This window comes from Tahibacter aquaticus (assembly GCF_004363655.1).
Classification (GTDB): domain Bacteria; phylum Pseudomonadota; class Gammaproteobacteria; order Xanthomonadales; family Rhodanobacteraceae; genus Tahibacter; species Tahibacter aquaticus.
The window spans coordinates 387,825-444,588 of the sequence record NZ_SNZH01000004.1 but is presented as its reverse complement, the minus strand read 5'-3'; the positions used below and the strand labels follow the sequence as shown (position 1 = coordinate 444,588).

48 protein-coding genes and 4 tRNA genes are annotated in these 56,764 nt (G+C 65.4%); 23 read left to right on the top strand and 29 right to left on the bottom strand.

Going from position 1 to position 56,764, the window contains the following annotated elements; genetic code table 11:
• Positions 1-41: 41 nt before the first annotated feature.
• Both DFR29_RS09405 and DFR29_RS09400 read right to left on the bottom strand, forming a co-directional pair.
• On the bottom strand, positions 42-740 hold the full coding sequence (locus DFR29_RS09405) for a hypothetical protein (RefSeq protein WP_133818319.1): 699 nt from the start codon (positions 738-740) through the stop codon (positions 42-44).
• A 378-nt stretch (positions 741-1,118) separates the two neighbouring features.
• On the bottom strand, positions 1,119-1,589 hold the full coding sequence (locus DFR29_RS09400) for a hypothetical protein (protein ID WP_133818318.1): 471 nt from the start codon (positions 1,587-1,589) through the stop codon (positions 1,119-1,121).
• A 471-nt stretch (positions 1,590-2,060) separates the two neighbouring features.
• Here DFR29_RS09400 and DFR29_RS09395 point away from each other — a divergent pair, with 471 nt between their 5' ends.
• Together DFR29_RS09395 and DFR29_RS09390 are read left to right on the top strand one after the other, a co-directional pair.
• Positions 2,061-2,492, top strand: a complete 432-nt coding sequence (locus DFR29_RS09395; RefSeq protein WP_133818317.1) for a contractile injection system protein, VgrG/Pvc8 family — start codon at positions 2,061-2,063, stop codon at positions 2,490-2,492.
• Between the two features lie 14 nt (positions 2,493-2,506).
• On the top strand, positions 2,507-2,953 hold the full coding sequence (locus tag DFR29_RS09390; protein WP_133818316.1) for a hypothetical protein: 447 nt from the start codon (positions 2,507-2,509) through the stop codon (positions 2,951-2,953).
• Between the two features lie 201 nt (positions 2,954-3,154).
• Here DFR29_RS09390 and DFR29_RS09385 read toward each other — a convergent pair whose 3' ends face one another.
• From DFR29_RS09385 to DFR29_RS09370, 4 genes are all read right to left on the bottom strand, one after another.
• The gene (locus DFR29_RS09385) at positions 3,155-3,628 is read right to left on the bottom strand and encodes a hypothetical protein (protein ID WP_133818315.1); all 474 of its coding nucleotides are present in this window, start codon (positions 3,626-3,628) and stop codon (positions 3,155-3,157) included.
• Between the two features lie 530 nt (positions 3,629-4,158).
• On the bottom strand, positions 4,159-4,698 hold the full coding sequence (locus tag DFR29_RS09380) for a DUF2867 domain-containing protein (RefSeq protein WP_133818314.1): 540 nt from the start codon (positions 4,696-4,698) through the stop codon (positions 4,159-4,161).
• A gap of 210 nt (positions 4,699-4,908) precedes the next feature.
• Positions 4,909-6,162: a hypothetical protein gene (locus tag DFR29_RS09375; RefSeq protein ID WP_133818313.1), complete on the bottom strand. Its 1,254-nt coding sequence runs from the start codon at positions 6,160-6,162 to the stop codon at positions 4,909-4,911.
• A gap of 762 nt (positions 6,163-6,924) precedes the next feature.
• Positions 6,925-7,371 carry a hypothetical protein gene (locus tag DFR29_RS09370; RefSeq protein WP_133818312.1) on the bottom strand — a complete coding sequence of 149 codons (447 nt, stop codon included), beginning with the start codon at positions 7,369-7,371 and terminating at the stop codon, positions 6,925-6,927.
• An 803-nt stretch (positions 7,372-8,174) separates the two neighbouring features.
• Here DFR29_RS09370 and DFR29_RS09365 point away from each other — a divergent pair.
• Positions 8,175-9,194 (top strand): NADP-dependent oxidoreductase, encoded by a 1,020-nt coding sequence (locus DFR29_RS09365; RefSeq protein ID WP_133818311.1) that lies wholly within the window; start codon positions 8,175-8,177, stop codon positions 9,192-9,194.
• Between the two features lie 270 nt (positions 9,195-9,464).
• Positions 9,465-10,955, top strand: coding sequence for a hypothetical protein (locus DFR29_RS09360; protein WP_133818310.1), 1,491 nt, complete (start codon positions 9,465-9,467; stop codon positions 10,953-10,955).
• Positions 10,956-11,016: 61 nt separating this feature from the next.
• Here the strand turns inward: DFR29_RS09360 and DFR29_RS09355 are convergent, their stop codons facing one another.
• From DFR29_RS09355 to DFR29_RS09330, 5 genes are all read right to left on the bottom strand, one after another.
• Entirely contained in the window at positions 11,017-11,340 is a 324-nt protein-coding gene (locus tag DFR29_RS09355) for a hypothetical protein (RefSeq protein WP_133818309.1), read from the bottom strand.
• Between the two features lie 269 nt (positions 11,341-11,609).
• The gene (locus tag DFR29_RS09350) at positions 11,610-11,867 is read right to left on the bottom strand and encodes a hypothetical protein (RefSeq protein WP_133818308.1); all 258 of its coding nucleotides are present in this window, start codon (positions 11,865-11,867) and stop codon (positions 11,610-11,612) included.
• Positions 11,868-12,439: 572 nt separating this feature from the next.
• Complete coding sequence (locus DFR29_RS09345; RefSeq protein ID WP_208113547.1) at positions 12,440-14,176, bottom strand: response regulator; 1,737 nt, start codon at positions 14,174-14,176, stop codon at positions 12,440-12,442.
• Complete coding sequence (locus tag DFR29_RS09340) at positions 14,161-19,878, bottom strand: HAMP domain-containing protein (RefSeq protein ID WP_133818307.1); 5,718 nt, start codon at positions 19,876-19,878, stop codon at positions 14,161-14,163. Before DFR29_RS09340 ends, DFR29_RS09345 begins: the two co-directional genes overlap by 16 nt.
• A 504-nt stretch (positions 19,879-20,382) precedes the next feature.
• Positions 20,383-21,459, bottom strand: a complete 1,077-nt coding sequence (locus DFR29_RS09330; RefSeq protein WP_133818305.1) for a serine hydrolase domain-containing protein — start codon at positions 21,457-21,459, stop codon at positions 20,383-20,385.
• Positions 21,460-21,619: 160 nt separating this feature from the next.
• Here DFR29_RS09330 and DFR29_RS09325 point away from each other — a divergent pair, with 160 nt between their 5' ends.
• The 3 genes from DFR29_RS09325 to DFR29_RS09315 all read left to right on the top strand — a co-directional run bounded on the left by DFR29_RS09325 (position 21,620) and on the right by DFR29_RS09315 (position 23,471).
• Positions 21,620-22,210, top strand: coding sequence for an MliC family protein (locus DFR29_RS09325; protein ID WP_133818304.1), 591 nt, complete (start codon positions 21,620-21,622; stop codon positions 22,208-22,210).
• Between the two features lie 36 nt (positions 22,211-22,246).
• A complete protein-coding gene (locus tag DFR29_RS09320) occupies positions 22,247-22,432 on the top strand; it encodes a hypothetical protein (protein WP_133818303.1) in 186 nt (61 codons plus the stop codon).
• A 292-nt stretch (positions 22,433-22,724) separates the two neighbouring features.
• Positions 22,725-23,471 (top strand): TMEM175 family protein, encoded by a 747-nt coding sequence (locus tag DFR29_RS09315; protein WP_133818302.1) that lies wholly within the window; start codon positions 22,725-22,727, stop codon positions 23,469-23,471.
• A gap of 111 nt (positions 23,472-23,582) precedes the next feature.
• Here DFR29_RS09315 and DFR29_RS29980 read toward each other — a convergent pair whose 3' ends face one another.
• Complete coding sequence (locus tag DFR29_RS29980) at positions 23,583-24,092, bottom strand: hypothetical protein (protein ID WP_243745998.1); 510 nt, start codon at positions 24,090-24,092, stop codon at positions 23,583-23,585.
• Positions 24,093-24,342: 250 nt separating this feature from the next.
• Entirely contained in the window at positions 24,343-25,350 is a 1,008-nt protein-coding gene (locus DFR29_RS09305; RefSeq protein WP_133818301.1) for an SDR family oxidoreductase, read from the bottom strand.
• A 94-nt stretch (positions 25,351-25,444) separates the two neighbouring features.
• Between DFR29_RS09305 and DFR29_RS09300 the strand changes: the two genes are divergently transcribed.
• The gene (locus tag DFR29_RS09300) at positions 25,445-26,332 is read left to right on the top strand and encodes a LysR family transcriptional regulator (protein ID WP_133818300.1); all 888 of its coding nucleotides are present in this window, start codon (positions 25,445-25,447) and stop codon (positions 26,330-26,332) included.
• Between the two features lie 176 nt (positions 26,333-26,508).
• Here DFR29_RS09300 and DFR29_RS09295 read toward each other — a convergent pair whose 3' ends face one another.
• From DFR29_RS09295 to DFR29_RS09275, 5 genes are all read right to left on the bottom strand, one after another.
• Complete coding sequence (locus DFR29_RS09295) at positions 26,509-27,783, bottom strand: hypothetical protein (RefSeq protein WP_133818299.1); 1,275 nt, start codon at positions 27,781-27,783, stop codon at positions 26,509-26,511.
• 97 nt (positions 27,784-27,880) lie between these two features.
• Positions 27,881-29,194 (bottom strand): acetamidase/formamidase family protein, encoded by a 1,314-nt coding sequence (locus DFR29_RS09290; RefSeq protein WP_133818298.1) that lies wholly within the window; start codon positions 29,192-29,194, stop codon positions 27,881-27,883.
• 145 nt (positions 29,195-29,339) lie between these two features.
• Positions 29,340-29,810 (bottom strand): GyrI-like domain-containing protein, encoded by a 471-nt coding sequence (locus DFR29_RS09285; RefSeq protein WP_133818297.1) that lies wholly within the window; start codon positions 29,808-29,810, stop codon positions 29,340-29,342.
• A gap of 130 nt (positions 29,811-29,940) precedes the next feature.
• A complete protein-coding gene (locus tag DFR29_RS09280; protein WP_133818296.1) occupies positions 29,941-30,384 on the bottom strand; it encodes a VOC family protein in 444 nt (147 codons plus the stop codon).
• An 84-nt stretch (positions 30,385-30,468) separates the two neighbouring features.
• Entirely contained in the window at positions 30,469-31,269 is an 801-nt protein-coding gene (locus DFR29_RS09275; RefSeq protein ID WP_166653978.1) for a helix-turn-helix domain-containing protein, read from the bottom strand.
• 161 nt (positions 31,270-31,430) lie between these two features.
• On the opposite strand from DFR29_RS09275, the gene DFR29_RS09270 reads away from it, so the two are divergent.
• Positions 31,431-31,730, top strand: a complete 300-nt coding sequence (locus DFR29_RS09270) for a hypothetical protein (protein ID WP_133818294.1) — start codon at positions 31,431-31,433, stop codon at positions 31,728-31,730.
• 58 nt (positions 31,731-31,788) lie between these two features.
• On the top strand, positions 31,789-32,181 hold the full coding sequence (locus tag DFR29_RS09265; protein ID WP_133818293.1) for a hypothetical protein: 393 nt from the start codon (positions 31,789-31,791) through the stop codon (positions 32,179-32,181).
• A 27-nt stretch (positions 32,182-32,208) separates the two neighbouring features.
• Here the strand turns inward: DFR29_RS09265 and prfA are convergent, their stop codons facing one another.
• Together prfA and hemA are read right to left on the bottom strand one after the other, a co-directional pair.
• Positions 32,209-33,294, bottom strand: coding sequence for a peptide chain release factor 1 (gene prfA / locus DFR29_RS09260; protein ID WP_133818292.1), 1,086 nt, complete (start codon positions 33,292-33,294; stop codon positions 32,209-32,211).
• Positions 33,291-34,565, bottom strand: coding sequence for a glutamyl-tRNA reductase (gene hemA, locus DFR29_RS09255; RefSeq protein WP_133818291.1), 1,275 nt, complete (start codon positions 34,563-34,565; stop codon positions 33,291-33,293). The genes prfA and hemA overlap by 4 nt, the downstream gene beginning before the upstream one ends.
• Positions 34,566-34,775: 210 nt before the next feature.
• On the opposite strand from hemA, the gene DFR29_RS09250 reads away from it, so the two are divergent.
• The 8 genes from DFR29_RS09250 (at position 34,776) to ychF (ending at position 41,639) form a co-directional block, all read left to right on the top strand.
• Positions 34,776-36,503, top strand: coding sequence for a tetratricopeptide repeat protein (locus tag DFR29_RS09250; RefSeq protein ID WP_133818290.1), 1,728 nt, complete (start codon positions 34,776-34,778; stop codon positions 36,501-36,503).
• Complete coding sequence (gene lolB / locus DFR29_RS09245) at positions 36,503-37,117, top strand: lipoprotein insertase outer membrane protein LolB (protein WP_133818289.1); 615 nt, start codon at positions 36,503-36,505, stop codon at positions 37,115-37,117. The genes DFR29_RS09250 and lolB overlap by 1 nt, the downstream gene beginning before the upstream one ends.
• Complete coding sequence (ispE, locus tag DFR29_RS09240) at positions 37,114-37,989, top strand: 4-(cytidine 5'-diphospho)-2-C-methyl-D-erythritol kinase (RefSeq protein WP_133818288.1); 876 nt, start codon at positions 37,114-37,116, stop codon at positions 37,987-37,989. Before lolB ends, ispE begins: the two co-directional genes overlap by 4 nt.
• A tRNA-Gln gene (locus DFR29_RS09235) sits at positions 37,968-38,043 on the top strand. Before ispE ends, DFR29_RS09235 begins: the two co-directional genes overlap by 22 nt.
• 58 nt (positions 38,044-38,101) lie before the next feature.
• Positions 38,102-39,058, top strand: a complete 957-nt coding sequence (locus tag DFR29_RS09230) for a ribose-phosphate diphosphokinase (protein WP_133818287.1) — start codon at positions 38,102-38,104, stop codon at positions 39,056-39,058.
• Positions 39,059-39,145: 87 nt separating this feature from the next.
• Positions 39,146-39,889 carry a 50S ribosomal protein L25/general stress protein Ctc gene (locus DFR29_RS09225; RefSeq protein WP_133818286.1) on the top strand — a complete coding sequence of 248 codons (744 nt, stop codon included), beginning with the start codon at positions 39,146-39,148 and terminating at the stop codon, positions 39,887-39,889.
• Positions 39,890-39,922: 33 nt separating this feature from the next.
• Positions 39,923-40,504, top strand: a complete 582-nt coding sequence (gene pth / locus DFR29_RS09220; protein ID WP_133818285.1) for an aminoacyl-tRNA hydrolase — start codon at positions 39,923-39,925, stop codon at positions 40,502-40,504.
• 43 nt (positions 40,505-40,547) lie between these two features.
• Positions 40,548-41,639, top strand: a complete 1,092-nt coding sequence (gene ychF / locus DFR29_RS09215; protein WP_133818284.1) for a redox-regulated ATPase YchF — start codon at positions 40,548-40,550, stop codon at positions 41,637-41,639.
• Positions 41,640-41,681: 42 nt separating this feature from the next.
• Here the strand turns inward: ychF and DFR29_RS09210 are convergent, their stop codons facing one another.
• The 3 genes from DFR29_RS09210 to DFR29_RS09200 form a co-directional block, all read right to left on the bottom strand.
• The gene (locus DFR29_RS09210) at positions 41,682-43,916 is read right to left on the bottom strand and encodes an RCC1 domain-containing protein (protein ID WP_166653977.1); all 2,235 of its coding nucleotides are present in this window, start codon (positions 43,914-43,916) and stop codon (positions 41,682-41,684) included.
• 219 nt (positions 43,917-44,135) lie between these two features.
• Entirely contained in the window at positions 44,136-46,427 is a 2,292-nt protein-coding gene (locus DFR29_RS09205) for an RCC1 domain-containing protein (protein ID WP_166653976.1), read from the bottom strand.
• 391 nt (positions 46,428-46,818) lie between these two features.
• A complete protein-coding gene (locus DFR29_RS09200; RefSeq protein WP_133818281.1) occupies positions 46,819-47,844 on the bottom strand; it encodes a DUF11 domain-containing protein in 1,026 nt (341 codons plus the stop codon).
• 141 nt (positions 47,845-47,985) lie between these two features.
• On the opposite strand from DFR29_RS09200, the gene DFR29_RS09195 reads away from it, so the two are divergent.
• Complete coding sequence (locus DFR29_RS09195; protein ID WP_133818280.1) at positions 47,986-48,483, top strand: acyl-CoA thioesterase; 498 nt, start codon at positions 47,986-47,988, stop codon at positions 48,481-48,483.
• Positions 48,484-48,496: 13 nt separating this feature from the next.
• Here DFR29_RS09195 and DFR29_RS09190 read toward each other — a convergent pair whose 3' ends face one another.
• From DFR29_RS09190 to DFR29_RS09165, 6 genes are all read right to left on the bottom strand, one after another.
• Positions 48,497-49,297, bottom strand: a complete 801-nt coding sequence (locus tag DFR29_RS09190; RefSeq protein WP_133818279.1) for a hypothetical protein — start codon at positions 49,295-49,297, stop codon at positions 48,497-48,499.
• The gene (locus DFR29_RS09185) at positions 49,294-51,240 is read right to left on the bottom strand and encodes a TolB family protein (RefSeq protein ID WP_133818278.1); all 1,947 of its coding nucleotides are present in this window, start codon (positions 51,238-51,240) and stop codon (positions 49,294-49,296) included. Before DFR29_RS09185 ends, DFR29_RS09190 begins: the two co-directional genes overlap by 4 nt.
• Entirely contained in the window at positions 51,237-53,849 is a 2,613-nt protein-coding gene (locus tag DFR29_RS09180; RefSeq protein ID WP_133818277.1) for a fimbria/pilus outer membrane usher protein, read from the bottom strand. The genes DFR29_RS09185 and DFR29_RS09180 overlap by 4 nt, the downstream gene beginning before the upstream one ends.
• A gap of 11 nt (positions 53,850-53,860) precedes the next feature.
• Entirely contained in the window at positions 53,861-54,598 is a 738-nt protein-coding gene (locus tag DFR29_RS09175) for a fimbrial biogenesis chaperone (RefSeq protein ID WP_133818276.1), read from the bottom strand.
• A gap of 103 nt (positions 54,599-54,701) precedes the next feature.
• Positions 54,702-55,277, bottom strand: a complete 576-nt coding sequence (locus DFR29_RS09170; RefSeq protein WP_133818275.1) for a hypothetical protein — start codon at positions 55,275-55,277, stop codon at positions 54,702-54,704.
• Between the two features lie 23 nt (positions 55,278-55,300).
• The gene (locus DFR29_RS09165) at positions 55,301-55,978 is read right to left on the bottom strand and encodes a hypothetical protein (RefSeq protein ID WP_133818274.1); all 678 of its coding nucleotides are present in this window, start codon (positions 55,976-55,978) and stop codon (positions 55,301-55,303) included.
• A 342-nt stretch (positions 55,979-56,320) separates the two neighbouring features.
• Here DFR29_RS09165 and DFR29_RS09160 point away from each other — a divergent pair.
• The 4 genes from DFR29_RS09160 to DFR29_RS30490 all read left to right on the top strand — a co-directional run.
• Positions 56,321-56,406: transfer RNA gene (locus tag DFR29_RS09160), tRNA-Tyr, on the top strand.
• Positions 56,407-56,421: 15 nt separating this feature from the next.
• Positions 56,422-56,495, top strand: a tRNA-Gly gene (locus DFR29_RS09155).
• 29 nt (positions 56,496-56,524) lie between these two features.
• A tRNA-Thr gene (locus tag DFR29_RS09150) sits at positions 56,525-56,600 on the top strand.
• Positions 56,601-56,663: 63 nt separating this feature from the next.
• A partial coding sequence (locus DFR29_RS30490; protein WP_031270842.1) for a GTP-binding protein occupies positions 56,664-56,764 on the top strand: 101 nt, incomplete at its 3' end.

Here is a 56,764-nt window from a genome sequence, read left to right as displayed (position 1 = left end):
CTGACATCGCCCACGAATTAAACCCTTACCCAGTTTGTCGGTCAGTCAGGTGGGTCGGGTTCATAAACATACGGGCCGATAGCGTCCGCTACGTCATAGCCGCGCTGCGTTAGCTGAAACACCTCTCCTTTGCCGCTTCTATCTTCGACTAGTGCGTTGTCGAACAGCTCTTTCAAGGCAGATCGCCAATTGGCTTCTTCCCGCGGATCAGAACCCTCTCCAACAAGAGTTGTTCCTGAAGCTTCGATGGTGAGGCCGCCGAGTGTTGAGAACATTACAACCGTCCCTTCATGTCCTTCTGATGCAAACCTGAGTAGATCCTCAGCGCTGCTCGAAAGCTTTAGAGGTGGAGGGCGTTGTGACACGGAAGGTATGCCGAATCTATCGGCCTCATTTCTTTGGAACTGACGAATTATTGTCAGAGCAAGATGCTGTGTGAGCATTTCGCGAAAGGCTGACTTCGTCCCATACTCGGCTATTAGCCCTCGACGCTTGCATTCGTTCTTGAACTCATTCAGCGCGATGTATTGTTCGGGATCAATGCTATCTAACCTAACTGGTTCAGAAGAAAAATAGATCATTGCTGGCTTCAAGGCAGCAAGGTGTTCCTCGATTTCCTGTACTGTGCCACTGGCGGCGGATGCAGTCCGGCTGCCGAGCCTTGTCCAAAATACGGCTATAAGAAGATCACAATCTTTTAGTATTTGTTTGGAAATCAGATCCTGAGGATGGCCGTGCATTTCCGGAGACGAGTCGTTTTCTCAGCCAATCGGCATGAGCACAGTCGAACGATCAATGGCATTTACAGCATTCCAATCCTGAATCACCTTTCGTATTATTTCGCGTTCGGCCAAAACGTCGCCGGGTGATGCGATCATTACGCGAATCAATTTGGCGTCAATCGGCATTGGCTTGGCCCCATGTGATTCGGGATAACGGGGTCAGGTTAACTTACCGGGCCTTGCGTCGGTCCCAAGAAGCGGTTTCCATCCATGCCCAGGTGTCGAAACGCCGGGAGAGCCTGGCCCTGGGCCAGGCTCGTTTTACCGTTCAGGGGAAGGGCAAAGCAGCCCCGTGCCGGCCCTGTCTTGCCAGGTCCTGGCAGCGGGCGCGGGGCTTCAGGTTTCCGTACCCTCGTCCTTGGCTGCCTTGCGCCGCCGGAATCGTACCGACAGCTCCTTGCGCAGGCTGTCCAGTCCCTGGCTTTTCCCCGCCACGTCCAGCAGCGCATAGCCTTCGGATACTAGCGACATGATGTCGCTGCCCAGCGCGGCTTCCGTATCTTCGCCGCGCTCGGACAGGCGTTGCAGGCGGTCGAGTCGCGGCGCCAGCGTATCCAGCGTGGCCAGGTCTTGCAGGCCGCCAGCCAGGTTGACGCTGGCCGGAATCACTTGCGGGTTTTGCGACATCACGCTGAGCGTCTTGCGGCAGTACGGCTCGGAAACCGAGCCCATGTGCCGCAGCGAGCGGCGTTCGTCGGGCGTCAGGGATATGAAACCCTGGCACAGGGTTTCGAGTTGGTCCAGGGCTGCGTCGAAGGCGGCGAGTTGTTCGGCTGTGAACACCAGGTCGACAAGATTTTGCGTCATGAAAGAACTCCTCAATGTGGACAGATAGCGCTGCCGTTGTGGGCGGCGTCGCGCTGGGCCGTTGCAGCGTTTGAATATCTGTTGCAAACGATGCAAAAGAAGTTTTCCAGAAAAGAACCGCGCTGCCTTGAATCTGTGCGCCTGAGTATCGAAAAACCCCCGTATCCATTGAGGGAAATCCGCCAGACGCGCGCGAATCGTTGTCGGCTTGCGCGCGTGCGTCGGCCGCGGCGGTCCTGTCAGTCCCCGCGCTGTCCGGGGTGGCTGGACGATGCCAGTTCGTCAGTTCAGTGAGAGGGATGCCGCGCTGGCGACACACATGCCTAGGCCATCTGCCAGGGTATGGTCATCGTTTCATTGTTGCAAAAAATATCTGTTAGTCTTTGATGCATTATTAAACTATTCCATGCGCGGCGGTATTGTCTTGCGCTGCGTGGGTGAGATGGCCTGCATCTGCCGAGGGGTTTCGCCATGAATCGCACCCTGAACGTCACTACGCCGCTTGGCCCCGAGCGTTTGCGCTTCGACATGTTGCAGGGGCGCGAAGCGCTTTCCGCGTTGTTCGACTTGCAGCTCACGCTGAAAAGCGAGGAGAAAGGCGTTTCCGCCGACGATCTGCTGGGCCAGTCGATCAGCGTGGATTTCGAGCTGGACGGCGGTGCCCGGCGCCATCTGAACGGCCAATGCGTACATTTCCGCTCGGCAGGCCGTCGCGGTAAGCAGCATCTGTACATTGCGAACCTGCGCCCCTGTCGTGCTGCGTTCTACCTACGACATGTATCGCGCGGACGCGGAAGGCTGTCTGTTGCTGGCCGAACAGCAGATCCGACCAAATACAATGAAGCAATGTTGGAAATGCTCGAATATTTCAAGTGCCTTCAAAAGAACGGTCTACTGCCGTAGGGGAAATCTGACGCATGACTAACTATGTGATTACTCCTTATGAAGGTGTCGGGCCACTCAAGTTCGGAATGGGGCGTGATGAAATCAAGGGCTTGGTGGGAAACGCAGACCATGTCGGTGAAGACAGAGAGGAAAAAACACTGACCGAATATCGGTTCGGGAACTCTCTGCAGCTGGTTTACGACCTGGCAACCGTGCGGCTCGTTTGCATAAGCCTCTACCGCCCTCTGACGGAAATTTCAGTGGATGGAATTCAGCTTGAGTGGAGTGAAAGTGAAACGTGGCTGGAACGACTGAAGAAGCTCGATGCAGACCCGAGATTCACCTACGGAATAACCGTGCTTTTCAAGTTCGGGATTTCCGCCGCTGGCCTTCAGCATGACGAAAATGGTGGGAAATCGGTGACTGCATTCGCGAGGGGGCAATGGGATTCTGACAGCCCAGATTTGCTGCCTGCATGACTGGGCGTTCGAAACGCTCTGCATGAATCTCCAGTCCCTAGACCGTCTTCCACGGTGTTCGCTGCGCTCGACGCAGCGGCGGACCGTGTCCGGGTCCGCCGCTGCAGTCGGGACGCCACGCACGCCTTGACGGCGCGACGTGACGCGAAGGGGGAAAGGCGGCTTGGTGAGAGGAGGAGCGCCGCCGTCGGCGTGGCGTTGTCAGTGAGCGGGGTAGGCGGCGTGCGTTTCGTTCGCCTCTTCGAAGTTCTCCTCGAACGAACTGAGGAAGATTTCGTCCGGCGGAATACGGTCGACGGTGAATTCGAGGTACTGGTCGCCGAAGAACGTGCCGCCGGCGATGGCGCTGCCGTCGGGCAGCACGTGCATCATGGTGGCGCCGAAGCCGCCGGGCAGGATGGTGCCGTTGAAACCGTCGGTCTTCATTTCAAAATCGAACGTGCCGGTGCCGGACCAGCCCATCTCGGTGCCTTCGATGAAGATGGACGGCGAGGTTCCGGTGGTCGGGAGCGCGAAGTCGAAGTGGAAGTGTGCCGCGTCGAGGCCGGCCGGTACGCGGTAATCCTTGAGCACGAGCTTGGTGCCGAGGATGGTGCCTTCGGTCGGGCCGAGGTCAGAGCCGAACCAGCCGTAGCGGTAGGAATAGGCGGCGTCGTCGAAGAATTCGTAGCGCACAGTGACGATTTCGGCGGAAGCGGCGCCGCTGGTCAGGGCGAGCAGCGCGGCGAGTAGATGGCGGTTGATGGAATACTCCGTCGGGTTGGGGGAGCACGATTGTAGACAGGGGCAGGTTTACTCTCGCCCTGCCATAAGACCTGCACGCCTGCGAAAACCAACACACAAAAAACGCGGAGTGCTCGAGTCGCCCGGTGGAAATTTCGCGGTGTGTGTGACGCGACTCTCGACGTGCTCTGCGTGAATTTCCAGTCCCTGTACTCGCGCCTTGCTTGCGATGAAAACGGTTTCAATGAGCTGCCGATGCTGTTCATGCCGATGGCTGGGCGGCAGCGGCATTGCCAACGACAACGATGCCGCGTGGTTTCTGACGGCGGTGTATGAGCGGTGCGTGTTGACCGATCAACTGATCCGTGCGGCGTGCAGGCTAGGACATGGCTGCGCGTTGCCGTTCGCCTGCCAGCCGGTCTGTCGAGAATTTTCAGCCCTGCTGCATGCGCGGCAAAAGCCCGCATCCATCGCAGACGGGTCTATGCCGCCGTAGGCCAGCCCGCGCGCGCTGCCTGGCGCAGCGACGCGCGCACGATGCGCCGGTGAAACGGCGCGATCAGGAAAAGATAGACGCGGCCGAGCCGGTTGCGGCAGTGCACCACGGTCGAGACGGTGAGCCGTCGCGTGGCCGCCGGCGCCGATTCCTGCGAGCACAGCACCGAAAGGCGGAAGTCGAGGTGGCTGTCGTCTTCGCCCAGCAGAATTTCGGTGGGCTTGCGGCGGTAGATGCGGAACAGGCCGACGCGCTGCTTCATCGCAACCGCATCGAGCGCCTGCAGCTGGCGCGCGGTCTTCAGGCCGAACACGGCAACCAGCGCATCGCGCAGGTGCATCAGCCAGCCGGCCCAGCGCGGCGATCGCGAGAAGATGAAACGCGCCAGCACCTCGGGATCGTTCGATGCATCGCGCGGCAGCTCGACGGCGTAGGCGTCGGCCAGGTCGGTGGTCGCATAAAAATTGACAACGTACGATTGTGCAGGAATATCCACGGTGGTGACGCGGTCTGACGAAGCACGCATGGCGGTGTCCTGGGCGACCGCTGTCGAGCGGTGTACTGCAGGATACCGCTGTGCCGGCGGCGGTAACTGCTGGCGCGCCGCCAATCGGTGCGGCTTAAGGTCGCGGTGCGCGCGCAGGCGGATGCTTCGCACATGCGCTCGCCGGTGAATGCAAGAAAAAGGGCGCGGATGTCATCCGCGCCCTTTGTTATCTGCTGCTGTTGCTGGCGTTTACTGCGGCGGTACGGTCAATGCTTCCGGCACGATAGGGAAGCGCGCGCTGCCGTCTACCTGTACGCCGAGGTTGAACTCGACCACGGTGCTGGCGCCGTTGGCCAGCGGAGCCGTCGTGGTGATGATGCCTTCGGCCACGCTGGAGTTCAGGCCGCCGCCGGATGCCTGCGCCGCCGGGGTCTGTACGTTCAGTGCCTGCGAAGACACGGTCGTGGTGTCGGTCAGGGTGATGGTCTGTGCCGGCGAATTGAGCAGGCGGTAGTCGCCGGCTGCGGCCGCACCGCCGGTCAGGGTCGGAATCTTGATCACGCGGTAGCGCAGGGCGACGATGGGCAGGCCGGTGTTGTTGGTGAAGCGGCGGCGCAGCTTGAGCGTGCCGGCGGCGCCGTTGGCCACGGCCGTCGGATCGCGTACCTGGTTAGGCGCGGTGACGGAGTTCACCAGCGGGTCGATCAGGCTGACCGCGATATCGCCACTGTGGATAATGGGCGAACTGATCGTTGTATACGCCGTCGCGGTCGTGCCGCGTTCCGTGCCGGGCGCGCCCAGTACCGAGGCTACGCCGCTGAGGGTGGCGCCGGTGGTGGATACCAGCACGAAGTCGGCTGCGTTGTCGCCGGTGTCCTGCGGTCCGCTGCTGCTGTAGCGGCGCACCCAGCTGTGCTGGCCAGCCGCGGTGACGCCGGCGGCCGGGGCAAGGCCGCTGCCTTCCTTGTAGTTGGCATTGGTCACCGAGCTGTAGCCGACCGAATCGAGCCGGTTTGGCGTCAGTGCGGCGGCGGTGCTGAATACCGCCAGGCCGACGTCGTCGGGCAGGAAGCCCACGGCTGCCGAAGCGGGGTTGACCGAAATGTTGGCCGAGCCGCTGGCGGTGATGCCGGTGCCGGTCGGGTAGGTGGACAGGCTATAGGTGTTGCCTGCCGGTGCCGGCGTGGTCGGCTGGCTGCTGATGAGGAAACGGCCGCGCGGCGGCAGGGCGAGCGGGCCGCCCGTGGACAGGGTCTGCGGAAGCACCAGGAATGTCGTTTCCGTCGCGCCCTGGGCACCGGCGATGCGCCAGCCGGCGCCGGTCGGGCTGGTGGGGTCGGCACCGGGCAGGGCGTCGATCACGGTGATGTTGTTGTCGGTGTTGTTGTACAGCTCGATGAATTCGTCGGCCGAGCCGTCCGAGCCCGGCGGCGTAGTGCCTTCGCCCCGGGTGCGGAATTCGCTGACCAGGATGTCGCCGGCACCCGGTGCGGGCGGACGCACATCGAAGCTGATCGTCCAGCCGCCGGAGAGATGCTGCCGCCGTCGAGGTTGGCGTCGTCGATGATGTAGAGGTTCCAGGTGCCGTTCGGCGCGTCGCCGTTGAAGGCCGACAAGGTATACGTATACGGCGCGGCCGGGGCCGGGGCCGGAAACAGGTCGGTAGTGCCGGAGTTGGCCGGCCGGTAGCTGCCGGTGACGAAGGGCACGCCGGTGTTGCCGGTCACGGTCGAGGGCACCGGGCGGGCGGCGTAGTCGTCCAGGCCCAGGTTGATGTTGCTGACGCCGCGCGAGCCTGCGCCGAAGTCGGACATGAGCACGCTCTTGCGGCCCGAGGGCGATACCAGCAGGAAATCGGTATCGGCCGGGAAGGCATGGCTGAAGCCATTGATGGTGACCGACACGCGCTCGACCACGCCAGTCTCGCCGGCGACGGCGATCGGCGACGGGTATAGCGACGCCGCCTGGCCCGAGGCCGGGCAGGGGTTCGGGCAGTCGGTGATGGTGATGGCAGTGGCATTGGTATACGAGGTGCCGCCGCGCGGGCGCACCGCGGGCGGGGCCGGCGGCGCGGCGGTCTGGCCGCTGCTGGAACGGCTGTTGAGCACGAGCTGCGGCTCGCTGGAAATATCCGGCGTTTTGGCGGCGGCAGAAGATGCCGCCAGCACCAGCGTGAACGCGCTGAGAACTAGGCTAGGACGCATTGCTGACTCCCGATCTGTCGATGATGGCGGGCCGCCGCACAGGGCTGGCGGCGCTCCTGATTCAGTCCACGCTGAACTGCTGCAGCGACACCGGCGTGCCGGTGAAATCGATGCACCAGCCGTTGGCGATGGAGCCTGCGTCACCGGTGGCGAAGTCGACGGCGCACAGATTCCAGGTGCCGTTGGATGTGGTTCCGCCGAACACGCTGGCGAAGGTCGCCGTGCCGCCGCCGGACGGGCCGGGGTTGGAGTACGTAGTGCCAGGGCCGGGCGCCGGATAGGTGTCCGTGCCCAGGTAATTGGTGGGCTTGAAACTGCCGGAGGTCCAGGCAGTCAGATCGGGCAGCGGGCCGCTGGCCGTGTCGCTGAAGGAATAACTCACGCCGCTGACGGGAGCGGCATCGCCGGCGCTGGACTGCAGCAGCAGTGCCTGGCCGGCGGGTCCGACCAGTACCAGGCCGACATCGTCGGGGAAGGCATGGCTGAAGCCGAACAGGGAAACCGTCACGCCGGTGATCCTGCCCGGTGCGCCGGTCACGGTAATGGCCGACGGTTAAAGGCTGGCGGTAGCGTTGTCGGTGATGGTGATGGGGTTTGCATTGCAGAAGCCGGCTACTCCTGCCGAGGCCGCACCGGACAGGCACAGCAGGCAAAGACCGGACACAAACTTGCTGATGTGCATAAATCCACCTTTTGGGTCGAAACGACGGGCAGGTTGATGGTAGCGGGTGCAAAAACCGTGGCTTCCCCGGCATGCCTGGTCCGTCCCAGGGTACGCAGGCGAATTGGTATTCCGCGCTCATTGGAACAAGGTCAACCGGGTTTTTACTCAGCCCAGGGCCGAAATTGGCTCGCGAGAGCTGGCAATTGGGCAAAACGCGAAAAGCGGCTGAAAACCGACACTTGGGGTAGCTGTTGTGCATCCTGGGCGAAATCCGCTGAAGCGCGGCGCCGAAAACCGGTCCAGGCCGGGGCTCGCTGCGGCGGGGTTTCACCTGCTACAAGGCGTCGACTTGTCGAATGGGCGGCAAATGATTTTTCTGGATGTTTATATCCCTGGCAATCGATATTCGTTGCGCGGCCGAGTCGCGCCCGGCAGGGAGCGACACCCCAAGTCCATAGGGGCAGATTGGCCCCTGAGTCGGCTTTGGAGACCGGCAACGGTCCTGTCGTTTGGCGTGATCGGGACGAACCACAATCCGATGGCGAGACAACGGCTTCGCAACTCCGGCGCACTTTTTTGCGGCGGAACCCCCGCGGGATCTGGCGGCATAATCGGGCCTGACGTTACGCGTTTGGAAGGAGTCGGCATTGGAAGCGTGGTTCATTCGTTCCTACGGTGGGCAGCAGGTTCTTGAGTTTGGCGACGTTGCGGAGCCGGTGGTCGGCCCACGCGACGTGTTGGTCGATATCCGGGCCGCCAGTGTGAACCCTATCGACATCCGGGTGCGCCGAGGGGAATTGCGACGCCTGCTCGACTACAGGTTTCCGCTGGTGATGGGTACCGACCTGGCCGGTGTCGTCATCGCGACAGGTTGCGACGTGCGCGGCTTTTCTGTCGGCAATGAGGTCTTTGCGCGACCGAACCGGCAGCGGATCGGATCGTTCGCAGAGCGAATTGCCGTACATGAGGACGAAGTTGCACTGAAGCCAAAAAGCCTCACGTTCGAGGAAGCGGCGTCCATTCCGTTGGTCGGGCTCACGTCGCGACAAGCCATGATCGATCTTGCCAACCTCAAGCCGGGTCAAAAAGTGCTTATTCATGCGGGGGCGGGTGGGGTCGGAACGTTTGCCGTGCAACTGGCCAAACATCTGGGTGCCTATGTCGCGACTACGGCGAGCGCGGCAAAGCATGAACTGGTGCGGTCGTTGGGTGCGGACGAAGTCATCGACTACAGAAGCCAGAACTTTGCACAAATTATCAACGGCTATGACATGGTCTTGGATACCTTGGGCGGAGACGCGTTGATCAGGTCATTCGATGTTCTGCAGCGAGGGGGAATCGTCGTGTCCGTTGCCGGCCCTCCCGACATTGAAATGACGCGCGACTGGCCTCTGCCCTTCTACGTGCGGCTCGCGATACGCGCCATGAGCTGGCGGGTCCGCCGTCTGGCCAAACAGCGCCAGTGCCGCTATCGCTTCATGCTCATGCGGCCGAGTGGAATGCAACTGGCCGAAATTGCGGCGCTCATCGATGCAAGTGTTATCCGCCCGGTCATCGACCGGATCTATCCGTTCGATGATGTCGGCGCAGCGATTGCCTATTCTGAAACCGGGCGGGCAACCGGAAAGATCGTTGTCAGTCGAAGACATTCGCCGTCACCTGAGTGAGTTCGGAAAGGCAGCGGTGTATACACCCGGCAGACGCGGCGATGGCCGATGCTGGACGGCTGATTTCCCGACTGGCCTCCCGCGGAGCAGACGCAGACTGGCGGCGTTTTTTCTCGCCCCGGCAGTGGCTGCAACGGCCACGTGCTGCGGGTGGTGCGATTCAGGCGATGGATAGCGAACGGGCGACGCGGCGTATACCGGCGTGCGCGCTCTTGGGGGGAACGACCGCAAAAGGCGTCTCCACCGACAGAATCTGTCAGGGAATGCGCAATGAAAATTTCCTCGCTCGCCGGGCTGCTGGCGCTGTCCGCTGCGTCGATGCCTGCTTCGGCCATGTTCGTCAATTCGCAGGGAACCGGCCAGCTGCTGCTGTTTCCGTATTACACGGTGCATAACGGCCAGAGCACCATCCTGCGGCTGCACAACGGTACGCCGCGCGCGAAGTCGTTGAGGGTGCAGTTGCGTGAGTCGTATAACGGCCGCGATACGCTGGATTTCGCGCTGTTTCTCGGTCCGTACGACAGCTGGACCGGTTCTGTCGTTTCTGTCGGCGAGTCCGTGCCGGCGCAGTTGCGCACGCGCGATACCAGCTGTACCGCGCCGGACAAGCCGGAATGGACGATGCAGCCGGACGGCGGCTGGTCCGCAGACCTGATGACCTTCTATTTCGACAACGACATGGCCGACACGGGGCCGACGCTGCCATCGCGCACGCACGAAGGCTATGTGCAGGTGTTCGAACTGGCTGAGTTGGCCGGACCGCTGGCCGACGCGGTCGACAGCAACGGTCCGCGCAATTGTCCCCTCGTGCGCGATGTGGATCCGATCAATCCGAACCTGCTGCGGCCTGGCGGCGGCCTGTCCGGCGACTTCGCTATCGTCGATGTTGCGGCCGGCACGCTGCTGGGCGGCAGCGCCACGGCCATCGACGATTTCTCGCGGAGTCCGCTGTATTCGCAAACCGACATCGTTCAGAACTATCTGCGCCTGGGCAACAGCGGCCCTGAGCAGCCGGTCAAGGCCTCTGTGCTGCTCGATGGCAGCTGGCGCGAGCTGCTGTTTTCACTGCGGGATCCCTTCCGCGCGATCGACGCCGTGTCCGCCGTGCTGGCAACCGATGCTGTCGCCGGTGAAGTCCTGCACGAACCGGAAACGGGCAGCTTCACCGAATGGGTGCTGACAGCGCCGTCGAAGCCGTATCACGCCGATACGCTGTACCTGGGCTGGAGTAGCTGGACGACGCCAGAGCCCGCGGTGCCGCCGTACGAGCAGCTGTTCGGCGGCACGGTCTATGCGGCCTCCTGTGCGCAATTCGATGCCAATGCCTGGGATACGGAAGGTAGCCCGGTATCGTTGCGGCCAGACGTGCCGCCCGAAACCGGCGAAAGCCCGTCCCGCGTGTTGCCGGAATTCTCGCTCTGCGGCGTCACCGACGTGGTCTATTTCGGACCAGCGCCGGCCAGCGGCAGGACGCCGGTGCTCGGTTCGCCGCGTGGTGTCCGCGTGTGGAATCCGCAACCGGGTTTCGAGGCCGGCACGGTGCAGCTCAGCTTTGCGCGCAACACGGCAGGCGCTCCGCGCCTGCTGCGGCCGGACCTCAACGGCGTGCGCCTGCGTGGGCTGCCGCTGATCGGCTTCGCCGCAACAAAGTATATAAATACGAACATTTCGCCCGGTGTTCTGGCGAATCATGTCTACGCCCAGTCGCTGGTCCGGAGCACAACCTGCGGCGATGCCCAGGGAAACACCGGTTGTCCGTAGGCGCACGGACTCGAGCGGCTACTGCCGCATGACGACATCGATGCGAAGTCTGAAGGCGGTGTCAGGCCAGGGGCAGCACGCCATTGACGACGGTCCAGACGACAACGGCGATCTGCAGCGCGAAGTAGATCATCATTCCATCGGACAAGCGGCTCAGCGTCGCATCGCCCAGCGGACGATGCTGACGTAGCGCAATGAACCTGAGCGTAGCATTCGCCGTTCTGGGGGTGTTGTGCAGAAACAGGCTGGGTTTTCCCATGCTCTCGTAGGTGTCGGGGTGTTTCCTCTCCAGTCGCTTGAGCAGGATATGGATCAGGAAAAACCAGACTAGCACCATGCCGCCCAGAACAAAGGCGATGGGGTGAGCGACGGCGGTGGGGTTCATAGTGACCTGATGGATGAAAGGGCGGCGGCCCGCGCAGCGGTGCCGTGTTGTACCCGGCGACCGCATCCCACGTCGAACAGGGACGCGGGATGCGGCAGCGGAATCTGGCAACGGGCGATCGAATCATCCGGTACGCGCAAGGCTGTGCGGTTGCCGAAAAGGTGGCTGCTGCGACAGCGCTCACGCGACCAGTTCAGCAAGACGGCCCGCCGTGCACCGACGTAGCCACCTGGCTGGGCTGCAGATCGGTACCTGTTGTGTCGGCGCGACTAGCCAACATTGCCGTGATCGCGGGCGATGCACTGTTCGTACTGATTGGCGAGCACCGAGTAGACGCCAAACGCGAAGGAGCAGTCCTGCAACTGCCCTTCGTAGGGATCTGCGTAGCAGATGGCCTGCATATGGTGGTCTGCACCTTCCATGGCATGTCGTTCGCCGACACATTGTGCTGCGAAGGCCGCATTCGAAGAAAGCCCCGCCAGCAAGGCAGCACAGAAATACATTATGGAGCGTGTGGTATTTTTCACTATTTTATCTCCTGGGTGGATTGTCCGAAAAGAGCGCTGCCGGCTCGGACGGAATACCGTTGCGGCTTTCCTTGTCCTCGCTCCGACAACTCCCGCGTCGTCGACGCAGGACGAGTAGGCCAATCCGCTGGTCGACGGGTCAACGGCGATGGGATGAGCGAACAGGAAACAGGAGTGAAGTGCGGGAACCGGTATACGAATGGCATTGGCGACAGCCGGGAACGCTGGATTTCGCGACGATGGTTTGACAATCGGTCATGGCGAATCCATCCGCCATCTGCTGCCGGGCTTGTGCGCGCAGCGAGACCGGGCCTGGTAGAGCGATGCCGGTGCGACAGGCAAGGAAAGTGGAAACAGAGCCGGCATGGGGCGCGCGCGGGTCAGTCGTTCAGACTCGCTGCGGTGCGGCGAAAGGCGCGGTGCTGGGCCTTGCTGGTGTTCCTGCCCCCTCACCTAACCTCCCCCAGGCTTTGCTGGGAGGAGAGGGACAAAGATGGGCTGCGGCGCGCACCCAGGCCGCTGCAGCTGTTTGAACTTCGGTGTTGCCTCCGACTTGCGAACTGCGGAACTCGCTACCTCCGCACCACTTCCCGGCAAATCTTCTCGATCTCGAACGGATCGGCCGGTTTGACCAGATGCCGGTCGAAGCCCGCCTCGCGTGATCGGCGGCGGTCGTCTTCCTGGCCCCAGCCGGTCAGTGCGATCAGTACGACGTGCTGGCCACCTTCGCTGGCGCGGATCATCGTGGCCAGTTCCAGGCCGTTGAGCTTGGGCATGCCCACGTCGAGGAAGGCGATGTCCGGGGCGAAGGCGAGAATTTCCGCCAGCGCCAGCTGCGGGTCGTAGACGGTGCGCACGTCGTGGCCGGACATGCCCAGCAGCTGGGCCAGCATGTTGGCCGCATCGTGGTTGTCGTCGACGATGAGTACGCGCCGGCCGGCGGTTTGCTGCGCGGCCACCGGCGCGGCCACGGGCTCGGCGCTGGCCGGCAGTACGGCGGCCAGCGGCAGGCGCACTTCGAAGCGCGAGCCCAGGCCCACGCCGTCGCTGTGGGCGCGTACGCTGCCGCCGTGCATCTCGATCAGGCGCCGCACCAGGGTGAGGCCTATGCCCAGGCCGCCCTGGGAGCGCTCCAGCGAGGTGTCGACCTGCACGAACAGGTCGAACACGTCGCGCAGGCGTTCGGGCGGTATGCCGATGCCGCTGTCGCGCACGGATACCACGACCTGGCCGCCGTCGACGGCGACGCCGAGGTCGATGCGGCCGCCAGTCAATGTGTATTTGCAGGCATTGTTCAAAAGATTGCCGAATACCTGGGTCAGGCGCTGCGGGTCGCCGTCGACGAGCAGGGTTTCCGGCGGAATGGCCAGGTGCAGGCGATGCGCATTGGATTCGATATGCGGCGTGGTCATCTCCACCGCCGTAGCCAGCAGCGGGGCCAGCGGGGTGAGCTGGCGGCGCAGTTCGATGCGGCCGTGGGTGATGCGCGACACGTCGAGCAGGTCGTCGACCAGGCGTACCAGCTGGCGCAGCTGGCGGTCGATCACGTCCAGCGAGGAGGACTCGCCGTTGGCCGGCTTGTCGCTCTGCATCAGGCTCAGCGCGCTGCGGATGGGCGCCAGCGGGTTGCGCAGTTCGTGGGCGAGGGTGGCGAGGAATTCATCTTTGCGTTTGTCGGCTTCGCGCAGTTTTTCCGCCAGATGGCGTGCCTGTTCCTCGGCGCGGCGGCGTTCGATGACTTCGGCTTCCAGCCGCGCATTGGCGGCAGACAGATCTGCGTTGGCCAGGGCCAGGGTCTGCGACAGCGCTTCGAGTTCCAGTGCGCGCTCGGTCTGCAGCGCGTGGTTGACCTTGACCAGGCTGGCATTGGCGCCGGCCAGGGCGCGGCGCTTGCGGTACAGCTCGACCAGCACGGCGACCTTGCTGCGCAGGATGTCGGGCTGCAGCGGTACCTGCACGTAGTCGATCGCGCCCAGGCGGTAGCCCTGCAGGCGATCGAGGTCGCCGACGTGGACGCCGGTGACGAAGATGATCGGCGTGGTTTCGAAGCGCGGGTGCTGGTGAATCAGCTCGGCGGTTTCGAAGCCGTCCATGCCGGGCATGCTCACGTCGAGCAGGATGACGGCGTATTCGGCTTCCATCAGCCGTTTCAGCGCGTCTTCGCCGGAGTGCGCCGTGATCAGGTTTTCGCCGAGCTGGGCCAGCACGGCTTCGTAGCTGAGCAGGCGCGAAGGCTGGTCGTCGACCAGCAGGATGTTGACCTTGCCCTGCTCGGGTGGCGTGGTGTGTGGCATCAGCGGTGCAGCCACTGGCGCAGTACCGACAATAGCTGGTCGGTATTGACGGGCTTGGCCAGGTAGTCGGAAGCGCCGGCTTCCAGGCATTTTTCGCGGTCGCCCTTCATCGCCTTGGCGGTCAGCGCAACGATGGGCAGGCTGCGGAATTGCGCATCTTCGCGGATCGCCCGCGTGGTTTCGTAGCCATCCATCTCGGGCATCATGATGTCCATCAGCACCAGGGCAATATTGCCGGCGTTCTGCAGCCGCGCAATGGCCTCCTGGCCGGTGGACGCGGTGACCACCTGCAGGCCGTGGCGCTCCAGTACGCTGGACAGGGCGAAGATGTTGCGCACGTCGTCGTCGACGACGAGGACGCGCTTGCCCATCAGCACTTCGTCGGTGTCGTGCAGGTGTTCCAGCATGCGCCGCTTGTTCGGCGGCAGGTCGGCGATGACGCGGTGCAGGAACAGCGCGGTTTCGTCGAACAGGCGCTCGGGCGACTGCACGCCCTTGATGACGACGCTCTTGGCGGCTTTTTTCAGCAGCTGACTTTCCGCGTCGCTGAGCTCCTTGCCGGTGAAGACCACGATGGGCACGTCGGCCAGGCTGCGGTCGGCGTGGACCCGGGCCAGCAGTTCGAAGCCGGTCATGTCGGGCAGGCGCAGGTCCAGCACGACGCAGTCGAAGTTCTGCTGCCGCATCGCTGCGAGTGCCGCGGTGCCGTTGTCGACGCTGACGATTTCCACGTCGTCGTGGGCGATCAGCTCGACGATGCTCATGCGCTCGGCGTCGTTGTCTTCGATCACCAGCAGGCGCTTGGGCCGTGGCGCGGAAAACAGCTTGATCTTCTCCAGTGCGGCCTTCAGCCCTTCGGTGGTCACCGGCTTGTTGATGAAGGAGAACGCGCCGCGTTCCAGGCCCTGCTGGCGTTCGTCCTCGATGGTGACGACCTGCACCGGGATATGGCGCGTGCTGGAATCCTGCTTGAGCCGGCTCAGCACGGTCCAGCCGAGCATGTCGGGCAGGAAGATGTCGAGGGAAATCGCTGTCGGTGCGTGTTTGCGCGCCAGCGTGATGGCCTCGGTGCCGCGCATCGCGACGATGCCCTTGAAGCCGTGTTCGCGCGCCAGGTCGAGCATCACCTTGGCGTAGTGCGGATCGTCCTCGACGATCAGCAGTACCGGTTCGCCCGGTTCCAGTGCGGCGCGGTCGTCGGCGACTTCCTCGGCGCGCGGGCTGGGCAGCGACGGCAGGCTGGGGGCGGCGAGCTGGCTGCGGCCGCTGTCGCCGGTGGCCGCGCCGGCATATTGCACGGGCAGGTACAGGGTGAAGGTGCTGCCGACGCCGACCGTGCTGCTCAGGCGGATTTCGCCGCCGAGCAGGTTGGCCAGTTCGCGGCTGATGGCCAGGCCCAGGCCGGTGCCGCCGTATTTGCGCGAAGTGCCGGCATCCGCCTGCTGGAAGGCTTCGAAGATGATGCGCTGCTTTTCCAGCGGAATGCCGATGCCCGAATCGGTGACCGAGAACGCCACCACGGCGGGCGCATGGGCGAGCACGCGGTGTTCCGGTGTCCAGCCTGCATTGGCCACGCCGGCGGCGAAGGTGATCACGCCCTGGTCGGTGAATTTGAAGGCGTTGGACAGCAGGTTTTTCAGCACCTGCAGCAGGCGCTTGGGATCGGTGGTGATGAGCGGGCCCAGGGCCGGGTCTACGCGGGTGACGAAGCTGAGCCGGCGCCGCTCGGCCTCGTGGGCGAAGTTGCGCTCGACCATGTCGCGCAGCTGCACGAAGCCGAGTTCTTCCACTTCTACCGTCACGGTGCCGGACTCGATCTTGGACAAATCCAGAATGTCGCTGATCAGGTTGAGCAGGTCGGTGCCGGCGCCGTGGATGGTGGTGGCGAATTCAACTTGCTTGGGCGACAGGTTGCCGGGTACGTTGTCGGCCAGCTGCTGGCCGAGGATGAGGATGCTGTTGAGCGGCGTGCGCAGCTCGTGCGACATGTTGGCGAGGAATTCCGACTTGTAGCGCGAGGTGAGGGCGAGTTCCGCGGCCTTTTCCTCCAGCGCGCGGCGGGCCTGTTCGATTTCGCGGTTCTTGCGTTCCACCTCGGCGTTCTGCTGCGCCAGCAGCTTGGCCTTGAGGCCGAGTTCTTCGTTGGTCTGCTGCAGTTCCTTCTGCTGCGCCTGCAGTTCGCCGGCCAGCTGCTGCGACTGCGCCAGCAGGCCTTCGGTGCGCATGGTGGCCTCGATGGTGTTCAGCACGATGCCGATACTGCCGGTGAGCTGTTCCAGGAAGGCCAGGTGCGAGGGCGTGAACTCGCCCAGGCTGGCCAGTTCGATCACGGCCTTGACCTGGTCTTCGAACAGCACCGGAATGACGATCACGCTGCGCGGCGCGGCTTCCAGCAGGCCGCTGCTGATGGCGATCTGCTCGCTGGGGATGTCGGTCAGCAGCAGGCGCCGGCGCAGTTCGGCGCACTGGCCGATGAGGCTTTCGCCGAGGCGGAAGCGCCGCGGCGCCTGGTGCGTGCCGCGGTCGGCATAGCCGTAGATCTGCTGCAGGAACGGGCCTTCCGGCGCGTCCTCCATGATGTACATCACGCCCTGCTGGGCTTCCACCAGCGGCGCGAGTTCCGACAGCAGGGTGCGCGCGACGGTGAGCAGGTCGCGCTGGCCCTGCATCATGCCGGAGTAGCGCGCGAGGTTGGTCTTCAGCCAGTCCTGTTCGGTATTGCGCTCGGTGGTGGCGCGCAGGTTGCCGATCATGGCGTTGATGTTGTCTTTCAGCTCGGCCACTTCGCCGCGCGCATCGACCTGGATGGAGCGGGTGAGGTTGCCCTGCGTGACCGAGGTGGCCACTTCGGCGATCGCGCGCACCTGGGTGGTGAGGTTGGCGGCGAGCAGGTTGACGTTGGCGGTGAGGTCTTTCCAGGTGCCGGCCGCGCCGGGCACGGCGGCCTGGCCGCCGAGGCGGCCTTCCACGCCGACTTCGCGCGCGACCGTGGTGACCTGGTCGGCGAAGATAGCCAGGGTGTTGGTCATGCTGTTGATGGTGTCGGCCAGCGCGGCGACTTCGCCCTTGGCTTCCACGGTGAGCTTCTGGCGCAGATCGCCGTTGGCCACGGCGGTGACCACTTTCACGATGCCGCGCACCTGGTTGGTCAGGTTGGCGGCCATCACGTTGACGTTGTCGGTCAGGTCTTTCCAGGTGCCGGCCACGCCGGGCACTTCGGCCTGGCCGCCGAGCTTGCCCTCGGTGCCGACTTCGCGCGCGACGCGGGTGACTTCGGCGGCGAAGCTGTTGAGCTGGTCCACCATGGTGTTGATGGTGTCTTTCAGTTCGAGGATTTCGCCTTTCACGTCCACGGCGATCTTGCGCGACAGGTCGCCGCGGGCGACCGCGGTGGCCACCTCGGCGATGTTGCGCACCTGGCCGGTGAGGTTGGAGGCCATCGAGTTGACGTTGTCGGTGAGGTCTTTCCAGGTGCCGGCCACGCCGGGCACCTGGGCCTGGCCGCCGAGTTTTCCTTCGGTACCGACTTCGCGCGCGACGCGGGTCACTTCGGCGGCGAAGCTGTTGAGCTGGTCGACCATGGTGTTGATGGTGTTCTTCAGCTCGAGGATTTCGCCGCGCACATCGACCGCGATCTTGCGCGACAGGTCGCCGCGCGCCACGGCCGTGGTCACCTCGGCGATATTGCGTACCTGGCCGGTGAGGTTGGAGGCCATGGAGTTGACGTTGTCGGTAAGGTCTTTCCAGACGCCGGACACGTCTTTCACATCGGCCTGGCCGCCGAGTTTGCCTTCGGTGCCGACTTCGCGCGCCACGCGCGTGACTTCGGCAGCGAAGCCGTTGAGCTGGTCCACCATCGTGTTGATGGTGTTCTTCAATTCCAGAATTTCACCTTTTACATCGACCGCGATCTTGCGCGACAGGTCGCCGCGCGCCACGGCCGTGGTCACCTCGGCGATGTTGCGCACCTGCACGGTGAGGTTGGTCGCCATGGCGTTGACCGAATCGGTCAGGTCTTTCCAGGTGCCGGCCACGCCGGGCACGGTGGCCTGGCCGCCCAGCTTGCCCTCGGTGCCGACCTCGCGTGCGACGCGGGTGACTTCGGCGGCAAACCCGTTCAACTGGTCGACCATGGTGTTGATGGTGTTTTTCAGTTCGAGGATTTCGCCCTGCACATCGACCGCGATCTTGCGCGACAGGTCGCCGCGCGCCACGGCCGTGGTCACCTCGGCGATGTTGCGCACCTGGGCGGTGAGGTTGGAGGCCATCGAGTTGACGTTGTCGGTGAGGTCTTTCCAGGTGCCGGCCACGCCGGGCACCTGGGCCTGGCCGCCGAGCTTTCCTTCCGTGCCGACCTCGCGCGCCACGCGGGTGACTTCCGAGGCGAACGAGCGCAGCTGCTCGATCATCGTGTTCAGCGTTTCCTTCAGATCGAGGATTTCGCCGCGCACGTCGACGGTGATCTTGCGCGACAGGTCGCCGCTGGCGATGGCCGTCGCCACCTCGGCGATATTGCGCACCTGGTCGGTGAGGTTGGAGGCCATGGAATTGACGTTGTCGGTCAGGTCTTTCCACACGCCCGACACGCCTTTCACTTCGGCCTGGCCGCCCAGCTTGCCCTCGGTGCCGACTTCGCGCGCCACGCGCGTGACTTCGGCGGCAAAGCCGTTGAGCTGGTCGACCATGGTGTTGATGGTGTCTTTCAGTTCGAGGATTTCGCCTTTCACGTCGACGGTGATCTTGCGCGACAGGTCGCCGCGGGCGACCGCGGTGGTCACCTCGGCGATATTGCGCACCTGCGAGGTGAGGTTGGTCGCCATCGCGTTGACCGAGTCGGTCAGGTCTTTCCAGGTGCCGGCCACGCCGGGCACGATGGCCTGGCCGCCCAGCTTGCCGTCGGTACCGACTTCGCGCGCCACGCGCGTCACTTCCGAGGCGAAGCCGCGCAGCTGGTCGACCATGGTGTTGATGGCCTCCTTGAGCTGGAGGATTTCGCCGCGCACGTCGACGGTGATCTTGCGCGACAGGTCGCCGCTGGCGACGGCGATGGTGACCTCGGAAATATTGCGCACCTGCGCGGTGAGGTTGGACGCCATCTGGTTGACCGATTCGGTCAGGTCTTTCCAGACGCCGGAAACGCCGACCACCTGGGCCTGGCCACCGAGCTTGCCGGCCGTGCCCACTTCGCGCGACACGCGGGTGACTTCCGAGCTGAACACGCTCATCTGCTCGATCATGGTGTTGACGATGGAGGCCGAGCGCAGGAACTCGCCCTGCAGCGGGCGGCCTTCCACTTCCAGGTCGATGATGCGGGTGAGATCGCCGCGGGCCACGGCGGAAATCGCCCGGGTCATGCGTTCGGTCGGCCAGACCAGGTCGTCGCACAAGGTGTTGACCGAGCGTTCCATCGCACCCCAGGCGCCGCGGCGGCTGGCGCCGGCGACGCGTTCGCGGGTCTGGCCACGCTTGCCGACCACGTCGCCGACACGGGCCAGTTCTTCCGCCAGGCGGCGGTTGTTGAAGATGATTTCGTTGAGCGTGTCGGCCAGCTTGCCTTCCAGGCCGGGCCAGTCGCCGGGCAGGCGCTGGCTGAAATCGCCGTCGCGCACGGCCTGCAGCACGCGTAGCAGTTCGGGCAGGGACGGTGATAGCGGTACGGGCTGAGCATCGGCTGTGCCACCGGTTTCGGAGCGCGGCAAGTCGCGAGTCACGGTCATGGCTGGTTGTCCCCTCGGCAGGCTTGCATGCATAGCGCAAGGCAGGTGTGAAAAATGTGCACGAGTTGTTCACACGGATGGCGTGGTTTTTCGCGGTGGCGACGGGCCAGCTGGCGAGGGATAAATGGCGCGGATTCGTCACGCGGTTTTCACGCCGGCGCGGCCGGGAAGGTGGCCGGGCCGTAGCGCCGCCGGTGCGGTGCGGGGCTGGTTTGCCGGGCCGGGGCTGGCGGCCGGGCGTGTGCTGCCGCTGTTTCTCTGGTCAGGCATGGCTGGCGGCGCTGCCGGGCCGCCGGCACCGCCCGCGGCGATTGCTGCGCGACTGCTGCAGCGGCTGCGGCGCAAGCGGTGGTTTGCCCGGCTTGCTGCGGTCGTTGCCAGCCAGGCTGCTTCCTGACGCAAGCCGCCAGGCCGAAGCGCGCGCGGTGCCGCCGCGGCCGCGGCACAGGCGGCCATCGGCACGGTGTAGTGCAAATTAAGAAAAAAAAAGAAGTTTCTATTGCTTCAGTCTGCGCTATGGCGCGCGACCTCGGCAGCGAATTCGTCCAGGTCTACGGCATCGGTATTGGCCAGCAGCACCAGCGTGATGCCGCTATCGCGCATATGGAACAGCTGTGCCTGCGCACCCATGATGCGGCCGGGGCGCTTGACGATGCGCTGCTTTTTTCCCGCGATGGTCATCTCGTACGACCAGACGCCGTAACCGTAGTCGTCCAGGCCCGGCGTGGTCATGGCCTGCAGCGAGGCAGCGCTGAGCAGCTTGCCGCCGAACAGGCCGTCGGCAAAGGCCAGCACATCGTCGGCGGTCGAATACAGGCTGCCGGCGGCAAACCAGTTTTCGGCGTACACGGGCAGGTCGTTGGCCAGCGACTTCAGGTCTTCGCGGTACATGTAGGTATCGGCCAGGCCTTCGACGATGTCGCTCTGGCGCAGCAGGCCGGTGTGCTTCAGGCCCAGCGGAACCGCGATGCGCTCGCGCAGCAGCTCGGCATACGGCTTGCCGCTGGCCGCTTCGACGATCTTGCCCAGCACGATGTAGTCGCAGTTGTTGTAGTCGAAGGCCTTGCCCGGCTCGGCCACCAGATCGCCGCTGCAGTAGTCGGTCATCAGCTGGCTGCTGGTGCGCGGCTTCTGGTAATTCGGCACGCCTTCGCTCAGCGCCGTGGCCAGGTCTTTCACCTGGTCGAAGTTGGGCAGGCCCGAGGTGTGGTTGAGCAACTGGTGCAGGGTCACCTTGCCGCCGCCGTTGCCGGCATAGCCGGGCAGGTAGCGGCGAATCGGCTGCTGCAGATCGAGCTTGCCCTGTTCGACCAGCTGCAGCACCAGCACGGCGGTGAATGCCTTGGTGATCGAGGCGATGCGATAGCGCGTATCCGGCGTGTTCGGCTGCTTGAAGGCGCGGCTGGCCAGGCCGAAGCTGCGCCGGTAGAGCGGCTTGCCTGGTTGCTGCAGTACGACGGTGCCGCTGAAGCCGTGCGACTGGGCGTAGCTGGCGACAACATCGGGCGCAACGGCGGCTTGCGCGACGGCTGGCAGCGCCAGCAGCGACAACAGAACGAGGACGCGATACAGGCGGTTCATGCGGCGGCTCCGGAAGGGGCGGGTGCCGCCATCGGATACGTATCCGGCTGCCACGGTTGCACGGCCGCGTGGGGTCTGCGGGAGCGGCGTGCGCCGCGGCCAATCGCTATGATGCAGGCTGTTGCGCCGCCGCGGCGCCCCTCTTGCCCCGAGATCGTCGATGAAGGTATCTGTGCTGGTTCCGCTAGTGCTGCTTGCGCCGGTTTCCGCCTGGGCGGCAGCGCCTTCGTTCAATTGTGGAAAAGCCAGAAGCACGGTCGAGAAAATGGTCTGCAACAGCGACGCGCTGTCAAAGCTGGATGCGAAGCTGGACCAGATCTATACCGCTGCGCTGAAGGAAATGACCGCCGCCGACCGGGCCGCGGAGAAGAGGCTGCAGAAGCGATGGCTGAGCGAGCGCGACGCCTGCGCCGGCCAGGAACACGCGGAGAACTGCGCGTCGTCGCGCTACGAGGCGCGCATCGCGCAGCTGCAGATCAAGGCCGGCCAGGTGCTGGTGCCGGCTGCCTCGCCGTATGACTGTCCCAGGTCCGGCAGCGTTACCGCATATTTCTATACCGAAGCCCAGGTGCCGCTGGCGGTGCTGACAATAGGCAAGGGCAAGCCGGTCTATGCCACGCTGGCGCCGTCGGGCAGCGGCGCGAAATACGTCGCGGACGGAGTGGAGTTCTGGAGCAAGGACGACGCCGCGATACTCAGCGTCAAGGGCAGGCCGGACGAGCAGTGCGCGGCGAAGGCGATCGATCGCTAGCCCTCGCTGGAGTTGCAGGGCAGCTAGCGGAGCCCCATGCGCAGGTCACGTGTTGTCGTTGTGTGGGCGGCGGCATCGATGCTGAGCGGCTGTGACCTGTTCTTCGCCTTGGCGACCGACACGCCGCAGTGCGATACCGGCTACGACAGTCCGGCCGTGCGCCAGGCGCGCGGTCTGGCCCCGGCGCAGCGGCAGGCGTTGTATCGCGAAGGCATCGAATAGGCGAAGACGATGGATCGGGGCGAGCCGGTGCCGGGCGAAAAACTGCCGGCGCGGTGCTGCAGCCGCTTTACGCGACGGGACGCGACGGCTTGCTCGCGCTGAAACGGTGGGCTGCGTCGACCGGGCTTCGTTCCTGAGCATCCGCGCCGGCCGCGGCATCTCGCTGAGCTGGGGCGAAGCCTGCGCCGACTGCCAGAAGGGTCTCTGGCACGCACCGGATGCCGTTGCACGCTGAGCTGCCGGCGCCGTGCATGCTAGGCTTTGCCGATTCCTGTCAGTCACGACGCCGACCATGCAGAACCTGCGCGAGGAAGCCCAGCCGGGGGCCGACGGCTTCGTCGACCGTGGCCTCGACGTCACCCGGTTCCAGTCCTTCCTCGATGCTTCGTTTGCGTTCACCGTGACCGTGCTGGTGATCGCCGGCTCTGATGTACCCGACAGCATCGGCAAGCTGGTGTCCGCGCTGAAGACCGTGCCGACCTTCGCGGCCAGTTTCCTGATGATCCTGCTGTTCTGGTCCGGCCACGATACCTGGTCGCGCCGATACGGCCTGGACGATGCGCGTTCGCGCCAGCTGGGCCTGCTGCTGGTGTTTCTGGTACTGGTGTATGTCTACCCCTTGAAGATGCTGTTCGGCGCATTCTTCGCCTGGCTCAGCGCTGGCGTGCTGCCGACACGCTTCGTGGTGGACACGGTGGCCGATCTGCGCGCCATGTTCTATGCCTATGCGCTGGCCTTCGGCACCCTGGGTGGCGTGATGGCCTTGTTCTATGCCCATGCCTGGCGCCTGCGCGATACGCTGAAGCTGTCGCGCTTCGAGCGCAAGGCGACGCGGGGCGAAATCCAGCGCTGGGCACTGGTACCGGCGTTTGCCGTGCTGTCGGCCGCTCTGGCCTGGCTGCTGCCGGAAAACCCGAGCATGCTGCAGACCGGATTGCCGGGAATTGTTTACTTTGTGCTGAATGCCTATACCGGCCATCTGCGGCGGCGTACGCGGCGGCAGTGGGCGGAAAGCCATTCGGAAGGCAGGAGGCCGTGACGGGCGCCGCGCTCCGGGCTTCCCGGTTTTGTAGCGCTCTTTCCTTCGGCGAGCCTCGGGAAAAGAGCTAAAGCGCCCAGGCATCGGCGCGCGAAGCCGCCAAGCCCCCGCTCAATCGATGCGATAGACCCGCGCTTTCGGATAGTCCTCGTCCACCTGCAGGAACCAGCGTCCAGCCAGGCCCGGCACGACCAGCACTTCCGGCGACTCCAGCGGCTTGCGCAGGGTCATTTCGCCTTTTAGCACTTTCCACGTCTGGCCATTTTCCAGGCGGAACTCGGTGCCGGGTTCCCAGCTGCTGACCGGGCCGCGCAGGCGGCTTTTGATGGTGCGGATTTCCAGGTCCATGGGAACGGCGCGCGGGCTGTCGCTTTCCCGGTGCGGTGGTGCTTCGTTGCCTGCGGCATCGGCGACCGTGCCGGCCGGAACGGACTCGGACTTCTCGCGCAACAGGCGGTTGAGCAATGCCAGCTGCTGCGATGTCAGCGTGTCCAGGCCAGTGGCGTGGCGCTGCTCGGGCGTGAGCTGTTGCTCCAGGTCGACATAGGGCTGTGCGGCCAGGGCAGACAGCGAGGCGATGGCCAGCGCCAGCAGTACGACGAAGCGGGTTGCTACCGGCATGATCGGTTCTCCATTGCCGGGTTGGCCGGCGCCGGCACCGCCGATGCGGAGCCCAGGCGGCGCAGCCTAGAGGCGGGACATGTCGGATTTGTGACGGCGCCGGATGTTGCTTCCGTTGCGGGACGTTGCTGCGCCGGTCCGCGCCCTGCCAAGGCGCGGTGCGGTTACGTTGGAAACGATGTGTCCGTTGTGCCAACGCTCGCAAGGTGTTGTCGGCATGCGCCGCTGCAAGGTGGAGAGCCTGCAGGCTCTAGCTCGCGCGCGGTGGCAGTGCTGCCGGCGCCGCAGACGGCACCAGGCATCCCAGCCCCTGCAAGGTGGCGGTGACGGCTTCGTCCAGCGGGGTATGTGGCTCGCTGCCGAGTACGTCGAGCAGGCGCCGGTTGCTCAGGCGCACCGGCTGGCGCCAGAGATAGCGCATTTCGCGCAGCTCGCGCAGCGTGGCGACGAAGGGCGAGGCCAGGGCCAGCAGCCACCAGGGAAAACGGCGCAGGCGCGGTGTGCGGCCACTGTGGCGTTGTACGGCACGGGCAATGGCCTCGCCCATCTGACGGCCGTCGGCATCCCAATGGCCTTGCAGATGGAAGCGGGCGAATGCCGGCAAGCTGTCGCGCCGTTCCAGCAGGGCCAGCATGCTGCGTGCCACATCGGGCAGGTAGGCCCATTGGTGGGCGACGCCGGCGTCACCGGGCAGTTGTACTGCAGCGACCGGCTTGCCCGGCTTGACCAGCGCCTGGGAAAACCAGCTGTTGCCGGCGTGGGGGCCAAAGTAGTCCCCGGCGCGGACAATCAGCACGCGGCAGCCGTGGCCGCTGGCGGCGTGCAGGCGCTGTTCCATTTCTACACGAATGGAACCTTTGCGTGTCTGCGGATGTTGCGGCGATTCTTCGTCCAGTAGCGGAAACGCATCGGGGCCGTAGTTGTAGACGGTGCCGGGCAGCAGCAGGGTGGCGTGTGCGGCCTTGGCGGCGGCGATGCTGTTGTCCAGCATCGGCAGTACCAGTTCGGCCCAGCGCCGGTAGCCGGGCGGGTTTACCGCATGCACGATGACGCTGCAGCCTTGCGCTGCCCGCAGCACATCGTCGCGGTTCATCGCGTCGCCGCGGACCCACTGCATGCCGTCGCGTTGCAGGCTGGCCTGGGCCAGGCCGCGCTGCAGGGCGCGCACCTGCCAACCCTGGTCGCGCAGCTGGCGGGCGACTTCGCCCCCGATGCCGCCGCTGGCGCCGAGGACCAAGGCGAGTCTGGTGTTGTTCATGGCTATCTCCGCTGCTGGATGGGTGAGGCCATTCTGCCGCTGTGCGTGCTAGCATGAAATTGTCGAAACCTTCATGGCAGCTATACAGATTTGTATGGATAAGCCGATTGGCTGGGAGCTGTACCGCTCGTTCCTCGCCGTGCTGCGCGAGGCTTCGCTGTCGGGCGCGGCGCGCGACCTGGGCGTGGCCCAGCCGACCATAGGCCGGCATATCGCTGCGCTGGAAAAATCCCTGGGCCTGACCTTGTTCACGCGTTCGCAAAGCGGCCTGGCGCCGACCGAGGCGGCGCTGGAGTTGCGCAGCCATGCCGAGGCGATGCACAGCAGCGCCGCGGCACTGCGGCGCGCGGCGGAAAGCCACGGCGACGGTGTCAAGGGCACCGTGCGTGTCACGGCGAGCGAAGTGATCGGCTGCGAGGTACTGCCGCCGCTGCTGGCGGCGCTGAAGGCCACGCATCCCTTGCTGACGGTGGAACTGGTCGTGTCCAACCGCGTACAGGATCTGCTGCGGCGCGAAGCGGATATTGCCGTGCGCATGACCGCGCCCCGGCAGGAGCTGCTGGTTGCGCGGCGCGTCGGCCAGGTCGAGCTGGGCCTGCATGCGCATCCGCACTACCTGCAGCGCTGCGGCACGCCGCGCAGCCTGGACGATCTGCCCCGGCATGCCTTGATCGGCCATGACGAGGAAACGCCGTTCCTGCGTGCGGCGAAGAAAACGCTGCCGGCCTGGCAGCGCCGCGCATTTGCGTTCCGCTGCGACAGCGACCTGGCCCAGCTGGCGCTGATTCGCGCCGGTGCGGGCATCGGCGTCTGCCAGGTAGCCCTGGCACGGCGCGAGCCGCGCCTGGTGCGCGTGCTGGCCAGGTCGTTTTCGCTGAAGCTGGAAACCTGGCTGACCATGCACGAGGATCTGCGCAAGAGTCCGCACTGCAAGGTGACGTTCGATGCCTTGTTCGCGGGCTTGCAGCAGCATGTGGGGTGAAGCGCCGCTGCAGGTGCGCAGCGGCGTGGTGAAGACGGCGCAATTCGCTTTCGCTCATCGTGCCCTACGGATGCGCCTTACGTGCTGTGCCGGGTATGCGCTTGGCGACGGCGGCTGTCGGCCCGTGGTTTGCAGGAAGCAGTCGGTGCCGTGGCGCCGGCACCGGCCGGATGCGCTCAGTAGTTCCTGGCGGGTTTCATCTCGGCGACGATGACGATGAAATCGTAGCCAAATACAAGTTTTGCGAAATCTTCACCGCCGCTGCGGCGGGCCTTGCCGGTGCGGCGCAGGGCGTCGACATCGAACACGGTTGCGCCTTGCGGAAACGACTGCTGCAGGAACGGCAGCGCGCCCAGTTCGGCGAGTTCCTTCCTGGCGTCGTAGGCGACGGATTTCTGTGCCGTGTCGGCGACGAAGGGCATCCACTTGTTGCTGGCGCCGCCGCCGGCCAGTACCAGGATATGCAGGGACTGGCTGTCGTTGCTGGCGGCGAATTCGCTGGCGAAATTGCCGATGTCGTACAGGTTGGTCGGCGTGATGCCGCGGGTCATGTGATAGGCGCCGAAGCGGAACAGGGCGCGCGGTACTGCGCTGCCGGCGCGCTGGGCGGCGCGGTAGTAGCGCATGAAGTGCTTTTTCATCAATTGGGAGCGCTGGCTGTTGGACGCGTAGCCGTCGCTGTTCTGGCTACGGTAGATCTGTGCGCTCTGGTCCAGTTCGTCCACCAGTTGCGCCGCTTCGCTGCCGGGCGCGGCCTGTAGCGCGTCGCGCAGGCTGGCGATGTCGGCGTCGCTCAGATTGAGCAGCAGCGCCGGGCCGGCATCGTGCTTGTCCAGCGATTCCTTGCTGGCGGCGGCATCGCGCGCGAGCAAGCGGTCTACGGCGTCGCGGGCCTTGCCGGGCTGGGTCAGTTGCTGCAGGCGTTGCAGGCTGATGCGCGCACCGAAGAGGAACTCCTGGTCCAGGCCCCACAGCACGTCGCGTGGATTGCCGCGCTGCCAGGCGCCGGCGAGCTTGCCGTCGTCCTGCCAGTCGAAGAACGGCATCGCGCCCGGATATTCCAGCGCCAGCTCGCGCAGTTTGTCGGTGCGTACGGCCTGGGTCAGGCGCTGGGCGGCATAGGGGCCGATTTCCAGCACCAGGTTTTCCGGCGCGTCCTTGCCCAGCGACTGCTTGAGCGCCAGCACGAACTGCGGCACGTCGGCAAAGCCGTGGTCTTCGCCGATCAGCACGAACTGGGCATGGCGCGCGCGTTCGACCAGGCTCTTGGCGCCGGGACCGGACAGTCCGTCGGCGCCTATGCTCAAGGCGCTGCGGTTGGCATCGAGCAGGCGTACCAGCGCTTGTTCCGGTGTCTCGCTGGGTGCCTCGGCGGCGTGGACGGCGAGGCTGCAGGCGAGCAGGGCGAACAGCACGCCGCCGCGGCGGCGATGACGGGACAACAGTGACATGGCTTTCCCCAGGAAGCAGACGAAACGCGGGCGCAAGTGCCCGCGCGCGGCAGCTCGGATGCGCCGTACGTGTCCAGGGTTTAAACGCGCGGCAAGATCATGGCGATGGTGCGGCAGCGTGTGACGGGATGTTCTGCAGCCGCTGCTTGTCGATGGCGGCCACCAGGCCTACGCTGCGCCCGGCCAGGTTGGCGATGCGGTATTCCACGCTGCTGCCCAGCACCTGGGCGACTTCGGACAGGCTCAGGCCGTAGCTCTGCTGCAGCCACAGGCTCAGGCCGGATGTGGCGGCGCGCAGGGCTTCGTCGAGCGAGCCGGCCTGGCCCAGCACCATCAGTTGGCTGGGCGATTCCACCCGCGGCATGGCGACGCTGTTGCCGCGTTGAATTTCCACGCTGAATTCCACATCGAGCGAGGTCTCCAGCGCGTACTGCGAGGTTTCGCCGTCGCCTTGCAGGGCATGGCCGTCGCCGAGATAGAGCAGGGCGCCGGGCTGGTAGACCGGCAGGTAGACGGTAGTGCCTTCGACTACGCCGTTGAAATCCATATTTCCACCATTTCTACCGGTGTCGCCGGTGGACATGGGTGGCGAGCCGAAACCCGGTGCCACGGCCAGGCCGCCGAGCATGGGGCGCACGGGAACCTCGAACGCGGCGAGCCTGGCGCCGGCGTTTTCAGGGCTGGCCATGCCGCGCGTGCGATCGAGTTTCCAGCGCACGGGCTTGCCCAGTTCGGTGGCCTTGCCTGCCTGCGCGATGCCCAGCGCACGGTGCACGATGCTGTCCAGGCTGTCGGCATAGTCGCGGTTGAGGCGAATCTTTTTGAGCCGCACGACCAGGGTGTCGCCGGGCATGGCGCCGGCGACATAGAACGGGCCGATCTGCGGATTGCCGAACAGGGCGACGGTAGTGCCGTGCTGGTCGACGCCGCCGGAATCGATGGTGGCGGTGCTGACGCTGTCGCCGGGCCACAGCGTCAGTACCGGTGTGCGCTCGGCACTGAAGGTATTGGCATAGCTGTCGGCCTGGTAGTTCAGATGGCGCGGCGGGCCGGGCGGACGTGCGGGCAGGCGGCGTGCGCTGAAGGCGTGCACGGCGCGGCGTTCGGGATGGTTGCTGTCGGGGAAGTCGGCCTTGCCGGACAGGCTGCCGGCCTGCTGCTCGCCGTTGAAGACGTAGCGCGCCTGCTGTGCATCGGTGGCGGAAAAATGCAATTTGCGGCCTTTGCGCTGGCCGGCGACCGGGTCATTGTCGAGCGTGCCGCTGAGTGCGCCGGCCTGGTCTTGCAGCTGCAGCAGCTGGTAGTAGGGCGTGCCCCACAGATCGATGTTCAGCAGCCACTGTTCTTCGGCGGCGCGGGCGGTGCTGGTGCAGGCGAACAGGGCTAGCAGGAAAAACCGGCGGATAGACATGGGCAGCGCGGTGTCCGTGAGGGCGAGGGAGATTGGCGGCGCAGCGAATTGCGCCGGATGTTCCTGCTGGATGCACGACGGTGCCAGGCGGTCGCAACGCCGACGGTTTTCGCCGGTGCTATTTCGCCGCGTTTATTCGCCCCGCTTATTCGCCGCCGAGCAGCGGCCGGTTCAGTTCGGTCTGCCATTGCGCTGCATCGTTGCCCGACTCGGGCCCGCTGACATAGCGCTCCCACAGGGTTTCCGCACGGCGATGGCCGTTGGCCTCGATCCAGTCCATGAATTCGCCCCAGCCGGCGCCCAGGCCTTCGTAGCCGCCACGGTAGACCGTGCGTGCCACGCGCAGCGAGGGCAGCTGGCCGGGCTTGACCCGGCCGGCCGGCGCAATGGGTTTGCTGACCGGAAAGCCGAGTTCGAAATCGAAGGTGTCGCCGGGGTTGCGCAGGTGATAGGAGTACATGGGACCGGTCGGGCCGGCGCCCTGGGCGGCTATCGCGCCGATCAGCTCGTTCGCGGCGGCGCCGATGAAGGCTGGCATGTCCTCGCGGGCGATGGTCAGGTGGATGACGGCAGTCTGCTGCGCGTCGCTGCGGACGATGTGCGGCGTATCGATCATGCGGGCGGCTCCTGTGGCTGTCGGCGGATGCGGTCGGGCGACTTCGCCAATGTATACGATGCAGCGCGCCGCCGGCACGGTCGGCGGCAAACCGGCCTGAGTTCGCCAGGAGGGCAACAGGTGGTGGCGATCAGCCGCTTTGTTCGGTCGTATCGTAGCGGCGCTGCATTTCTTCGGCACTGACCTGCTCTATGGAATGGCCGATATTCCAGCGGTGGCCGAAGGGATCGCGGATCGTGCCGGAGCGTTCGCCGTAGAAATGGTCCTGCGCCGGCATCAGCACGGTGGCGCCGGCGGCGACCGCGCGGGCGATCACGTCGTCCGCATTGTCCACATGGATATGCAGGCTGACGCTGGTGCCGGTGGCGTTGTCGGGTTTGCGGATGTCGTACTCGGGGAATTCCTCGCACAGCATCAGCAGTCCGCCGCCGAGATCGACTTCCGCATGACCGATACGTCCGCCGGGTTCGACCAGGCGCAGTTTTTCCTCGCCGCCGAATACCTGGGCATAGAAGGCGATTGCCGCATCGGCGTCGGCGACACAGAGATAGGGAAACAGTTCGTGCACGGCCATGGCGGTCTCCTGCGGTGAAGGTGAGCGCAGCCTAGCGAGTGGCTCTGGCGTCTGTCTTGGATAAATTTGACCGGTGCCCGGCGATCAGTCCACGCGCAGATGCAACGGCGACGCCGCGCGTGCGCGCCGCCATTGCTGGGGCGCAAGCCCGGTGAGCTGGCCGAATTCGCGGTTGAGGTGGGCCTGGTCGCTGAAGCCGGCAGCCAGGGCGATTTCGCTCCAGGGTGCCGAGCGATCCGGCCAGTGCAGCACATGCTGCAGGCGCAGCAGGCGCGCATAGCGCTTGGGCGGCAGGCCGACGCTGGATTTGAACTGGGTAATGAAATGACGGTGGCTGCAGCCGCTGGCCTGCACGGCGGCCGCGATGCTGCTGTCGTGGCGGAAGGCTTGCAGGGTCCGGGCGAATGACGGGTGCAGGCCGCGTACCGGGCGCAGATGATGCAATAGGAATTTTTGCAATAGGAAAACGTGTTGTTCCGGGCCGGCGGCGTGGGCGAGCTGCTGGTACGCGCTATCGGCGGCATTGCCCCAGAGTGCGTCCAACGCCACATGCTGTTCGCTCAGTTCGTCGGCGCCGCAGCCGAACAGGGCGAGTGCGGCGCCGGGCTGCAGCAAGGCACCGACCGAACGCGAAGGTGTGGAAATGTCCTTGAAATACGGGCTGCTGCGCAGTCCGGCGACGACGGCATGGCCGAGTGTGCTCGCAGGCGCGTCGTCGGCGTTGCGGTATAGACGCACACCGCCACCGTCGAGGCGAAAAGCCAGATGCATCTGCGCGCCGGGCAGAACGCGTTCGCGCGGCCACTGCGGCGGGCCGGTCGTACCGTGCGTCGCCCAGATCGACTGGACGTAGGGACGCAGCGCGAGGCAGGGGCGGATCAGCATGGGCAAAGCATACACAGGGTTCCGGCCGAGCGGCCGGGCGGGCGACTGTGATAGCGTTCCACGCCAAACGGGGTGCATTTTCTTGCCGTGGGCCAAGGGCAGGAAGCCTGCTGCGAAGCCCGCTGCTGTGCTGGGTCGATGCTGTTTTTTCCGGAACCGCCATGATTGAAAACGAGATTGACAGCGATACCGATGCCGAGCCCGAAGTCGACCTCGTCAATGCCCAGCTGCAATGGGAAGTGGGCGTGCTGATCGAGCTGCTGTCCGACCTGCTGCCCTGGCCGGACGTCGATGCGGCAAGCGAGCTGGTCGTCGACGGCGAGTACCGCCTGGCGGTGGAATTGCTTGGCCTGCAGGTACAGGAACGCGCGATTCGTCCCATCGCGCGCGTGACCGAGCTGTTTCGCGTGCTATGCAAGAAGATGCAGCTGGACGAACCGGTCTGGCGTGCGGCGCGCTGAGGGCGCGGGGCAAAATACGGTTGGCCATTCCAGGGAATGCGATGACAGGAGTACACCGATGACCCAACACGATCCATACCGCACACCCGAAGCACCGGTCGCTTCGCCGGCGAACGCGCCGCGGGCAGTACTCGATGTTGTCGTACTGGCTGCCGCGCTGCTTCAGAGCGTTACTACGCTGGTTTCGATACGAAGCATGCTGAACATGGTGTACGAAGGGCAGCTATCGTCGCTGATGGTGCTGCTGTTCTGGCTGTCCACGCTGCTGCTGGTGCTGGCCGGCCTGCTGTTGTTCTGGCGCAATCGCGCGGCGGCCTGGCTGTTTCTGCTTGCAGCGGCGTTCGGCGGCCTTGCGCTGCTGCTGCCCTGGCCGCTGTGGTTGCCGCACATCGGTGTCGGCGTGGCCTTGCTCGGCGCGGTTGCCGGGTTCCGGCAGGGGCGCAAGCGCTGACGCCCTGTCGCGCACGCAGCGGCCGCATCAGCCGTTCTGCGTCAGCGCCTGCAGCAGATCGGCCTGGTTTTCCTGGGTCAGGCGCTGGATCAGGTCGTCCAGGTCGCCTTCGACGATTTCGGGCAGGCGGTACAGGGTCAGTCCTTCGACGCGGTGGTCGGTGATGCGGCCCTGGGGGAAGTTGTAGGTGCGGATGCGCTGGCTGCGGTCGCCGGAACCGACCTGCAGGCGGCGGTTTTCCGCCTGTTCGGCAGCCTGCTTGGAGCGTTCGTTGTCGAGCAGGCGCGCCTTCAGCAGCGAGAACGCGCGGGCGCGGTTCTTGTGCTGGCTGCGTTCGTCCTGGCATTCGACCACGATGCCGCTGGGCAGGTGGGTGACGCGGATGGCCGAATCGGTCTTGTTGACGTGCTGGCCGCCGGCGCCGGAGGCGCGGAAGGTATCGACCTTGACGTCGGCGTCGCGGATTTCCACATCGTCCACTTCGTCCATTTCGGGAAGAATGGCGACCGTGGCCGCCGAGGTGTGGATGCGGCCTTGCGCTTCGGTTGCTGGCACGCGCTGTACGCGGTGGGTGCCGGATTCGAATTTCAGCCGCGCGAACGCGCCCTTGCCTTCGACGCGGGCGATGACTTCCTTGTAGCCGCCGTGTTCGCCGGCACTGGACGAAATGATTTCCACGTTCCAGCGCTGGCGCTCGGCGTAGCGGCTGTACATGCGGAACAGGTCGCCGGCGAAGATCGCCGCCTCGTCGCCGCCGGTACCGGCGCGCACTTCGAGGAACAGGTTGGCGTCGTCGCGGGGATCTTTCGGAATCAGCAGCAGCTGCAGGTCTTTTTCCAGTGCCTCCCGGCGCGCGGCCAGCTGCGGCAGTTCGGCCTCGGCCAGCTCTTTCATCTCGGCGTCTTTGAGCATGGACTGGGCCGCGGTATAGGCGGCTTCGTTCGTGTCGAAGGCCTGCAGTGCTGCGGCGACGGGCTCGAGCTGGGCGTATTCGCGGTTGAGCGCGCGAAAGCGGTTGTTGTCGGCGGCGGCATCGGGCTGGGCGAGCAGGGCGCCGACTTCTTCGAAGCGTTCGGCCAGCTGTTCCAGTTTGCGGCGGATGGAAGGGCTCATGCGTCCTTGTCGTCGTTGGCGGCAGCGCGGTCGAACAGGCGGGCGGCAGCCTGGATCAGTTCGCCGTCGCCGCGCAGCGCGGCAGCGCGCAGGTTGGCGCTGGGCGCGTGCAGTAGTTTGTTGGTCAGGGTGTTGGCGAGGAAGGCCAGCGCCTCTTCTGCGCTGCGGCCGCGGGCGAGCATGGCGGTGGCGCGGGCCAGCACTTCGTCGCGCTCGGTTTCGGCCTGGCGGCGCAGATCCTGTACCGGATTGCCGCGGTCCAGGGCACGGCGCCAGGCCATGTAGCGCTCGACCTGCAGGTCGATGATGGCTTCGGCTTCGCGTGCTGCGGCTTCCCGCGAGCGCAGGTTTTCGTCGATCACCTGCCTGAGGTCATCAATAGTATACAAATAGGCGTCGTCCACCTTGGCCACGTCGGCTTCGATGTCGCGCGGCACGGCGATGTCGACCAGGAACATGGGCTTGCGCCGGCGTGCCTTGAGCGCGGCCTCGACCATGGCCCGGGTCAGCACGGGTTCGCGGCTGGCCGTGGAGGAAATCACGATGTCGGCTTCGGCCAGGTGTGCGGGCAGGTCGTTCAGGCCGATGGCGTAACCACCGCAGCGATGGGCCAGGCTTTGCGCGTGGTCCAGCGTGCGGTTGGCGACGATCAGCCGGCGCACCTTCGCATCGCTGAGGTGGCGTGCGGCCAGTTCGATGGTTTCGCCGGCGCCGATCAGCAGCACGCAGGCGCCGGCCAGGTCGGCGAAGCGCTGTTCGGCCAGGCGTACGGCGGTATAGGCGACCGACACCGGGCTGGCGCCGATGCGCGTGTCGGTGCGCACGCGCTTGGCCACGGCGAAGGTGTGCTGCAGCATGCGTTCCATCGGCGCTTTCAGAGTGCGCGCAGCGCGTGCCAGCTGGTAGGCGTCCTTGACCTGGCCGAGGATCTGCGGCTCGCCCAGGATCAGCGAGTCCAGCCCGGTGGCGACACGGAACATGTGCCGCACCGCGGCTTCGTTGTCGTGGCGGTAGAGGAACTCGTCGAGCCGGCCGAGGTTCAACTGGTGGTGCTTGTGCAGCCACTGTGCCGGCACTATCTGGGCACCATCGGCTACCGAGCAATACAGTTCGGTCCGGTTGCAGGTGGACAGGATCAGAGCTTCCTCGATGCCAGCTTGCGCGGCCAGTTCTTCGACTGCCGCGCGGGCCTGCTCGGGACCGAACGCGACTTTCTCGCGCAGGTCCAGCGGGGCGGTGACGTGATTGAGACCGAGGGCTAGCAATGCCATGGATGACGGGGCCGCGCGGGCAACAATCAGCTAAGCTTGGACGCGTAGTGGGGCCGGCTAGGCCCAGGAATGCGGCCAACAGGCTGCCGCATCGCACAAAATCGCAGCTAGTGTGCGGGCGCGGTCCGGCAAGATCAAGCAAGTCCGTCCTCCGGGGCGGGCAATCGCAAACCGCCTGGTGCGGGTGCGCAACGACGATGGTGCATCTGGATGTGGATTAAATTTCGCGCTGAACGTGCCTGGACGCGCTCTGTCGCGGTCGCCGCGGCGGCCTGTTTCTCCCTGGCGGCCTGCACCACGGTGCCGCCGCGCCAGGCCGCCGCACAGCCGGGCCAGGCCGTGGTCAAGCCGCTGCCCACGGACGACGATCTGCTCGCCCAGTTGCTGGCCGGCGAGTTTGCATTGGGCCAGGCTGATCTCAAGGCAGCGGCGCAGCGCTATGCGCGAGCCGCCAGCCTCAGCAACGACCCCCTGGTTGCCGCGCATGCGACGCGCGTCGCGCTGGCTGCCAGGGACTACCCCCTGGCCCGCGAAACCCTGGCGCGCTGGCGCAGCCTGCGTGCTACCGATCCGGGGCAAGGCCAGGTTGAAGCCAGCCTGGCCTTGAGCGACGGCAATTCGGATGTTGCATTCCAGGCGCTTTCGAAGCTTGCGATGCTGCCGGACCAGCAGGGCTGGCGCCTGATCGGCCAGGTATTGCTGAGTGCACCGGACAAGCCGGCCGCTGCCCTGTTGCTGCAGCGCTTGGCGACACCGTTGGGCCTGGCGACAGCGGCAGAGGAAACCTGGGTCGCGATGAGCCAGCTCGCCTTCAAGCTGGACGACAAGAAACAGTCGCGCACCCTGGCCGACCTGTCGGTGAAGAAATTCGCCAGCGCCAATGCCTATGCCTGGTCGGCCCAGCTGGCGGTGGACGAAGGCGACAAGGCGCGTGCCGGCCGCGACTACCGCGAGGCGATCAAGCGCTCGCCCAAGGACATTCGCCTGCGCGCCGCCTATGCGCTGATGCTGGGCCAGGACGGCGACAACAAGGCCGCGGCCAAGCTGCTCGCCGACGGTCCGCAGGACGACTACAGCTATCAGGCACGCGCAGCCTATGCCGCACGCAGCAACGACAAGAGCCTGATCCAGTCGCTGTACGACGAACTCAAGTCGCGCCCGGTCGAAGAGCGCGCGGCGCGTGCCCATCTGCTGGGCCAGCTGGCGGAAATGCTGGAGCAGAAAACCGCTGCGCTGAGCTGGTACGAACAGGTCGGCAACGACAACGAAGACTGGTTCGCCAGCCAGGTGCGCCTTGCCGTGCTGATGGACGATCAGGGCAAGCACGAAGCGGCCATGGGGCTGGCGCACGAGCTGCAGCAGCGGGTCGGCGACGAGCCCGAGCAGCTCGGCGATGCCTTCATGCTGGAAGCCGAACTGCTGAACAAGCGCGAGCAGCCCGAGGCAGTGCAGGAAGTCTATGCGCGCGGCCTGCGCCAGATGCCCGACGACACGCGCCTGCTGTATGCGCGGGCGCTGCATGCGGCGGCGAACAATCGCACCGACAGCGCCGAGACCGACCTGCGCCGCGTGCTGGAACTCAAGCCGGCCGATTTCGACGCGATGAACGCCCTGGGCTATACCCTGGCCGATGCGAATCGCAAGCTCGACGAAGCGCTGGGCCTGATCGAGAAAGCCTTGAAGGTCAAGCCGGAAGATCCGGCGGTGATCGATTCCTACGGCTGGGTGCAGTTCCGCCGCGGCAACCTGGACGAAGCGGAGAAGGCCTTGCGCAAGGCTTTCGAGAAGCAGTCCGACGGCGAAATCGCCTCGCACCTGGGCGAAGTGCTGTGGGTGCAGGGCAAGCGCGACGAAGCGCGCGCGGTGTTCGAGGCGGCGCGCAAGAAGGACGCGAAGAACAAAGCGGTGGTCGAGGCCATGCGCAGGCTGGGCGTCTGATGCGCCTGAGCCCGGGTGGCGCGGGGCTGCGCTGGGTGCTGCCGCTGCTGGCCTTGAGCCTGAGTGCCTGCGCCCCGCTGCGCCTGCGCGAAGACGATGCCACCTTGCGCGTGCAGCAGCAGCGCGAGACAGCGATCCTGGCACAGCGCGAGTGGCAGCTCACGGGACGCATCGCGGTCAGCAACGGCGACGACGGCGGCAATGCAGATGTGGAATGGCTGCAGCAGGGCGAGCGCTACGATCTGCGCCTGCGCGCTCCGATCAGCGGCAAGAACTGGCGCCTGCACGGCGATGCGCGTTCGGCCACGCTGGAAGGCGTGCGCGAGCAGGCACTGACCGGCACCAGCGCGGCGGAACTGCTGGCGCGCGAAGCGAACTGGCAGCTGCCCGTGGCCGAGCTGGAGTTCTGGGTGCGCGGCCTGCGTGCGCCCAAGGGCAAGGCTGAGCTGGTGTTCGACGAGGCGCAACGGCCGGCAAAGCTGCTGCAGGCGGGCTGGACCATCGAATACCGCGACTATTTCGCCGGCAGCGAACCCGCCTTGCCGCGCAAGGTATTCGCCACCAAGGGCAAGCAGCGTGTGCGCCTGTTCATCGAGGACTGGCAGGTCCGATGAGCGAGTGGACTGCCTGGCCGGCACCGGCCAAGCTGAACCTGTTCCTGCATATTGTCGGCCGTCGCGACGACGGCTATCACTTGCTGCAGACCGTGTTCCAGCTGCTCGATCGCGGCGACACCGTTCGTCTGCGCCTGCGCGGCGACGGCGAAATCCACCGCGTGTCCGCGCTGGATGGCGTGGCGCCGGAGCACGACCTGGTCGTACGCGCCGCGCGCTGCCTGCAGGCCTTTGCAAGACCACGGGCTGGCGCCGACATTGATGTGACCAAGCGCATTCCGCTCGGCGGCGGCCTCGGCGGTGGCAGTTCCGATGCGGCTACCGTGCTGGTGGTGTTGAACCGGCTGTGGTGCTGCGACCTGGACGAAGACCGGCTGGCCGAGCTGGGCCTGAGCCTGGGCGCCGATGTGCCGGTTTTTGTGCGCGGACATTCGGCCTGGGCCGAAGGCGTAGGCCAAGTGCTTGTGCCGATTGAAATTCCCGAGCGCTGGTATGTGATTGTCGATACGCACACCCCAGTGCCGACCGGGCCGTTGTTCCAGGCGGCGGAATTGACACGCGATGCGCCGCCCACGACAATTCCGCGCTTCCTTGCTGGGGCTGAAACCTCGAACGCGTTCGAGCCGGTAGTCAGCGCGCGCTATCCCGCGATAGCGGCTGCATTGAGATGGCTGGAAACGTCTGCTGGTCGTCCGCGCCTGTCCGGTTCCGGTGGCTGCGTCTTTGTCGACGTGGCCAGCGAAGACGAGGCAATCGCGCTGGCAGCAGCCTGTCCGCAGGAGTGGTCGGCCCACGTGGCGCGCGGCGTAAACCGCTCGCCGCTGCAGGTCGAACTGGAACGTTTTATTGCTGGGGCGTCGCCAAGCCGGTAAGGCACGGGATTTTGATTCCCGCATTCGTAGGTTCGAGTCCTACCGCCCCAGCCACTGAATCACATCATCTTGGGCGTTTAGGCCCGATCGTCGGCAGTTGGTGGAGATTCGCATGAATACGCAGGGTTTGATGCTGTTCACCGGCAATGCTCACCGGCGGCTGGCGGAGAGCGTATCGCACCGGCTCGGCATTCCGCTCGGCAAGGCGCTGTGCGGGCGCTTTTCCGATGGCGAGGTACAGGTCGAGATCGAAGAGAACGTACGTCGCCAGGACGTGTTCGTGATCCAGCCGACCTGTGCGCCGACCGCTGACAATTTCATGGAACTGCTGGTGCTGATCGATGCGCTCAAGCGCGCATCGGCCGCCACGGTGACCGCGGTGATTCCGTATTTCGGCTATGCGCGCCAGGATCGCCGCCCGCGTTCCGCGCGCGTTCCGATCACCGCCAAAGTGGCGGCGGACATGATCGGCACGGTCGGCACCGACCGCGTACTCACGGTCGACATTCACGCTGACCAGATCCAGGGCTTCTTCGATATTCCGGTCGACAACGTCTATGCCTCACCGGTGCTGCTGGCCGATATCTGGCGCAGCCAGGGCACGGGCAACCTGATCGTGGTCAGCCCCGACGTCGGTGGCGTGGTGCGCGCCCGTGCGATCGCCAAGCGCCTCGACGATGCCGACCTCGCCATCATCGACAAGCGCCGTCCGCGTCCGAACGAATCGACCGTGATGAACATCATCGGCGACGTGCGCGACAAGACCTGCGTGCTGGTCGACGACATCGTCGATACCGCCGGTACCCTCTGCGCCGCAGCGAATGCGCTGAAGAGGCAGGGCGCGAAGAAGGTCGTCGCCTATTGCACCCATCCGGTGCTGTCGGGCTCGGCCATGAGCAACATCATGAATTCGCAGCTGGACGAGCTGGTTGTTACCGACACCATCCCGCTGACTGCAGAAATACAGGCCTGCCCGCGCATCCGCCAGCTGACGGTGGCGGAACTGCTGGCCGAAACGATACGCCGCGTGGCTTTCGGCGAATCGGTGAGTTCGCTTTACGTCGATTGATCCGTCAGTCGACGCTCCGGCTCTTCTGGTCGCGGAAGAGCCTTCAAGCCGCTGCGAGGCGGTTTCATCATCGAAGGTAGTTTCATCATGGCAAAAATCCACGAAATTCCGGCCGAACTGCGCCAAGACCAGGGGAAAGGTGCGAGCCGCCGCCTGCGTCATGCCGACGTCGTCCCGGCCATCCTGTACGGCGGCACCGACAAGCCGCAGAGCATCCAGTTCGTGCACAAGGACGTCTTCATGGCCTCCCAGCACGAATGGTTCTATTCCGCCATCCTCGACCTGAAGATCGACGGCAAGAACCAGAAGGCCCTGCTGCGTGACATGCAGCGCCATCCGTACAAGCAGCGCCTGCTGCACCTGGATTTCCAGCGCGTCAACGAAAACGAAGCGCTGAAGATCCGCGTTCCGCTGCACTTCCTGAACCAGGAAAAGTCGCCGGCCGGCAAGACCGCTGGCGTGCTGGTCACGCACGAGCTGAACGAGATCGTCGTCTCCTGCCTGCCGCGCGATCTGCCGGAGTACATCGAAGTCGACCTGAGCGAGCTGTCGCAGGGCGATATCGTGCATCTGTCCGACCTGAAGCTGCCGGCCGGTCTGGAAATTCCGGAACTGAAGCTGGGCAAGGAACACGACGTGGCCGTGGTACTGGCCAAGCTGGCGCGCGAAGAAGTCGAAGAAGTTGTGGCCGACGCGGCGCCGGCCGCTGCAGCGGCACCGGCCAAGGGCAAGGCCCCGGCCAAGGCGGCAGCAGCTCCGGCTGCCGGCAAGGCGCCGGCAGGCAAGGCCCCGGCAGCCAAGGCTCCGGCGGCTCCGGCCAAGAAGAAGTAAGGTTCCGCGTCCTACGACGCGTAGCTGCTTCGCATGGCTCAACTGCGCCTGCTCGTCGGCCTCGGCAACCCCGGGGCCGACTATCTCAGAACCCGGCACAACGCCGGGTTCTGGTTTATTGACGCCCTGGCGCAGCAGCTGGGCGCGCGCTTCGGCGTGGAATCAAAGCTGCATGCAGAAACAGCGAAAGTTTCCATAGGTGGACAATCGGTGCTTCTGCTGAAGCCGACCACCTTCATGAACAAGAGCGGCATCGCGGTGGCTTCCGCGCTGCGCTACTACAAGATCGACGCGGACGAGATGCTGGTCGCCCACGACGAACTCGATCTGCCGCCGGGAACGGCGCGGCTGAAGTTCGACGGTGGCCACGGCGGCCAGAACGGCCTGCGCGACATCATGGCCCACCTGGGCGACGGCAAGTTCCATCGCCTGCGTGTAGGCATAGGCCATCCGGGCCACAAGGACAAAGTCACCGGCTGGGTGCTCGGACGCGCCGGAGCCCGCGACGAGGAGGCCATCATGGCCTCGATCGGCCTCGCCTTCGACGTGCTGCCGCTGGCGCTGTCGGGCGATTTCAACGAGGCGATGAAGCGCTTGCACACGACCAAGCCTTGACCGTCCGCGCACCTTCACGAATACCAAATACTGGATTTTTCCCATGGGCATCAAATGCGGCATCGTCGGCCTGCCTAACGTCGGCAAGTCCACCCTGTTCAACGCGCTGACCAAGGCCGGTATCGCCGCGGCCAATTTCCCCTTCTGCACCATCGACCCGAACATCGGCGTGGTGCCGGTGCCGGACCCGCGCCTGAATGCGCTGTCGGATATCGTCAAGCCGCAGAAGGTCATTCCCACGTCGATGGAATTCGTCGACATTGCCGGCCTGGTCGCCGGCGCGTCCAAGGGCGAAGGCCTGGGCAACAAGTTCCTGGCGCATATCCGCGAAGTCGATGCCATCGCCCATGTGGTGCGCTGCTTCGAGCACACCGATATCATCCACGTGGCGGGCAAGATCGATCCGATCTCGGACATCGAGACCATCGACACCGAGCTGGCGCTGGCCGATCTCGAATCGGTGGAGAAAGCGTTGAACCGCGCCGAGCGCGCAGCCAAGGCCGCCGACAAGGAGGCCATGGCCAAGCGTCCCGTGCTGCAGAAGCTCGCGACCACGCTCAACGAAGGCAAGCCGGCGCGCGCCGCCGGTCTGGACGAGGACGAGAAGGCGCTGGTGCGCGATCTTTTCCTGCTCACGATGAAGCCGCTGATGTACATCGCCAATGTGCTGGAAGACGGCTTTACCAATAATCCACTGCTGGACAAAGTGCGCGCGCGTGCCGAAGTCGAAGGTGCTGAAGTGGTGCCGGTCTGCGCTGCCATCGAGGAAGAACTGTCCCAGCTCGAAGACGCCGACCGCGACGCCTTCCTGCAGGACATGGGCCTGGACGAGCCCGGCCTGAACCGGGTCATTCGTGCCGGCTACCGCTTGCTGGGACTACAGACCTATTTCACCGCCGGCGTGAAAGAAGTGCGCGCCTGGCAGGTCAAGGTCGGCGCTACCGCGCCGCAGGCCGCCGCGGTGATCCACACCGATTTCGAACGCGGCTTCATCCGCGCCGAAACCATCGCCTACGACGATTTCATCAAGTACAAGGGCGAATCCGGCTGTCGCGACGCTGGCCGCCTGCGCCTGGAAGGCAAGGACTACATCGTCAAGGAAGGCGATGTGCTGCACTTCCGTTTCAACGTCTGAACAGCGGCGGCGCGATCGGTGCAGATCGCGCCGCTGCATAGGCTAAGGCGCGAAGCCGTCGCGGAAGATCAGGTCGTCGCGCAGCCACTGGGCGACAGGCTCGGGGATACGCGTATTGACGATGCTGCCGTTGCCCAGCTGGCCATTGCTGTTCAGGCCCCAGCATTTTGCGCTGCCGCCGGACAGCACGGCACAACTGGCCTGCATGCCCAGCACCACGGTCTGGATATCGCCGGCGATGGTGCTTGCGGTGACGGGCTGCGTCCGGTTGGCGACGGTGTCGTCGCCAAGCTGGTACAGATTGTTGCGGCCCCAGCACTTCAGCGCACCGGTGCTCAGCAGCGCGCAGCTGTGATAGTCGCCCGTGGCGATCTGCCTCACGCCGCTGGTCAAGGTAGTTACGCCAGCTGGCGATGAACGCGTTACATTGCTGCCGTCGCCCAGCTGCCCGTAGACGTTGCTGCCCCAGCATTTGGCTTGTCCGTCCGTGGTGATGCCGCAGCTGTGCTCGTTCCCCGCGGCTACGGCGACATAGCTGGAAAACCCGTCGTTGATCGCCACGGGAACCAGGCGGTTGGTCTGGCTGCCGTCGCCGACCTGTCCCAGGTTGTTGTATCCCCAGCAACGCACGCTGCCGTCGCTGCGCACGGCGCAGGCATGACGGTCGCCGACGCTGAGGGCAACGACACCGCCGTTCAAACCGACAACGGCCACCGGCTGGGAACGGTTGGTGGTGCTGCCGTCGCCCAGGTGGCCGTAGCTGTTGATCCCCCAGCACCAGACCGCGCCGGCCGCGGTGCGTGCACAGGAGAAGGCGAGGCCGGTGCCGACTTGCACGGCGTCGGTGATGCCGACGGTCTGTACGGCGATCGGTCGCGCCAGCGTGGTCTGGTCGCCGATCTGCCCGTAGGTGTTGCTGCCCCAGCACCAGACCGTGCCATTGGTTTTGACGGCGCAGCCGTGGGCGTCGCCGATGGCTGCACCGGCGACGGCCGACTGCTGGCCGGCAACGTTGCGCGGTCCTGCATGCCGTACTACGCCGCCGTCGCCGATCTGGCCAGGGCTGTTGAGTCCCCAGCAGTGCGCCGAGCCGGGACTGGTGCTCGCGCAGCTGGTGTTACTGCGCAGGCTGAGGCTGGCCACGCCAGCGGGCAGGCCGGAGATCAGCGCCGGCAGCGAGACCAGCGGCGAGCTGGCGCTGCTGTCGCCGGTGCCGGTCCTGCCGTAGTCGCCATTGCCCCAGCACTGGATGCGGTTGCCGCTGCTGCGCAGGCAGGTGTGTGCAAGGCCCGCGCTCAGCGCGAGGATTGGTGCTGTTGCATTGACGACGTTGAGCGGAACGGTCGAACCGGTGACCGTGCCGTTGCCGAGCTGACCCGTGTCGTTAAAGCCCCAGCACTTGAGCACGTTGCCGCTGGCGAGGACGCAGCTGTGATAGGCGCCGGTGACCAGCTGGCTCGCGCCGCTGCCGATTGCGCCAATGGCGACGGGGGTCAGCCGCCGGATGGTGGTGCCGTCGCCCAGCTGGCCCGAGGCGTTCCTGCCCCAGCACTGCAAGGCGCCGGCTGTATTCAGTGCGCAGCTATGAAAACCGCCGAGCGAAATGGCGTGTGCCGTGATATTGCCGGAGACAAATACCGGTATGGCACGGTCGGTCTGTGTGCCGTCGCCGACCTGCCCGTCGATGTTGAGGCCCCAGCATTTCATGCTGCCGTCGGCGAGCACCGCGCAGCTGTGACCACCGCCCACGCCGATGGCAACCGCATCGGTCACCGTCAGCACTTCTGCCGGCGTGGCCTGGTTGGTGGTCTGGCCGGAACCGAGGCGGCCGTTGGCGCCATTGCCCCAGCAGTTGATTTTTCCGCTGTGCATCAGGGCGCAACTGTGATGGCTGCCCAGCGCGAGCTGGCGGACGCCGCTGTTCAGACCGGCCACGGCTACCGGCGTCTGGCGATTGGTCAGGGTACCGTCGCCGAGCTGGCCGAAGGCGTTGTAGCCCCAGCAATACACCGGGCCGTTGGCAGCAATGGCGCAACTGTGGCTTTCGCCGGTGGCGACGGAGAGCCAGCGCGGCACGCTGGTGCTGACCGCGACCGGAGCTGAGCGGTCCACGCTCTTGCCGTCGCCGAGCTGGCCCAGGTTGTCGCGGCCCCAGCAGCGCATCTCGCCGGTGGTGTCGTCGATGGCGCAGCTGTGGTAGCCGCCTGCGGCGATGGTCGCTGCGCTGGCGGTGTTTGCGCCGGCCGGTAGTAGTGGAACAAGCAAAAAATTTAACAAGGAAATTCCATTTCGTCGCGCCATGGTTTTTCTCCGTAGGAGTTTCCGTCGATACATGCCGTCGACGATGCTTCGACATGCCATGCATGCCGGGCGCTCGACGCGAGAGGGTTTTCACCAGAAAATATAAAAATTAAATTTATTCTTTGTGTCGGCTGTGGCTGGCCGCCATGGGCGAGCCAGCCGTACAGCGGCCCAGCGGCGGCGCTTGCCCTGCGCTCAAGGCTCGAAATCGTCGCGGAAGATCAGGTCGTCGCGCAGCCACTGGGCAATTTCCTGTGGCACGGCGAAGTTGGCCGCGATACTGCCGTTGCCGAGCTGGCCGGCGCTGTTGAGCCCCCAGCAGCGGCTGCTTTCGTCGGCCAGCACGACACAACTGGATTGGCCGCTCAGCGCCAGACTGTGGATGCTGCCGCTGACATTGGCGGCCGGCACCGGTTGCGTGCGGTTGACGAGGGTTCCGTCGCCGAGCTGATAGTTCGCGTTGTAGCCCCAGCACTTGAGCTGGCCGCTGGAGAGCAGAGCGCAGGCGTGATACTGGCCTGCCGCCAACCGCGCCACGCCGCTGCTCAATGTGGCGACACCGGCTGGCGTAGATCGCTGCATCAGCGAACCGTCACCGAGCTGGCCGACATCGTTGTAGCCCCAGCATTTGGCCTGTCCGGCGCTGGTCAGGCCGCAGCTGAATTCGCCACCGGTGGCGATGCCGGCATAGATACCGAAATTGTCGTTGACCAGGGTCGGCACATTGCGCGCTGTCGCGGTGCCATCGCCGAGCTGGCCGCGCGTGTTGCTGCCCCAGCACAGCACCTTGCCGTCGTTCCTGACAGCACAGGCAAACGCGTTGCCCAGGCTCAGGTCGACGATGTCCTGGCCAAGGCCGATCGCAGGAACCGCCTGCAGGCTGTGGGTATTCGTGCCATTGCCGAGCTGGCCGTTGGTGTTGAATCCCCAGCACCACACGCCGCCGACCGCGGTACGGGCGCAGGAAAAGCCGATGCCCGCGGCGATCTGTACCGCATTGACGATGCCGATGACCTGTACCGGTGTGCGCCGCGCAATCGCGGTCTGGTCGCCGAGCTGGCCGTAGATATTGCTGCCCCAGCACCAGACCGTGCCGTTGGTCTTCAGCGCGCAGGCATGCAGATCGCCGGTGGCAATATCGCGCACGCCGGAGCTCAGGTCTGCCACGTCGCGCGGGCCTGCTTGATAGACAAACGTCGCATGCGGCAGCGCCAGGCCGTCGCCGATCTGGCCGGACTCGTTATTACCCCAGCAGCTGGCCGAGCCGATGACGGTTACGGCACAGGCATTGTTGGTTCGCAGCGACAGCTTGACTGCTGGTGCGGGAAGGCCAGAGACGGCCAGCGGACGTTGCGCATAGCCTGGGCTGGTTGCGGTATTGCCGACACCGGTGCGCCCATGCAGTGCACGTCCCCAGCATTGGATGCGGTTGCCGCTGGCGCGTACGCAGGTATGGTCGTTGCCGGCAGTGACTTCGGCGACCGGGATAGGCAGATTGACCACGCTGGTAGGGCGCACTACCGCAGGGCCCGTAGCGCCATCGCCGATCTGGCCATAGCCGTTGTAACCCCAGCACTTGAGGATATCGCCCGCAGTCAGCGCGCAGCTGTGGTAAATGCCGGCGGCCAGTCTGGTAGCGCCGCTGGCAAGGCCCTCGACGTTCACCGCGACAGTGCTCGTTGCCGTCGTACCGTTGCCGAGTTCTCCGTCGGCGTTGTAACCCCAGCATTGCACTGCGCCGGCGGCGCTGCGGGCGCAGCCGTGGTAGCCGCCGATGGCGACTTCGGTCGCGGCGATGGTGATAGAGGTGAAGACGGGAGTGAGCCGGTTTACCGCCGACCCGTCGCCAATCTGGCCGCTGCCGTTGCGCCCCCAGCATTTCACGCTGCCATCGTTGATGGCGGCGCAGGTATGGTATGCGCCCGCGCCGACGGAGATGGCGCCGGTCAAGGTGAGAACTTCGCCAGGCGTGGTCTGGTTGGCGACCTGGCCGGAGCCTAGGCGGCCGAACTCGCCGGCTCCCCAGCAATTGACCTTGCCGCTGTGCATCAGCGCGCAGCTGTGGTTCAGACCCACGCTGAGCTGCGCCACTCCACTGCCCAGACCAACCACGGCTACCGGTGCCGGTCGCGTGATCGACGTGCCGTCGCCAAGCTGGCCGAAGCCGTTATAGCCCCAGCAATACACGGCACCGCTGGCGGCGATCGCGCAGGCATGGCTGTCGCCGACGGCAACCGAGCGCCAGCGCGCTATCGGCGACGATATGGCGACCGGCGCGGCACGGTCCAGTTCCGGTCCGCTGCCGTTGGCGAGCTTGCCGTAGCTGCCGCTGCCCCAGCAGCGCATTTCGCCAGCGGCTTCGCCGATGGCACAGGTGTGGTAGCCGCCGGCGGCGATCGTGGCGGCAGTGCTGGTCCTGGCGATGCCGGCGAGAATCGGGGCGAGCAAGACCAGCGAAAACACGAGTATGTTGCGGTGGACGGCCATGTACAGCTCCTTGAGGGCAGCCGACGCCGGCGGCGCCGGCATGAAGTCCGCGCGATTGGAAAAACCAGGAAATGGCGCGATTGCCAAAACGTGGCAAAAGCCATAACGCGTAGTGCCGCGAGCGCTGTCGATGTCTCAGCGCGGAATTCAGCACGGAATACAGCGGGCCGCCCGGGTCGGGCGCGGAGTTCCGCAGGGCATCAGCGGGCGTTGTGTCGTGCCGGCTGCGTAGTGCGAAGCGCAGGCGCGGTCAGTCCCGGATCACGGCGGCGTGGCGATGGTATGGCTGTGGTGCGCCTGCGCAGGGATGCGGATGGTGGCGCAGAGGAGGCGGGCGGATCGGCGTCACGCCGCGGTGCGCGGCGTGACGTAGGCGACAGCGGCGAGCGTTTCAGTTCACCGGTTCGAACGTGTCCTTGAACAGCCGGTCGCTTTCCGGCAACAGGAGCAGCGACATGGTGTTGTTGCTGGGGCTGGGATCGGTGACGGAACCGCCGACGACGGCGGTAGCTGCGTTGCTGAGACTGCCGGTGGTGCCGGCATCGACCGTGCCGCTGACCTGGTAGATGACCTGGCTGCCGGAGGGGAGGCTCACGTTCTGGGTGATGTTGCCGCTGCCGCCTGAGGTACAGCTGGCGCCGCCGCTGGCGCTGCAGGTCCAGCTGGTGGCGGTATAGCCGGCGGGGAAGATGTCGACGATGCTGGTATTCGCCGCGGCGACCGGTCCGGCATTGCTTACGGTGACGGTGTAGTCGAGCGGGGCGCCGGGGCTGTACAGCGGCAGGCTGGCGCTGAGATTCACCGCGACATCGGCGTTCTGCACCACGACCGGGCAGTCGACGACGCCACGGATGACCCAGTCGCCGGTCAGGCCCAGGGTGGCACTGTTGAACCAGACGAAGGTGCCACCGAAGTCTGCCAGCAGCGCGTTGCGGTTGGACTGGATGCCGTCGGCGTCGCGCACCACGCTGGGGCCGCTGCCGGCCAGCGGCTCGGTGAAGAACTTGAACGAGATGACGAACACCTCGCCGTTGCTCAGCGGCACGTTGAGCGGAATCGTGTTGTTCTCGTCGAGGAAGCGCCACTGGTTGATCACGCCGTCGTTGAGCACGGGACCGCCGATCACGGCTGCCTCGGCACCGGGATTGGGAAAGGTGCCGCCGCGAAAGACAGTGATGGAGTCGTGGATCTCGACGGCGGAATTGGCGTTGGGCGAGCGCCAGAACACTTGCACCGCGCGCAGATTGCCGTTGCAGGGCGAGGTCAGCCAGGACGCTGCCGCTTCGCCGGGTGCAAAGCCCCAGACGATGGCGCCGGGGTCGAAATCGCCAAGGGAATCGTTCTTGACCGTTACCTCTGCCGCGCCCGCGCCCGTACACGCCAGCGCTGTCACCAGCGCGATCGCCTTGCGATTCATGGATCACCCCAATTGGTTCTTGCGATAACCCCTGAGCGTCTCGAAAAGTATAGAAACGGTTAATGTCAAAATGTGACGTGCGTCACGTTTGGCCCTGGGTTAGCATGAGCGCCCGTCAAGCAAGCCCAGCGAGCCCCAGCAATGCCCGGCCAACAGCGCGAAACCACGTTCCGATTCCTGGCCCAGCCCACCGACGTCAATTTCGGCGGCAAGGTGCACGGCGGCATGGTCATGAAGTGGATAGACCAGGCCGGCTACGCCGCGGCCGTGGGCTGGAGCGGGCAGTACTGCGTGACGGTGGCGCTGGGCGGCATCCAGTTCGTCAAGCCGATACTGATCGGCGATATTGTCGTCGTACGCTGCAAGCTCATCCGTACCGGAGCCAGCAGCATGCACTTCGCCGTCGACGTGATTGCGCGCGACCTCAAGTCCGGGCTGGAGCGGCTGGCTACCCACTGCGTCATCAGCTTCGTCGCGCTGGATGCGCCGGAAGGCCGGCCGACCGGTGTGCCGCCCTGGCTGCCGCAGACCGAAGACGATGTGATTCTGTCTGCCTATGCGGAAAAGATCATCGCCATGTCGCGCGACCAGCAGGCAGAAATTGAACGCGTGCGGCACAACATCGAGCGCAACGGCTGAAACGGCGGCGCGATCATTCGGGCAGATCGAAACCGTCGGCGAACAGGGCGTCTTCCACCACCGGCGGCGCATAGGCCGGGTCGAAAATGCAGACCGCCGTGGCCGCGGCCAGACTGCGGCCGCCGTTGCAGCTCCAGCTGACGCCGTCGATGGCTCCGTCGGACTGGGCGCCGATGCAGGCCGAATTGCCGGCACTGGCGTCGAGGCTGGCGTACTGCAGGGCGATATTGCCGCTGCCGTGGTACAGCACCGCGGTCACGTCGAGGCTGCCGCTGCTGCCGCCGCGCGACCAGCCTTTCCAGGCGATCACGCTGCAGGCTTCGTCCGGAATCAGCGAGGTGCGTGGGCAGTGGGCGAAATAGGCGCTGCGCAGGCTGGCGCCGCCGCCTTCGCCGTTGAGTTCGTCGTGGTAGACGTACAGACGCGCAGAGCCCGCGCGCGCATTGTCCGGCAGGCTGGGTACGTAGGGATCGTTGTTGTAGTCGCCGCCGTCTTCTTCGTCGGCCGCGTTGACAAAAGCGATATATCCATTGGTGGAAACCGACAGGCGCGTCGGTGCCGTGCCGTAGAACGGAAACGCCTGCGGCAGATCGACCACGGCAGCGCCGTCGTCGAGCGCGCTCGCGCTGCCGCCGGCGGCGATCGGCGCCAGGCTGGCCGCGGCCGACATGTCGATCGGTTCGTAGGCGCACAGGGCCGGGTCGGCGCTGATGCGGTGGCCGTAGGCGTCGCCCTGCAGCACATCGGAGCGGTTGCCGTGGGCGGACACCGCGGCGAGCAGCAGCGCAGACGCAAGTATCGGACGACGGCTCATTGCACTCTCCCCTGCCAGACTTCGGTATTGCCGTCGGCATTGGTGCCGAGGAAGTTTTCCGGCGAGAGGAAATTCACCACCGGCACCACGCCGTCCAGGCCTATGCGTGCGCCGAACACGAACGAGGCGCTGGCGAGCAGGTTTTCGCTGTCGGTGCCGGTGGTCGGTATGCGGCGTCGGCCGACGCTGGTATTGAAGGTATTGCGCTCGAAACGCTCGAAGGCGTAGTCGGTGGCGCCGTCGACGCCGGTGTCGACGCCGATGTAGTCGCTGTCCGAGCCGTTGGTGCGCTGGACAGTGCGCGAAGCGAGCGCTGCGTTGGCGTCGTAGCGGAAGATTTCGAAACTGTAGTCGGCATTGAAGATGCTGCCGCTGGGCGTGAGGTTGCCGTTGGAAATGAAATACGTATAGCGGCCGTCGCTGGAGCCGTCGAGCACGGCGAAACTGTTCTGGGTGATCTGCGCGGCGCTTGCATTGGTGGTGGTGCTGGTGATCTGCAGGTAGCTGGCGGCGGCGGTGGCGGCACCGTTGCGGTCGTAGCGGAAGATTTCGTAGTTCAGATCGGTGTTGCCGGAGGCCACCGGCTGGCAGTCGGATTCGAACACCAGGTAGCGGCCGTTGGCGTTCTTGGTCAGGCGCACGCCGCGTGCTTCGCGGTTGGCAGCGCACATTGCCGGGCCGGGCACGATGGTGTTGGCGCTGGTGGCCATGTTGCGCACGACGATGCGGCGCAGGCTGCCGGCGGACGTCAGTGCATTGCAGTTGGACACCCAGGCGATCACGCCGCCGTCGCCGTCGACAGTCGGGTCGGTGTTGTCGCAGCCGCTGGTCGTGGTGATCGTGGCCAGCGCGCTGGTGCTGCGGTCGTAGTAGTAGATCTCGTAGTTGTCGGTTTCGCTGAGCTTGGCGGCGAAGACGATATAGCGGCCGAGCAGGGTGCTGTCCTGCAGCGGCGACAGTGCCAGGTTCTGTATCTGGCCGCCGCTGGCCATCTGGGTGCCGGTCCAGCTGGCGCGGCTGAAGCTGGTGCCGTTCCAGATATAGATCTGGTCGAGCAGGTTGGCATTGCTGCCGTGATCGGCGCTGGTGATGAAGGCAACGGTCTTGCCGGTGGCATCGGTGGCCAGCGCGCGCGCACTGGCCTGGCGGAACAGGAAGCCACCGCCCTTGACCTCGACATTGCGGCCGGTGGTCGTGGTCAGCTGCACGATGGTGCCGACCTCGTTGCAGGAGCTTTTGATCTCCACGTCGTCTATGAACAGGGTGGAATCGACCTGGTGATCATTCTGGTCGGCCACGTTGAAGCGCAGCGTGACGTTGCTGCCGGTGACCAGCCCCGCCGGCAGCGGCAGGCAGATGCGCTGGAACACGGGCGAACCGAAACGCAGGTTGATGGTGCGCAGGTTGGCCGTCGCGGTGTTGTTGACGGTGTGATCGACGACGGTTGCGCTCTGGCAGTTGGCGTTGGGAAATGGCGAATAACTCGAACCGTTCAACTTGCAGCTGGAGCGCGTCATGATGCGCGTGCCGTTGACGGTGACATCCATCACGTCGTCGTACTGGTCGGGCTCGTTCTGTTCGCCCGAGGCGAAGCCCCAGTTGAAGGCGACGTAGTTGGAGTTGGCCGGCAGGGTGAATACGGACTGCAGGTAGCTCAGGTCGTAGTCGTTGACGCCGCCCAGGCCGTCGAAATCGACGCCGCCGGTGGTGCCGGTGGCGCGTTCGCCCGGGCCGGTGGAGATGGCTGCCGCCCAGGTGCCGTCGGGAATCACCAGCGACGTGGTGGGCGTGATATTGCTGGCGCGGATCGCGCCGACGCGGGTATAGCCGCCGGTGGTCCAGCTGGTGAGATCGCCCGTTTCGAAGCTGCCGTTGGCCGGTACCTGGGCCTGGGCCGCGCTGGCGAATCCGAACAGGGCTAGCAGGCAAAGTCGTGCGTTCATGGCGATGGCTCCGGCGTGGTGCGCGGGCGGGTCAGGTCTTGCTGGAATTTGAAGGCCGTGTCCAGGGCGAGCGGGCGGCGCGCGGCAATGCTGCCGCTGGCGTCGATCAGGCGCAGTTCGTAGGTGCCGGCTTTCAAGGCGTCGAGGCGGTAGTAGCCGATGCTGTTGACGGCGCTGGCCGCCGCCTCGGTGCCCTGGGCGTCGACGGCAACGACGCGCCAGCCGGCCGCCTCGATCCCGGCAAAGCCGGCGCAGCCCAGCTGCACGCTGAGGGTGAATTCCAGCGGCGTGGTCGAACCGGCGCGGACTTCGACATTGCGCGTCGCATCCGCCGGATTCAGATCGATCGGCAGGTTTTCCATGTCCAGCGCAACGCGATGCACGCCGGGCGCGAGGCGGTAGATCAGCGCACGGCCGTCCTTGTCCAGTTCGCCGCGCACCTGGCCGTCGACCAGCACGCCGACGCCTTCCAGCGTGGCGGCGGAGACACCAGCCGGCAGCTTCTTCGCATCGATATGCGCGGCGATCGCTCCGACCCGGCGCTGCTCCGGATTGAAGGCGCCGCGGGTAAGGCCGCTGGGCGTGACCGCAAAGTCGGCCGTGAGCTGCAGCGAGATCACCTTGCTGTCGATGCCGGCGCCGGCATACAGCGGATCGTTCTGGTACTGCAGGCGCAGGTTCAGGCCGGGACGCAGCTCGGAACCCGCGTCGAATAGCGCACCGTAGCGTCCGCGGCTGTGCAGCGCACCCGCACCCCACCACCAGCCGTAGCGCTCGGGCGGGCGCCGGTACAGCACCACAGATTGACGTTGACCATAGTTGTCATCATCGACCACAGCTGTTGTCAGATCGAAGCGCGGCGTCAGCTGCTGCTGCCAGTCGATCTGCTTGCGCTGCGCATAGCGCGAGGCACCCAGGCGCGTGCGCGCAAACGGCTGCCAGGTGGCGGCATAGCTGTAGTTGCCGAGGTAGTCGGGCCGGGCGCTGAGCCACAGTCGCTCCAGCGGCTGTGCCGCCAGCGCCGGCTTGAGGTAGCGCCGGTCGCCGAGCACCGGATCCTGGAAATCGCGCGCAATCAGGCTCAGGCGCAGGCGCGGACGCTGCCAGCCGGCTTCAATCTGGTTGTCGCGCCGCGCGGGACTGTTGTCGGCGAAGTAGTCGCTCTGGAACTCGCGCAGGCTGGCGGTCCAGAACACGGCGCCGCGGCCGCCTTCGCCAAGCAGTTCGGCGGCGCCGGCGCCGTTGCTCTGCGCCAGATGGCCAGACCACACGCCGGCCCGGCCCAAATTCAAGGCAATGCCGGCCGAGGCGTAGTCCTGCTCGTTCGCGCGCAGCACGGTGGCGTCGACGCTGAGACGGCGATTGATACCGGCGCGGACGCGGGCAAAGCCGGCCTCACCTTTTTCCAGATCGGCGCTGTCGAGCGGGTTTTCCTGCGTGCCGGCGCCGGCGTGGAGGACATAGGTGCCGGCGGCGAGCAGATCGTCGCTGGCGCGCAGGGTGACTTGTTCCACCCGCACCGGCACGTCGTTGCTGGCCGGGCGGTACAGGGCGATTTCCAGCATCGCATCGGACGGAATGCCGGAAATCTCGGGAAAGCGGTAGTGGCCGTCCAGGCGCACGATGGTGCGGGCGACCACGGCGCCGTTGGCTCGCAGCTCGGCGATGCCGCCGGGCGGGCCGTCGCCCTGGATCTGCCGGCCGGTCGCGATGCGGCTGGCGATCACCTCGTTGCCGATCACGCCGTCGCCGTAGGCGACGTCCGGTCGGTTGGTATTGGCCCATTGCGCGCCGGTCAGCGACAGGCCGGGCAGCAGTGAGCTCAAGGTGACCTGCTGCTGGCCGATAAACCAGCGCGAGCGGCCGCGATCGATCAGCCAGCCCCATTCGTCGAGGCGGCGCTGGCCTTGCAGGTCGTCGAAATAGCGCAGATGCCAGTTGCCGCTGCCCAGGGCGCCGCCGAGTTCGGTCAGCGTCGTGGTATCGGTACTGCCGGCGACGTGGCGGGTAATCAGCTCGCTGCGCCAGGCCGACAGGTTGGCGCGCGGCGCGGGTACGTCGATGGGCAGGTCTTCGGTCACGGGCGCCGCGCCGGCGCTGCCGTCCAGCTGGTCAAGCCAGGCGCCGCGGGCGCGCAGGGCGAATTCGTTGCGGTCGAACTGGATGTCCAGCCCAAGGGCCTCGCCGCTGGCGGCGAGGGGAGCGTAGTCGATCTCGCCGATGCGCACGATCTGGGCGCGGGCGATGACCGCATCGCCGATGGGGGTGCTGATGCGCCAGGCATCCTCGCCGCGCTGGGCGTGCAGGCCGAGTACATCGCAGAGCATGCCGATGGCGACCTTGGTCTCGCCATCCAGCTCGCCGCCGAGCACGGCGATCTCGCGGCCGCGATCGACGCCATTGACCAGCAGGCCGACCAGCAGGGCCGATGAGGACGAGCGGCCGTCGGTGCTGCGCACGAAGGGAAAGTCCGGTCCGCTGGCTTCCGGCGAAGGGCCGGGGGCCGGTGACGGCGCCGCGATGGCTGCACCGGCCAGCGCCATGCTGAAACCGGCGCAGAGCCAGGCTCCGTGCTGCAGCTTGCGTGCTGGAACGGGAGGATTTGCCATGGTTGCCGGGGTCAGTGCGCCGCGGCGGGAACGCGGAAGGCGACGCTGCGATCGACTGTCGAATCGCCGAAGCTGCCGTTCAGATCGAGCACGTATTCGCCCGGCGGCAGGCGATTGCCCGTGTAGGCGAAGACGACACGGCGGCTGGCTTCCGGCAGCACGGCGTCATTCGGCAGGCGGCCGGCCATGACCGCGCCTTCGGGCAGCACCATGTCATCGGTGCCGACTTTTTCCACCACGCCGGTCTTGGCATCGCCCGGGAATTCGGCCTTGCGCCAGATCGCGTAGGAACCGCTGCAGCGGCTGGTGGCGTTGCCGGTATTGCGCAGCTGCAGCGTGGCGTCGCCGTCGCGGGCCTGCACGTCGATCAATTCGCCCTGGCGCTGAACCGGGCCGACATGGCCATAGACGGCACCGCCGAAGCGGAACACGGTGCGCAGCGTGGTCGCGGCGGACGGCGCGCCAGGCAGCGGCTGCTCATCGAACCAGACCATGGCGCGATGCTCGCCGGCGCCCAGGGCAACGGCCGGCCGCGCGGCGATGCGCACGACCTGGTTCTGCCCGGCCTTGACCACGAATTCGACCGGGTTGATCACCAGCCAGCCGTCGAGCGACTGCTCGGTCGTGGCGATGGTCGAAACCTTGCCGTCGGCGTCCATGGTCCAATTTGCCGTGGAAACCTTAACGGCCTTGTCTTCCTTGGTGTAGTTGAACAGGCGGAACGAATGCGAGCCCGCCGGCCCGTCCAAAGAAATATCGAGTATTTGCGGGCTGAGCCCGACCTGTGCGTTTGCTGCGGTGCCGCAGATGAGAAATGTCAAAAAAAGATAAAAGAGATAAAAGCGGCGCATGTCAGGTGTTCTCGAAGGTGATTTCGATGCGGCCCTGGTAGGTGCCGGGTTCGGCTACGTCAGTCGTCTGGATGCGCAGTTCGGCCTCGCCGCTCCAGAACGGGCCGTCCGCGTCATTGCTCAGCAACGGCTGGCGCAGGACCAACTGGGCGCGCACGCCCCGGCTCGGGTTTTCCACGGTGGAAATTTCGTCCGGCTGGCCATTCGGGCCGACCAGGCGCACGCGCACGTTGGGCGCGCGCCGATCGCCGCCGGCCGGTGGCGACCAGCGCCACAGCACGCCCAGCGGCCGTACGATCGCCGGTACCTGGGCTTGTCCCGGGCCGGGAAAGTCCACCACCAGGCCATTCCCCGCCAGACGCGCCTGGGCACTGGCAATGCTGGCATTGAGCGCGCCTTGGGGAGCTACTTCGGTGCTGCGTATGGTGTCCAGGTCGAGCCGGCTGACACTGGTTTCGAACGATCCGGCAGTGCGGTTCAGCCCCAGGCTGCGCACGCCCGGGACGGCGCCTGCGGCAAGGCTGGAGGCATCCACGGCCGTGGCGCAGAACGCCACGGCCAGGACGCCAGCTGCCATGGGGATGGCGTGCCGGTTCATGTTCAGGTGTTGGTGACGGTCAGAACGTAGTTGACGTTGCCCGGTGCCGAGCTGTACGTGCCGGTCGCCGTGGCGTTGGTGAGGTTCAGCGACAGCGCGACACTGCCGGTGACCAGGCCGCCCAGGCCCGGGTCCGGGAACTGCACGATGCGCGGCGAAGCGCCGGCCAGGGCGGAGGTGGCGCCGGTGTTGATGCCGTAGTTGTCGTTGATCACGATCGAGCTGCCGCCGTTGACCAGCGAATTGTCGGCGCCGCGGGAAATCTGCACCGTGGTATTGGCGCTGGCGCCACCGACGGCGCGGACCGACCAGACGTTGGACAGCACCAGCGGCACGGCGGCGGTATTGATGGCACCACCGCCCGGACCGGCGAACGACGCCGTCACCACGCCGCCCGCGGCGGTGGCGACGACCGGGCCGGCAGCGCCCACGTCGCAGTTGAAGGTACCGGCAACGGTACCGGCGGTGCAGCCCGTGGTCAGCAGGCTGGCCAGGGTGGTGGAATCGAGGTTGATGTCCAGTGCCGAGTAGTAGTAAAGAATGGTGATGCCGTTGCTGATCGTGATGTTCACGTCGACATTGGCTTGGGCGAACGCGGCGGACGGGAAAGCGCTGACGCCGGCGATGGCGACAGCGGCGAAGCCCAGACGACGGGCGAGGCGGGAAAGGGTGGTGGTCACGGAAACGACTCCTTGAGCGGTGGGTTGGTGCCTGGCCACGGTTATTGCCCCCTGGGAACAATCAGGAACTGCCTATTGGCAGGCACGGCAACAAAGCACAGTACGTGCCCGAATGTGATGTCCATCACGCTTTATGACAATTGGTCACAATCGGCCGCGCCGTACGCGCAATTCCAGTACGGATCGGCTCAGCGGAAAAATTTCCGGCAAGGGCTGGCATCGCGCCCGCGATCCGGGTATTGTCCGCGCCCCGCAAACCGCTCATGTCTGCAGCCGCGAACTTCCTGCCGCAATGGCATTGACTTTCGTACTGCGGATGACGAGAATGCCGGGCTCCGCGCTGGAGGGATACCCAAGCGGCCAACGGGGGCAGACTGTAAATCTGCTGGCTCACGCCTTCGGTGGTTCGAATCCACCTCCCTCCACCAGCCGGTTCTGCTTGAGCGGGAGTAGTTCAATGGTAGAACTTCAGCCTTCCAAGCTGATTGTGCGGGTTCGATTCCCGTCTCCCGCTCCATTGAATTGCTGTCGCGGTTGACGTTTTAGGCTCACGTAGCTCAGTCGGTAGAGCACTTCCTTGGTAAGGAAGAGGTCGAAGGTTCGATTCCTTTCGTGAGCACCATCTTTTGAGTCGCAACACCGTTGAACTCATCCACCTCCTTAGATCTCTCGGGGTTTTGCAGGCATGGCCAAGGGTAAATTCGAGCGCACCAAGCCGCACGTCAACGTCGGCACGATCGGTCACGTGGACCACGGCAAGACGACGCTGACGGCAGCGCTGACGAA

What these genes read in the sequence shown, in the direction of transcription:
- DFR29_RS09405 (WP_133818319.1), bottom strand. Translation starts at nt 740, where the DNA reads ATGCACGGCCATCCTCAGGATCTGATTTCCAAACAAATACTAAAAGAT.
- DFR29_RS09400 (WP_133818318.1), bottom strand. Translation starts at nt 1,589, where the DNA reads ATGACGCAAAATCTTGTCGACCTGGTGTTCACAGCCGAACAACTCGCC.
- DFR29_RS09395 (WP_133818317.1), top strand. Translation starts at nt 2,061, where the DNA reads ATGAATCGCACCCTGAACGTCACTACGCCGCTTGGCCCCGAGCGTTTG.
- DFR29_RS09390 (WP_133818316.1), top strand. Translation starts at nt 2,507, where the DNA reads ATGACTAACTATGTGATTACTCCTTATGAAGGTGTCGGGCCACTCAAG.
- DFR29_RS09380 (WP_133818314.1), bottom strand. Translation starts at nt 4,698, where the DNA reads ATGCGTGCTTCGTCAGACCGCGTCACCACCGTGGATATTCCTGCACAA.
- DFR29_RS09360 (WP_133818310.1), top strand. Translation starts at nt 9,465, where the DNA reads ATGAAAATTTCCTCGCTCGCCGGGCTGCTGGCGCTGTCCGCTGCGTCG.
- DFR29_RS09355 (WP_133818309.1), bottom strand. Translation starts at nt 11,340, where the DNA reads ATGAACCCCACCGCCGTCGCTCACCCCATCGCCTTTGTTCTGGGCGGC.
- DFR29_RS09340 (WP_133818307.1), bottom strand. Translation starts at nt 19,878, where the DNA reads ATGACCGTGACTCGCGACTTGCCGCGCTCCGAAACCGGTGGCACAGCC.
- DFR29_RS09330 (WP_133818305.1), bottom strand. Translation starts at nt 21,459, where the DNA reads ATGAACCGCCTGTATCGCGTCCTCGTTCTGTTGTCGCTGCTGGCGCTG.
- DFR29_RS09325 (WP_133818304.1), top strand. Translation starts at nt 21,620, where the DNA reads ATGAAGGTATCTGTGCTGGTTCCGCTAGTGCTGCTTGCGCCGGTTTCC.
- DFR29_RS09320 (WP_133818303.1), top strand. Translation starts at nt 22,247, where the DNA reads ATGCGCAGGTCACGTGTTGTCGTTGTGTGGGCGGCGGCATCGATGCTG.
- DFR29_RS09315 (WP_133818302.1), top strand. Translation starts at nt 22,725, where the DNA reads ATGCAGAACCTGCGCGAGGAAGCCCAGCCGGGGGCCGACGGCTTCGTC.
- DFR29_RS29980 (WP_243745998.1), bottom strand. Translation starts at nt 24,092, where the DNA reads ATGCCGGTAGCAACCCGCTTCGTCGTACTGCTGGCGCTGGCCATCGCC.
- DFR29_RS09305 (WP_133818301.1), bottom strand. Translation starts at nt 25,350, where the DNA reads ATGAACAACACCAGACTCGCCTTGGTCCTCGGCGCCAGCGGCGGCATC.
- DFR29_RS09300 (WP_133818300.1), top strand. Translation starts at nt 25,445, where the DNA reads ATGGATAAGCCGATTGGCTGGGAGCTGTACCGCTCGTTCCTCGCCGTG.
- DFR29_RS09295 (WP_133818299.1), bottom strand. Translation starts at nt 27,783, where the DNA reads ATGTCACTGTTGTCCCGTCATCGCCGCCGCGGCGGCGTGCTGTTCGCC.
- DFR29_RS09290 (WP_133818298.1), bottom strand. Translation starts at nt 29,194, where the DNA reads ATGTCTATCCGCCGGTTTTTCCTGCTAGCCCTGTTCGCCTGCACCAGC.
- DFR29_RS09285 (WP_133818297.1), bottom strand. Translation starts at nt 29,810, where the DNA reads ATGATCGATACGCCGCACATCGTCCGCAGCGACGCGCAGCAGACTGCC.
- DFR29_RS09280 (WP_133818296.1), bottom strand. Translation starts at nt 30,384, where the DNA reads ATGGCCGTGCACGAACTGTTTCCCTATCTCTGTGTCGCCGACGCCGAT.
- DFR29_RS09275 (WP_166653978.1), bottom strand. Translation starts at nt 31,269, where the DNA reads ATGCTGATCCGCCCCTGCCTCGCGCTGCGTCCCTACGTCCAGTCGATC.
- DFR29_RS09270 (WP_133818294.1), top strand. Translation starts at nt 31,431, where the DNA reads ATGATTGAAAACGAGATTGACAGCGATACCGATGCCGAGCCCGAAGTC.
- DFR29_RS09265 (WP_133818293.1), top strand. Translation starts at nt 31,789, where the DNA reads ATGACCCAACACGATCCATACCGCACACCCGAAGCACCGGTCGCTTCG.
- prfA (WP_133818292.1), bottom strand. Translation starts at nt 33,294, where the DNA reads ATGAGCCCTTCCATCCGCCGCAAACTGGAACAGCTGGCCGAACGCTTC.
- hemA (WP_133818291.1), bottom strand. Translation starts at nt 34,565, where the DNA reads ATGGCATTGCTAGCCCTCGGTCTCAATCACGTCACCGCCCCGCTGGAC.
- DFR29_RS09250 (WP_133818290.1), top strand. Translation starts at nt 34,776, where the DNA reads ATGTGGATTAAATTTCGCGCTGAACGTGCCTGGACGCGCTCTGTCGCG.
- lolB (WP_133818289.1), top strand. Translation starts at nt 36,503, where the DNA reads ATGCGCCTGAGCCCGGGTGGCGCGGGGCTGCGCTGGGTGCTGCCGCTG.
- ispE (WP_133818288.1), top strand. Translation starts at nt 37,114, where the DNA reads ATGAGCGAGTGGACTGCCTGGCCGGCACCGGCCAAGCTGAACCTGTTC.
- DFR29_RS09230 (WP_133818287.1), top strand. Translation starts at nt 38,102, where the DNA reads ATGAATACGCAGGGTTTGATGCTGTTCACCGGCAATGCTCACCGGCGG.
- DFR29_RS09225 (WP_133818286.1), top strand. Translation starts at nt 39,146, where the DNA reads ATGGCAAAAATCCACGAAATTCCGGCCGAACTGCGCCAAGACCAGGGG.
- pth (WP_133818285.1), top strand. Translation starts at nt 39,923, where the DNA reads ATGGCTCAACTGCGCCTGCTCGTCGGCCTCGGCAACCCCGGGGCCGAC.
- ychF (WP_133818284.1), top strand. Translation starts at nt 40,548, where the DNA reads ATGGGCATCAAATGCGGCATCGTCGGCCTGCCTAACGTCGGCAAGTCC.
- DFR29_RS09205 (WP_166653976.1), bottom strand. Translation starts at nt 46,427, where the DNA reads ATGGCCGTCCACCGCAACATACTCGTGTTTTCGCTGGTCTTGCTCGCC.
- DFR29_RS09200 (WP_133818281.1), bottom strand. Translation starts at nt 47,844, where the DNA reads ATGAATCGCAAGGCGATCGCGCTGGTGACAGCGCTGGCGTGTACGGGC.
- DFR29_RS09195 (WP_133818280.1), top strand. Translation starts at nt 47,986, where the DNA reads ATGCCCGGCCAACAGCGCGAAACCACGTTCCGATTCCTGGCCCAGCCC.
- DFR29_RS09190 (WP_133818279.1), bottom strand. Translation starts at nt 49,297, where the DNA reads ATGAGCCGTCGTCCGATACTTGCGTCTGCGCTGCTGCTCGCCGCGGTG.
- DFR29_RS09185 (WP_133818278.1), bottom strand. Translation starts at nt 51,240, where the DNA reads ATGAACGCACGACTTTGCCTGCTAGCCCTGTTCGGATTCGCCAGCGCG.
- DFR29_RS09180 (WP_133818277.1), bottom strand. Translation starts at nt 53,849, where the DNA reads ATGGCAAATCCTCCCGTTCCAGCACGCAAGCTGCAGCACGGAGCCTGG.
- DFR29_RS09170 (WP_133818275.1), bottom strand. Translation starts at nt 55,277, where the DNA reads ATGGCAGCTGGCGTCCTGGCCGTGGCGTTCTGCGCCACGGCCGTGGAT.